Below are 57,671 nucleotides of genomic sequence, written 5' to 3'. Positions count from 1 at the left end.
ATTCACCATACCAGTCAGGTTATTGAGATGGATGAACATCCTGCTGATGCAGTGCGGACGAAGAAAGATTCTTCCGTGGTTGTGGCAACGAAGCTCGTAAAAGACGGGCAGTGTGATGCGGTGCTTTCCGCTGGCAGCACAGGGGCAGCCGTTACAGCAGCCCAGCTCATCTTGAAACGCATCAAGGGCATTGGCCGTCCGACCATTGCGACGCCGATTCCGACGCCCAAGGGCGTAACGCTGATGCTCGACTCTGGTGCCAATGTGGACTCCAAGCCCATTCATCTGGTACAGAGCGGCATGATGGGCTCCATTTATGCGGAATATGTATTCGGCATAAAAAATCCCCGCGTGGGACTTTTGAATATCGGTGAGGAAGAAACCAAGGGCAACGAACAGGCCCGCGAGACCTATCCTCTGTTGAAGGAACTGCATAGCATAAACTTCTGCGGCAACGCAGAAGGCCGTGATATTCCCAAAGGCAACTTTGATGTTGTAATTTGTGATGGATTTGTCGGCAATGTTGTGTTAAAATTTGCAGAGGGCTTAGCCAAGACCATCATGAAGCTGATTAAGGAGGCCATCAAAGACGGCGGCATTCTGGCAAAGCTTGGAGCGCTGCTCCTGATGCCGACGCTCAAGAAGCTGGGCAAGCGACTGGATGCTTCCGAATACGGCGGTGCACCGCTTTTAGGTGTCAACGGTGTCTGTATCATCAGTCATGGTTCGTCAAATGCCAAGTCCATTTGCAGTGCTATCGGAGTAGCCAATGATTATGTAAACGGCAAGGTGCTGGAGCATATCAAGGAAACCCTGGAACAAGAAGAAATGTTAACAAAAGAGTCTTAATCGTGGCCGGACGAGGAATCCAGCGTTGAGAGAGGCTAAGGAGGACGTATTTAATGTTTGAAAACAATGCAATCTGTAAGTTACTGAACATAAAGTACCCGATTTTCCAAGGCGGCATGGCTTGGATTGGTACGGCTGAACTGGCTTCGGCAGTATCCAATGCCGGCGGTCTCGGCATTATTGGTGCCGGCCATATGCCACCAGATGTTCTGCGGGCAGAAATTCAGAAGTGCAAGGGCTGGACGGATAAGCCGTTCGGTGTAAATATCATGCTCATGAGTCCCTTCGTCAAGGAAGTCATGCAGGTTGTTATCGATGAAAAAGTTCCGGTCATCACGACTGGTGCTGGTAACCCTGGCGAATACATGCCGGCACTTAAGGAAATTGGTACCAAGGTTATTCCGGTAGTAGCTTCCGTTGCTCTGGCTAAGCGTTTGGTTCGTGCCGGTGCGGATGCCGTTATCGCTGAAGGTACGGAATCCGGCGGTCATATCGGTGAAATCACGACGATGGCTTTGCTGCCGCAGGTGGTAGATGCTGTTGATGTGCCGGTAATCGGTGCCGGCGGTATCGGTGATTCCCGCGGAATGACGGCAGCTTTTGCGCTGGGCGCACAGGCTGTACAGATGGGTTCCCGCTTTGTACTCAGTGAGGAGTGCATTGCGCATGAGAACTACAAAAAACTCGTGCTCAAGGCCAAAGACCGTTCTACGGTGGTTACGGGCAGAAGCCTTGGTCATCCGGCACGTATTATCGCCAACAAGCTTTCCCGTAAGTATGAGGAAATGGAAGCTGCCGGAGCATCCGCAGAAGAACTGGAAAAGCTGGGCGCAGGCACGTTGCACCTCGCTACGCACAAAGGTGATGTGGAAAACGGTTCCGTCATGATTGGCGAAATTTCCGGCATGCTCAATGATATTAAGCCGGTAAAACAGATTATTGAAGACATTGTGGGAGGACTTCCCAATGTTATAAATGCTATTCAGGGTAATTGCAAATAATTGGGGGTTATAGTCTTGAATAAGTTAGCATTTGTATTCCCAGGTCAGGGTGCTCAGGCCGTAGGCATGGGCAAGGATTTCTGTGAGCAGTATGAAGTAGCAAAGAAACTCTTTAAGGAAGCAGACGAAGCACTGGGGTATTCCATTAAGGATATGTGCTTTGAAGGTCCCGCAGAGGATTTGAAGCTGACGGCAAACACGCAGCCTGCAATTCTGACCATGAGTGTAATTGCCAATGAAATTCTGAAAGAACACGGCATTCAGCCGGATGTTGTCGGCGGTCACAGTCTGGGCGAATATTCCGCTCTCGTTGCTGCTGATGTCATGAACTTCCAGGATGCAGTCCTGCTCGTGCATAAGCGCGGCCAGTTTATGCAGGAAGCTGTACCTGTCGGTCAGGGCGGCATGGCAGCTATTATCGGCCTTAGCGATGAGGTTATCGTAGAGGCTTGTGAGAAGGCAACGAAAACTGCCGGCGAAGTGCAGGCGGTTAACTTCAACTGCCCCGGTCAGACGGTTATTGCCGGTACGACGGCTGGCGTAGAAGCAGCGGTGGAAACCTTGAAGGCTGCCGGTGCCAAGAAGGCCGTTATCCTGCCGGTATCTGCTCCGTTCCATTCCACGCTGATGAAACCGGCAGCTGTAAAACTTGCGGCTGAACTCGACAAGGTGGACATCCGCGATGCTAAGATTCCCGTAGTTTCCAACTACACGGGCAAACTCGAAGAAAGCGCGGCTGACATCAAAGCTAATCTCGTGGCACAGGCAGACCATCCGGTTAAGTGGATTGACTGCGTGAAGACCATGCAGGAATTCGGCGCGGATACCTTCGTAGAAGCCGGCCCGGGCAAGACGCTCTGCGGCTTCAACCGCCGTATCGACAAGAGCCTTACCAGCATGAACGTGGAAAATATCGAATCCCTGCAAAAAACTCTTGACTATTTCAAGGAGGTTCGCTAATATGCTTTTAGACGGAAAAGTTGCCCTCGTTACGGGTGCTTCCCGTGGCATTGGCCGGGCCATTGCTTTGAAACTGGCCGCTGAAGGCGCCAAGGTTGCCATTAACTATGCAGGCAACACGGCCAAGGCGGAAGAAGTCAAGGCTGAGATTGAGAAGAATGGCGGCGAAGCTATTCTCGTGCAGGCTGATGTTGCCGATTCTGCTGCTGTGGAAACTATGGTAAACACCGTGGTAGAAAAGTTCGGTCAGATTGATATTCTGGTCAACAACGCCGGTATCACGCGTGACGGCCTCATGATGCGCATGAAGGATGAGGATTTCGACGCAGTTATCAATACGAACCTCAAGGGCGTGTTCTACTGCACGAAACTCGTGTCCAAGCTCATGATGAAGAAGCGCAGCGGCCGCATCATCAATATGGCTTCTGTCGTTGGCCTCATGGGCAACGCAGGCCAGACCAACTACGCAGCTGCCAAGGCTGGCGTAATTGGGTTCTCCAAATCCGCAGCCAAGGAACTGGCGGCTCGTGGCATTACGGTGAACATGGTAGCACCAGGTTTTATTGACACGGATATGACGGCAGCCATGACGGACAAGGCTAAGGAAATGACGCTGACGGGGATTCCTTTGAACCGCATGGGTACGCCGGAAGATGTGGCAAACGCTGTCGCGTTCCTGGTATCTGACAATGCATCCTATATCACTGGCCAGGTCATCAATGTAGACGGTGGCATGGTTATGTGATATAACTATAAAAGACATCATTTTAAGGAGGTGAAACTTCATGACTTTTGATAAAGTAAGAGATATCGTTGTTGAGCAGTTAGGTGTTGAGGCTGACGAGGTTGCCCTCGAGTCCACTTTCATCGATGACCTGGGAGCTGACTCCCTGGATATTGTTGAGCTGATCATGGCTTTCGAAGAAGAATTCAACATTGAAATTCCGGACGAAGCTGCTGAGAAGATCAAGAGCGTTCAGGACGTAGTTACCTACATAGACCAGAACAAATAAGTTTGAGCGTCTTACCTGTTTGAAAATCCCGTGAAACTTGTTTTCGCGGGATTTTTCAAGGTAGGTAAGCTTGATTGGAGGAGTAACATTGAAACTTCCAGAGCTGAAAATAGGCAATAAAGTCGCCCGCGTTCCCATTCAACAGGGCGGTATGGCGATTCGCTTGTCCACAGCCCGTCTGGCGGCAGCAGTTGCCAATGAAGGCGGTATCGGCCTCATTGCGGCATCCGGCATGAGCCATGACGAACTGCGGTATGAAATAAAGCTCGCACGTTCGCTTACGTCTGGTATCATCGGCATCAATATCATGGTGGCAGCTAATGACTTTGCCGAAGTGGTTAAAGTGGCTATTGATGAAGGGATTGACCTTGTCGTAGCCGGGGCTGGTTTTTCCCGTGATATGTTTGCACTGGGGAAGGAATCCGGAACACCGATTGTTCCCATCGTTTCTTCCGTTAAATTAGCTAAAATTTCAGAGCGTCTTGGCGCAACAGCCATTGTGCTGGAGGGCAAGGAAGCCGGCGGTCACTTAGGCACCGATACTTCGGTGCGCGACCTTATCGCGGATGTAAGTTCTGCGGTAAAGATTCCTGTGATTGCCGCCGGTGGTGCACTTCATGGTCAGGACATCGTTGATTTTATAAAGCTGGGCGCAGCTGGCGTCCAGATGGGTTCCCGGTTCGCAGCCTGCGAGGAAAGCAATGCGGCACCGGCCCTCAAAGAATATTATCTGAAATCCAAACCGGAGGATATCGTGGTTATTCATAGCCCTGTTGGTCTGCCGGGACGTGCCGTGCGCACGCCGTTTTCGGCCCGGGTTATGGAAGGCCCCGTACCTCCGACGCAGTGTGATGCCTGCCTGAAGGCGTGCAAGCACAATTTCTGCATCATTCGTGCCTTGACCCGGGCACAGCAGGGCGATGTGGAAACAGGTCTGGTCTTTACCGGCGAATACATGCCGCGTATCGATAAGATTATGACCGTGCATGAAATTTTCGCGCAGCTTATAGCAGAAGCCGAGGCTGCCAACTAAGCGTAGCACATTGCTATGAATAGATGAGAGGAGTTATTCGTTTTGAGTAATCGCGTAGTTATCACTGGTGTAGGTGCCATTACCCCGATTGGTACGGGCAAAGATGAATTCTGGAAAGGTCTGATGGAAGGCCGCAACGGTATTGACAAAATCAGCCGTTTCGACGCTTCTGAATTCACGGCGCAGATTGCCGGTGAAGTCAAGGATTTTGACCCGACCCAGTACATCGACAAGAAAGAGTCCAAGCGCATGGATCGTTACACGCAGTTCGCTGTAGCTGCGGCAGATCTCGCCATCAAAGATGCCGGTCTGGATCTCGAAAAGGAAAATCTTGACCGTGTTGGTACGTTCATCGGTACAGGTATCGGCGGCATCGAAACCATGCACAGCCAGTACAAGAAATTCTTTGACAAGGGGCCTTCCCGCATCAGTCCGTTCTTTGTGCCGATGATGATTGCGAACATGGCTGCCGGTCAGGTGGCTATCACCTATAAGCTGCATGGTCCGTCCAGCTGTACGGTTACGGCCTGCGCTACGGGCTCCAACTGCATCGGTGATGCGTTCCGTGTGATTCAGCGCGGCGATGCGGATGTAATGGTAGCCGGTGGTACGGAAGCTGCTGTTTCCGAAGCTGCTGTAGCCGGTTTTGCCGCCATGAAGGCGCTCTGCATGGACCACAATGATGACCCCAAGCATGCTTCCCGTCCGTTCGACAAGAACCGCAGCGGTTTCGTTATGGGCGAAGGCGCTGGCCTCGTCATCCTCGAAAGCCTCGACCATGCAAAAGCTCGCGGCGCACATATCTACGCTGAAGTAGTCGGCTATGGTGCAAACTCTGATGCTTATCATATGACGAGCCCGGCTCCGCATGGTGAATTCCAGGCAAAATGCATGCAGCTGGCTCTTGATGATGCCGGCATGAAGGCGGAAGAAGTGGACTATGTCAATGCACATGGTACGTCCACGCACCTCAATGACCAGGGCGAAACCGAAGCCATCAAGGCTGTATGGGGCGAAGCAGCAAAGAATGTTTCCGTTTCCTCCATCAAGTCCATGACCGGTCATATGCTCGGTGCTGCCGGTGGCGTGGAAGCAATCGCTACGGCTCTGGCTATCGAAAACGATATGCTCCCGCCGACCATCAACTACGAAACTCCGGACGAAGGCCTCGACCTCGACTATGTGCCCAACAAGGCCAAAGCCAAGACGGTTCGTGCCGCTATGTCCAACTCCTTCGGTTTCGGCGGCCACAATGCCTGCCTGCTGCTGAAGAAGTACGCTGAATAAGAGGTTAACGGGCGATGGGAGATACACTAACGGCTAAACGCAAGGGAGAGCTTTTGGAGCTTTCGGCACGTTTGGGGGTGGAGTTTAAGGACTTAACCCTGCTGCACAAGGCTTTGATACATTCTTCCTATGCCAATGAAGCCAAAGAAAAAAACATCGTCCATAATGAACGTCTCGAATTTTTGGGAGATGCGGTGCTGGAGCTTGCCTCCAGCACCTATCTTTATATGCAGTTCCCGCAGATGCCCGAAGGTCAGCTGACCAAGACCAGAGCCAGCATTGTCTGCTCCACCAGTCTTGCGGAACTTGCGCGGACGCTTCATTTGGGCGATTATCTGCTGCTTGGGCACGGCGAAGAAATGAGCGGCGGCCGCGACCGCCAGACCAATCTGGAAGACGTGTTCGAAGCGGTAATCGGTGCTATTTATCTGGACCAGGGCTGGGAAGTTGCCAAGGATTATGTCACTCGTCAGCTTATGCCGCTGTTCAAACAGGTGGAGCAGGGAGGTATCCTCAAGGATTACAAGACCATCCTGCAGGAAGTGGTCTATCAGGAAGCCCAGCAGACCGTCAGTTATGAACTGGTGAGTACATCCGGCCCCGACCATGATAAGACCTTTACTTTTCATGTCAAAATTACCGGCAAGGTTATGGGCACTGGCACCGGCAGAAGCAAAAAAGAGGCCGAACAAAAAGCTGCGAAGGAAGCGTTGGCCAAGATAGCACCAACGAGGTAAGCAGTAAAGCGGAAGGCTTGGAGGAGGAGATTATTATGCGAAAGTTGGTTATCCTCGGCACTGGCTTTGCCATGGCCACGAAATGCTTTAACACCTGTTTCTTTCTGGAATTGGAGGATGGCAGTCTGTTTCTGACCGATGCCGGTGGTGGCAATGGCATCCTGCGCCAGCTCGAAGTCACGAACTTTGACTACAATAAGTGCCACCATATGTTCGTAACCCACGGACATACCGACCATGTCCTAGGTGTGGTCTGGATTATCCGCAAGGTGGCTGACCTCATGAACAAAGGCAAATTCGAGGGCCAGTTCCATATCTACTGCCATGATGTAGTTAAGGATATGCTCGAAAAAATGTCAGCTATGACGCTCAAGAAAAAAGACTTTGCGCGGGTGGGCACGGATATCCTGCTTCATGAAGTGACGGACGGCCAGCGTGTAGACCTGCCACAGTTCTGCATGACGGCTTTTGATATCATGTCCACCAAGGCCAAGCAGTTCGGTTATGAACTCAAGTTTGCCGACGGCTTGAAGTTCACCTGCTTGGGTGACGAACCCTATAACGAACATGCCCGGCAGTATGCAGAGAATGCCGACTGGCTGCTGGCCGAAGCCTTCTGTCAGTACAAGGACCGGGATGTGTTCAAACCCTACGAGAAAAATCACAGCACGGTCAAAGAAGCCAGTGAGCTGGCTGAAGAACTAGGCGTGAAGAACCTCGTACTCTACCATACCGAAGATAAGCATATTGCTACCCGCAAAGCCGATTACACGGCCGAAGCCAAAGAATATTACCACGGCAATATCTTTGTGCCGGATGATTTGGATGTAATCGAAATCTAAAATTGCAGTTCGACCATACGAGCTTAAACGCAATCTGTTACAGCTCAGTGGGGGCGGAGGTGGTAATACTTTTCGCCGTTGCACTGAATGACCCACAAGCAAATGTATGGACTTTTAGTTACCTGCGCCGGGCAAGACCGGCGGCGCGTATGTTCAGCCCAGTGTTTAGTCTGTGCCGTTTGTGGGCCAGTCCTCACTGCGTTCGGACAGTCGTTCCACGGCGAAAAGCATCACCACCTCCCCCTAAGTGATGTCCGTATCAACTGTCATTTTCGTGATGACAAGGAGCAGGTACATCGATGTTCTTGTTACGGGAGTAACGAGTTCGTGGCAATAGTATAGTTTGTGGCTTGGGGCGAACGAGGAGTGATTTTTCTGTAGGGAGCGACTGCCTGAACGAAGTGAAGGTCGGCCCCTGTAGAAATCAGCTAAGCAAATACGCTGAAAGCAGCGCCGTTGGCCTGCCCGGCGCAGGTAACTGGACATCCCTCTTTTGCGAGGGGGTCGTTTAGCGGAAGACAGAAAAATTGCTCCTCGTTCACCCCTCAACTTCGTATGAACGGGATATCTTTACCACGAACTAACATACTGCAATTTAATAAAAGCCCGCTGACGTTTTTGTTCAGCGGGCTTTTGGGGTTCTTATGCAAACATTTTGTTAATCAGTTCATAGTAGCGGCGCAGGATGGTGGCCAGTTCCTGACGTTCATCCCGTGTTAAATTCTGGGCGTGGCTTTCAAAGCGCTGGCGGAACTGTTCCATATGTTCTTTGAGCAGTTTTTTGCCCTTGCGGCTGATGGTAATGACCAGGCGGCGCCGGTCAACGGGGTCTGGTTCCTTGCTTACATAACCTGCACTGACCAGCTTGTCGATGATGTTGGTCATCTGCTGCTTGGAGATATTGAGCTGGCGGCTGATATCCGTAATTGTCAGTCCCTGCGTGTCCATGAGAACACACAATACGCCAAACTGATTGAGTGGCAACGGAACCTGTGTCTGTCTGCCGAAATTATTATGCAAGAGCACCATGATTTCCACAAATTGCTGGGATAAACTGGGTGATACTTGGGCTTCCATGATATGACTCCTTTATTCCTTGACTTTTATCTGAATATAATATACTATAGATAACACAATTAGTAAACATTTATTTACTATTCCTTAGGGGATAAGAAATGAATTGTGGTCATAAGCATGGGAGGGGAGCAGTGCGCTCTTTTCTTTGTGTTTAGGCTAAAAAAGGAGGTTCATAAATTGTTTTTGTCCAAAAACAAGAAGACTAAAGCATTGCTGATTGGCCTGTCTTTGGCTATTTCGACAAGCTTTGTGGTGGCAGGCTGCGGCAATAAGCAGCAGCAGGCTCAGATGCAGGGCGCGCAGGTCAAAGCCATGCAGGTTATCCAGCAGGATACCCCGCTGACCAGTGAGTTTGCCGGCCAGATTATTGGCAAGGACGAAGTAAAGGTTCAGTCCAAGGTCTCCGGCAATGTGGTAGAAAAATATGTAAAAGGCGGCCAGTGGGTGGAAGCAGGCCAACCGCTTTACCGCATTGATGACCGCCAGTACAAGTCCGCTGTATGGCAGGCACAGGCTAACTTTGCCCAGTCGCAGGCCACGCTGAGCAATGCCCAGAATGATTTGGGCCGCTATGAACAGCTGGTCGCTTCCAATGCCATTTCCCGTCAGACTTACGACAATCAGCTGTCCACGGTGAACGCTTATCAGGCAGCAGCAGATGCGGCTCATGCTCAGCTCATAAAGGCACAGCAGGATTTGGCTGATACCACGATTTATGCTCCGATGAGCGGTCAGCTGGCCGTTGATGATGTGGCTGTGGGTACTTTTGCTACGGCTGGTACGACTGCGCTGGTAACGATTGGTTCCTCTAATCCCGTGTATGCGAAGTTCAACGTGTCCGAAACGGATTACATTACCTATATGAATGCCATCATGCAGGGGGGCAATCAGGTTAAACCGATTGTGAACATCACCCTGACGGATGGCACGGAATATCCGCTGGAAGGTGAGATTGTCGAACAGGACAGAGCCCTTTCCGACAGCACGGGTACATTGACCTTTAAGGCACTCTTTGACAATCCGAACGGCATGCTGATGCCGGGCATGTTCGCCCGCGTGCGCTTGTCCGGTCAGACGATTCCGAATGCTATTCTCGTACCGCAGCGTGCGGTTCAGCAGCTTCTGGGCAAGTCCTTTGTCATGGTTGTAAATGGCGACGGCAAGTCGGAAGCACGCCCGGTGACCTTGGGCAACAAGGTAGGCAGCTACTATATTATTAAGGATGGTCTGACTACTGCTGATGTAGTCGTGGTAGAAGGTCTGTCTAACCTGCAGGAAGGAGTGCCTCTTAACGTTACGATGGTAACGGCTGACGATATGGGCTTCTCGCTGATTACAGATACGAGCAAGTTCGACTCCAATAAAATAGCAGGTTCTTCAACGAAATAAGGAGGCGGCGATTTGTCTAAGTTTTTTATTCACCGCCCGATATTTGCCATTGTTATCTCGATTATCATCGTGATTGTCGGTATTTTGGCCGCCTTCCAGCTGCCAATTGCCCAGTATCCGCAGATTTCGCCGCCGACGGTTTCCGTTGGTACCAGCTATACTGGTGCCAGCGCCTCCGTTATCAACGATACGGTGGCTCAGATAATCGAGCAGCAGGTCAATGGTACTCAGGGTATGGATTATATGAGTTCCAACTCGGACGACAGCGGCCGTTACAGCCTGTCTGTGGTCTTTGAGACGGGAACGGATGGCGATATGGACTCCGTAAAGGTGCAGAACAATGTCGCCATTGCCAATGCCAGCCTGCCTTCCGATGTACAGCAGGTCGGTGTTACGACCAAAAAATCGTCTAACGACATGGCCTACATGCTGTCCCTTTACTCTCCGGACGGCACTTATGACCGTGCCTATATGAAAAACTACGCCGATATTTATCTCTTGGATGAATTAAAGCGTGTATCCGGTGTCGGTGATGTGCAGATTTTCGGTTCTGACTACGCTATGCGCGTTTGGCTCAATCCGGATAAGCTGGCCGAGCTCAAGCTGACCATTGCCGATGTGACCTCGGCCATCAAGGAACAGAACGTGCAGGCACCTGCTGGTACGGTTGGCGCTATGCCGGTAAACAATGGTCAGGAAAAGCAGTACACGGGTAAGATTTCCGGACGTCTGGTAACGGCTGAGGAATTCGGCAATATCGTGCTGCGTTCCGATAAGGGCAAATTTGTTCGTCTGAAGGACGTAGCCCGTGTGGAAACCGGGGAAAAATCCAGTTCGATTATTTCCAAGTTCAACGGTTATCCTTCCGTTGGTTTCGGTATCAACCTGACCAGTGATGCCAACGCCATGCAGACGGTAGCAGGTGTGCGTGAAGTGCTCGAAAAAGCCAAGCCGACCCTGCCACCGAAACTCGAAATGGCGCAGATTTTCGACTCCACGAACTACATTAACGCTTCCATCAAGGAAGTAGTGGAAACCTTCGTAGAAGCCCTGCTGCTGGTGGTGCTGGTTATCTTCCTGTTCCTCCAGAGCTGGCGTGCAACGCTGATTCCGCTGTTGGCTGTGCCGGTATCCCTTATCGGTACTCTGGCGGCGTTTGTGGTGCTAGGGTTCTCCATTAACACACTGACCCTTTTCGCCATGGTATTGGCTATCGGTCTCGTCGTCGATGATGCTATCGTTGTTATCGAAAACGTCGAAAAGCACATGGAAGAGGGCTTGACGCCGGTTGATGCAACCGAGCGTGCTATGGCCGAAGTGCAGGGGCCGGTTGTGGCTATCGCCTTCGTTTTGGCCGCCGTATTCGTACCGGTTGCCTTCTTAGGCGGCATGACGGGTATCCTTTACCGTCAGTTCGCGTTGACCATTGCGGTGTCCATGGCGCTTTCCGCCTTTGTGGCCCTGACGCTTACTCCGGCTCTCTGCGCCATGATTCTGAAGCGCCATGAAGCCAAGGATGATGAAGGTGTTCTCGGTCAGTTCTTCGTGAAGTTCAACAATTGGTTTGAACGCACAAAGCGCGGCTATATGGGCGTGGTGGCCAAGTTTATCCGCCGCACCCGCCTGGCGATTCTCTTTATGGTCATTGTGTGCATCATTTCCGGTGCACTTTACAAGGTACTTCCGTCCACCTTCGTTCCGGACGAAGACCAGGGGTATCTCTTTGCTGTAGTACAGCTGCCGGAAGGTACATCCATGAATGTCACCCAGCAGACCATCGACAAGGTGGCTACGGCAGCCAAAGACGTTAAGGGTGTAGAAAATGTCATGGCCATCACGGGCTTTGATATCTTAGGCGGCGGTGCTAAGCCGAGTGCTGGTCTGGTCGTTTTGGGCATGAAGGACTGGTCACAGCGTCCTGGCGGTGATGAATCCGTTGGGGCAGCCGTTGGGGCTATGTTTGGCATCGGGGCAAAACTGGCACCGGAAGCTACGGTTATCGCCATGAATCCGCCGGCTCTGCCTGGTCTGGGTGCCGTAGGCGGCTGGAGCCTGCAGCTGCAGGATATGTCCGGTCATACCGATGAGGAATTGGCTGACATCACGGGTAAAATCGTGGCCGCAGCCAATCAGCGTCCGGAACTCAAGGGCGTGCGTACGACCTTTAAGATGACGGCGCCGACCTATGAATACGACATTGACCGTGAAAAGGTCAAGCAGTTAGGCGTCAAGATGTCCGATGTGTTCACGGCTATGCAGGTGAACTTCGGTGGCGCTCAGGTCAATGACTTCAACCAGTTCGGCCGTACCTATAAGGTTATGCTGCAGTCGGATGTAAGCTACCGCAGCGAAGCCGAAGGCATGAAGTTCGTCTATGTGGAATCGGAAAATGATACGATGGTGCCGCTCGATACGCTCTTAAAACCGCGTGTAAGTTCCGGCCCGACGTCGATTTCCCGTTTCAATGGTGCACGCGCCATCAACATTCAGGGTAATGCCGGTGAAGGTTATTCCTCCGGTCAGGCCATGGCAGCCATCAAAGAAGTGGTTGAGCAGAATGCGCCCAGCGGCTTCAACATCGAATGGTCCGGCCAGAGCCGTGAGGAAGCTAAGGCAACCAGCTCCACCTTCCAGGTGCTGGCACTCGCACTGGTATTCGTATTCCTGTGCCTGGCAGCGCTCTATGAAAGCTGGAGTGTTCCGTTTGCCGTACTTTTGACGGTGCCGACCGGTATTATGGGGGCCCTTATCTCCGAGTATGGTCTGTCCATGCTGGAAGGGATGTTCGGCATTCAGAATGCGGGCCTGCAGAACAGCGTTTACATGCAGATTGGTATCATCATGATTATCGGTCTGGCAGCTAAGAACGCTATTCTGATTGTAGAGTTCGCCAAGGTTCGTGTGGACAGAGGCATGGAGCCGGTCAAGGCTGCGATTGAAGCAGCTGGCCTGCGTCTGCGTCCTATCCTCATGACATCCTTTGCGTTCATCATCGGCTGCCTGCCGCTGGCTGTGGCCAGTGGTGCTGGTGCGGCTGCCCGTAATGGTATGGGTGTGGCCGTTGTCGGTGGTATGCTCTTTGCAACCGCTCTCGGTATCTTCCTGATTCCGGTGTTCTTCGTAGCCATGGAATGGATTGCCGCGAAGCTCGGTATGTTTAAGCAGCAGAAGAAGAAAACTTCCGCCGATTATATGTAAATATGATTTTTCTAACCGCGTACAGTATGGTGCGCGGTTATTTTTTTGCAGGGAAATGAGATAGAAAGGTCGAAATAATAAATGTTACTGCATGGTGTTTTTGGGGGGACTTTCTATGGGAACGATAGCGCTGATTGGCATTGGTGTGTTTTTGGGCTGGTTGATGTTTCGGCCGAAAAATGATAACAGGCGTATGAGTTCGGCTGATTTACCGCAGAAACAACAGCTGACAAAACAACAACAGACGAAACAGCAGGTGACGACAGGTCAAAGACCGCAGGTGTCATCCTCGCTGCAGCACAGAGAAAACAACAGCGGCAACCACACCTTGCGCAACGTAGCAGGCGGAATGGTGGCGGGAGCTGTCCTGGGGCATATGCTCAGCGGTGACCACAAGACGGAGGCTCATGAGACGGTTAACAACTACAATGTCTACAATGACTACTATGACCATGAACATCTGGCACAGGACGAGGATGTGGATTGGGATGATGACTATGATATGCTGGCTTACGACGAGGATGATGATGACAGCTACAATAGTTATGATGATGACGATTACACAGGCTATGAGGATGACAGCTATGACAGCAACTCCGATTGGGGCAGTGATTCCTATGATGATGGCGGTGACTGGTAAGCATGTGGCAGCAAATCAGGAAGGAGAAAAAATATGGCAAAGAAAATCGTACAGACAGCAGGACGTGATGCGTTGGGGAATTTTGCACCGGATTTTGCCCGTTACAATGATGATATTTTATTTGGTGAGGTATGGTCACGGAATGATGTTCTTTCCCTGCATGACCGCAGCCTGATTACGATTTCGGCATTGGTGGCCAGTGGTATCATTGACAGTTCTTTGAAGTACCATATTCAGACCGCTAAGGCGAACGGCGTGACCAAGGCCGAGATAGTAGAAGCCATCACACAGTTGGGCTTCTATGCGGGCTGGCCGAAGGCTTGGGGCGCTTTCCGCATGGCAAAGGAAGTTTACGAGGCCAAGTAAGCGCATGAAACATTTTTCCGGACGAGGTGCTGTGCTTACGGCAGAAGAAATCGAGCGTTTGGAAACACTGGCTGACAAGGCAGAGGTTTCGACTATCCGCGAATGGGAAAAGAAGATGGAGTAAGGAGAACGGGAAAATGAAGAATGTATGGAAAAAAGGTGTAATGTTCTGTCTGGGAGGAATGTTAATGGCCAGTTCAGTTGTTGGTGCACATCCCATCCGCACGCCGGAAGGCAATATGCCAATGGTACATTGGGCTGTATTAGAATCCACGCCAGGTACTATGCAGGCCATGGGCGCAATCGGCGCCAAGACCGTTGGCCCGCAGATAGCCAAAGAAGCGGGTACTTATGCGCTTTATGGCGCTATTGATGTGAATAACTATGACTTAATGCGTCTGCTGGAAATTTACGAAAGCTATGAAGCCTATCGCATTCACAGCACCAGTGAGGCTTTTCAGGAATACCGGGCGGCAAGGCTGCCGATGTTAAAGAGCTTGCGGATTATGGAAGCCAACGGCATTGCTTTGGAGCAGAAAGACAGTGGCACAGCGACTGTCGCTTATATGCACCGCTATGAAGTGGTACCGGAAAAACTGGCGGAATATCAGCATTTGGCAACGGCAGAAGCGGTTCGCGCTGTAAGGGAAGATGCTGGTGTCATGGGCATGTTTGTGACGGCTGAGCACGATAATCCGAACATCATCCATACGATGGAGCTCTATCGAGACAAGGCAGCTTATGAACAGTATCAGCAATCGGCAAAAGCCAAGGAATTCCAGAGTAAAATTGGTGCGATGTTCCGCAAGGCCCATACGGTGGAAAATCTGCCCGCCAATATCACGCTTAGTCAAAAAGGATTGAAGAAATCCTGACCATAAATATTTTATAGGGAATGTAGAGAAGCTCGTGCGGCCATGAGATTCTCTACATTCCTCTTTTTTGCCTATGGCAAAATTTGCCTATTGGCGGTATAATCGTATAGTGTGAAAAATTGACCAATCCGAGGGGGATTGCTGTGCGAAATAAGATTTTGCAAATCCTGCGGGAAAGCAGGGATAACTATATATCCGGCGAGGAAATGGCAGACCGATTGGGCGTTTCCCGGACGGCGGTCTGGAAGCACATCAAGGAAATGCGGGCGCAGGGCTATGATATCGAAAGTCATGCCCGCAAGGGTTATGTGCTGAAAGAAACGCCGGATGCGCTGCTATCTGGGGAAATCGCTCACGATTTGCAGACAAATGTTATCGGGCAGAACATCATCTGCCATGAGGAAATTGACTCCACCAACAACGAAGCCAAACGGCTGGCGCGTGAGGGCGCAGCAGAGGGGACAGTTGTGGTAGCGGAATGTCAGACTGGGGGCAAGGGGCGGCTCGAACGTCAGTTCTTTTCGCCCAAGGGCAAGGGCATTTGGTTTTCCGTTATCCTGCGTCCAAAGTTTTTGCCGCAGGAAGCGCCGAAGTGCACGCTGATGGCGGCGGTGGCCGTGGCCAGGGCCATGGCGGAGTTTGGCCTTGAGCCGGGCATCAAATGGCCCAATGACCTGCTTTATGAGAATAAAAAGCTCGTGGGCATCTTGACGGAAATGAGTGCCGAGATGGATGGTATCAATTACATTGTCATCGGTACGGGCATCAACGTCAACATTGACCAGTCGGAATTTCCCGAGGATATTCGCGACGTGGCAACATCGCTGTGCATGATGAAGGGCGAACCTTTGCCGCGCGTGAAGTTCTTTCAGGCGGTGCTCAGGGCGATGGATGATTTATATGCGCAGGTGCAGGCGCAGGGCTTTGCGCCGGTGCTGCAGGAGTGGCGCAAGTACAGCATCACGCTCGGGCAGGAAGTCAAGGTTATCGGCGTACGGGACGGTGAAATTTATTTTGGCAAGGCGGCCGATATTGATGAAGACGGCGCTTTGCTCGTGGATACGGAAGACGGCCGGAAAAAAGTGTTGGCCGGTGACGTATCCATTCGTCCCCGCAGTGGCAAGTGGTAAATGAATTTTATTAGGAGGAAATCCTTTGTTATTAGTTTTGGATATCGGCAATAGCAATATTGTCATGGGCACCTATGAAGGCAAGAAGTTGATGAAGCACTGGCGTATTTCCACGGACAGGCAGAAGACCGGGGATGAATACGGCATGTTGATGAATGATTTGTTCCGCTATCAGGGCATCAGCATGAGCGATATTCATGCGATTATCATTTCCTCGGTTGTGCCGCCGCTCGTTGTGCCGATGGTCAAGATGTGCGAGCGTTACTTCCACTTAAAGCCGCTGGTCGTAGGCCCCGGCATCAAGACGGGCATTAAGCTGCACTACGAAAATCCCCGCTCCATTGGTGCGGACCGTATCGTGAACGTAGTCGGTGCTTATGAGCAGTATGGCGGCCCGCTGATTGTCATTGATATCGGTACGGCGACCACCTATGATGTGGTGGGTGAAGACGGCGACTTTATGGGCGGCGTGATTGCGCCCGGTATCGGCACGAGCGCCGATGCCCTGTTCCAGACGGCGGCGCAGCTGCCACGTATCGAGCTGGTTCCGCCCCGACAGATTATCTGCCGCAACACCATTCAGGGCATGCAGGCAGGGATTATCTTCGGCTATGTAGGCCAGATTGACGAAATCGTGCGCCGCATCAAGGCCGAGTTCGGCAAGGACATGAAGGTTATCGCCACGGGCGGCCTTGCCCGCATGATTGCCAAGGAATCCTCGACCATTGACAAGGTTGACCACTTCCTGACGCTGACGGGACTGCAGGCACTCTACGAGCGCAATGCCGACAAGCGCGAACCGGCTGAGAGGAACGCTTAAAACATGCAGATAGGAAAGTTTACATTTAACGAGCCGGTATTTTTGGCGCCCATGGCCGGTGTTACGGACACGGCTTACCGCATTATCGCCCACGATATGGGCTGCCCGCTCTGCTATGCGGAAATGGTTAGCTCGCAGGGCATTCACTTCCGCAATGAGCGCACGCTGACCATGCTGGAGTCGGAGCCGGGCGAACGCCCTTTGGCCATGCAGATTTTTGCCAACACGCCGGAAATGGCGGCGGAAGCGGCAAAATACGTGGAAGATTTGGGGACGGCGGATATTTTGGACTTCAATATGGGCTGCCCCGCACCGAAAATCGTTAAGAATGGCGAAGGCTCGGCGCTGATGCGTGACCCCGATAAGGCCTATGCCATTCTCTCGGCCATCCGCAAGGCGGTGAAAATGCCCTTCACGGTGAAAATGCGCAAGGGTTGGGATGATGAGCATGTAAATGTGCTGGAAATCGCCAAAATCGCCGAAGCGGCAGGTGTTGATGCCATTGCCGTTCATGGCCGTACTCGCGAGCAGTTTTACAGCGGCAAGGCGGATTGGGATATCATCTCTGAGGTCAAAAAGACGGTCAAGGTGCCGGTCATTGCCAATGGCGATGTGCGCACCTGTCAGGATTTGCAAAAGATTCTTGACGTTACCGGTGCTGACGGCGTGATGATTGGCCGCGGCGCGCAGGGAAATCCCTGGATATTTAAGCAGCTCACCCATTTCCTGCGCACGGGCGAAATCCTGCCCAAACCGACCATGCAGGAGCGGGCGGAGGTCATTATCCGCCATCTGGACTTGCTCTTAAAATACAAGGGCGATTATATCGGCCCGCGGGAAATGCGCAAGCATGCCACCTGGTATACGCGCGGCATAACTCACGGCGCCATTCTCCGCGATAAATTCAACAAGGCTGAAAAACGTGAGGATTTTATCGACATAATCGACAAATATTTGTTAAAGTCGTCCCTTTGAGGGGGCGACGAAGTCGCGGGAGTCCGGGGGACTCCCCGGGTAGTAGCCCCGTAAGGGGCGGATGAGGTGGAATTTTGAGGAGGTTTGTACATGAGCGAAGAAAAAAAAGACTCCCTCTGGAGCCAGTACAGCGATGCAGAAAAACAGGAATTAGAAGTCCTGAATAAAGGTTATCGGGAATTTTTGACCACCTGCAAGACCGAGCGGGAAAGTGTCAAAGAGGCGGTAAAGCAGGCGGAAGCTGCCGGCTATCGCAATTTGACGGACATCATCAAGAATGGCGAAAAACTCACGGCAGGCGCCAAGGTCTATGCCGTCAATATGGAAAAGGCACTGGTGCTCTTCAATATCGGTACGGAACCGCTGGAACAGGGCATGAATATCTTAGGTGCCCATATCGACACCTGCCGTTTGGATGTCAAGCAGAATCCCCTCTATGAAGATGGCGGACTGGCTTATCTGGACACGCATTACTACGGCGGCATCAAAAAGTATCAGTGGGTGACGATTCCTCTGGCTATGCATGGTGTCGTAGCGAAAAAAGACGGCTCCGTGGTGGAAATCTGCATTGGTGAGGACGAAAGCGACCCCGTCTTTTGCGTTACGGATTTGCTTATCCACCTTTCGCAGGAACAGATGAAGAAAAATGCCGCCAAGGTTATCGAGGGCGAAAGCCTCGATATTCTCGTGGGCAATTACCCGCTGAAAAAGGACGATAAGGAAAGTGTCAAAGACGGCGTCCTGCAGCTGATTAAGGACAAATACGGTTTGGAAGAAGCCGACTTCCAGTCCGCAGAACTCTGCCTGGTGCCGGCAGGCAAGGCCAGAGAACTCGGCTTTGACCGCAGTATGACTTTGGCCTATGGACAGGACGACCGCGTATGCTCCTATACATCACTGCGGGCAATGCTCGATATGAAAGATGTTAAGCGCACGGCTTGCTGCTTACTTGTAGACAAGGAAGAAATCGGCAGCGTCGGTGCTACGGGCATGCAGTCCCGCTTCTTTGAAAACACGGTAGCAGAGGTTATGAATGCCTGCGGTGCATACAGCGAACTGGGCCTGCGCCGCCTGCTCGCGAACTGCAAGATGCTGTCCTCGGATGTATCCAGTGCCTTTGATGCGCTCTATGCCGGTTCTTATGACAAGAAGAACGTGGCTTATTTGGGCAAGGGCATGGTGTTTAACAAGTTCACCGGTGCCCGCGGCAAATCCGGCTCCAACGATGCCAATGCCGAATACCTTGGCGAACTGCGTGCCATGATGGATAAGCACAATGTGCATTATCAGCTGGCCGAACTCGGCAAGGTAGACTTAGGTGGCGGCGGCACTATCGCCTATATCATGAGCCTCTATGGCATGCAGGTTATTGACAGCGGTGTAGGCGTGATGAGCATGCATGCACCCTGGGAAGTGACCAGCAAGATTGACGTATACGAAGTGAAGAAAGGCTATATGGCCTTCCTGCAGGAAGCATAATTAAATACGCAAAACGCAAAGCGGGTGGTTTGACCTGTCAAATTTGACATGTCAATTCGCCCGCTTTTTGCTAATAGGAAATAGGAAAGAAGCGGTGAAGCGATAATTTAGAGGAGAAAGATGGGGAATGTCGAAAAAAGAAGAAATAAGGAATAACTTGCAGCAGTAACTGTAAGGCCGTTGATTTCTGAAGGATGGTAAACGGAGGAATGAAGATGGATATACAAGTGGAAAAAATTTTGGCAGTGTCAGAAGGGGAGCAGTATGTTTATGATGCTTCTGAGACTTGGGTGGATTTATTTCGCAAACAAGCAGAGAAATATCCTGACGGAATGGCTGTGGCTGATGAAAACGGCGGCATGACATATAAGGAACTGGATGAAGCATCTGACCGGGTGGCCAAGTACCTCATGGATGAGGGCCTTAAGGAGAATACCTTTGTGGCCATCCGCATGGGACGCTCCAAGGAATTCATCGCGGCGGCTCTGGGCGTGCATAAGGCAGGCGGGGCTTATGTTCCTCTGGACTTGGATTATCCGGCCGGCCGTGTGACCTATATGCTGGAAGATTCCGAGGCTAAAATGGTCATCACGGAAAAAACGGTAAAACAGGCCGTAGAAACGTGTCCGCCCCTTGCCCCACAGGAGTATAAGCAATCCCCCGAGGGCCTCGCTTATATGATTTATACCTCCGGCTCCACAGGAAAGCCCAAAGGGGTCATGATACAGCACAAGGCGCTCGTAAACTTTGTCCACTTCATTCGGGAGCGCTGGCATTTGACGGAAAAGAGCCGGATTGCCTGCCACTCGAATTTTGCCTTTGATGCTTCGGTGGAGGATTTGTATCCTGCCCTTACGGCTGGCGGCTGTGTCTATATCGTCCCCGAGGAAGCACGGCGGGACATCTTTGAAATGAAAAAGTTCATCGAAAAGCATGGCATCACCGGCGGCTGTTATACGACCCGTTTTGGTCAGATGCTGGCAGGGGATGAGCCGCTGAATGTGGACTACATTGTGCTGGGCGGTGAGGCCATGACGAGCACCGTCAAAGCGCGCGGTGCAGTTTACAACACCTATGGCCCCACGGAGTTTACGGTGGATGCTACGTATTTTGAATTGGAGAAGGGGAAGGAATACAATCCTATTCCCATTGGCCGTCCACTTTACAACTGCGCGGCGTTTATCCTGGGCGAAAAGCAGGAACTGCTGCCACTGGGGGAAGTGGGTGAACTCTGCCTGTCCGGGCCGCAACTGGCCAAGGGCTATTGGAAGCGGCCTGAACTTACGGCGGAGAAATTCATTGAGATTAAGGTTGCGGATGATGATGTGCGGCGCGTCTATCGCACGGGGGATTTGGCTCGTTACAATGAGGCGGGCCAGCTGGAATTTTTCGGACGCATCGACTTTCAGGTGAAGCTGCGGGGCTTCCGCATCGAGCTTGGGGAAGTCGAGAGTGCGGCGCTGAAATATCCAGGCATCATTCAGGTGGCAGCGGAAGTGAAGCACGATACCCTTTGCCTTTACTACACGGCGGAAACGGATATCGACGAACAGGCCTGGAAGTCTGCCATGGAAGAAAGCCTGACGGATTATATGATTCCCGGCTGCTTCATCCGTCTCGATAAGATGCCGGAAACGCCTAATGGCAAACTGGACCGCAAAGCCCTGCCGGAACCTGTGATGGAGCGTTCTGTAGAGTATATCGCGCCCCGCAATGAACTGGAGCAGGCAATAGTTGACTGTATGAAGAAGGCGTTGGAGCGGGATGTGAAGATTGGCGCGCTCGATAATTTCTTTGAGATTGGCGGCGACTCCATCAAGGCCATCCGCATGGTCAGCTTCCTGCGGGCACAGGGAATTTTGCTGAAGGCTAATGATGTATTGAAACACCGTGTGGTGGAAAAGATTGCCCAATTTGCCAAATATGGCGCTGAAGAAATGCAGGTCAGCCAGGAGCCGATAGAAGGCTTGGTTGAGGATAGCGGCATCTTCCTCTTTTACAAGGACCTTGACTATCCGGAAAGTGCCTATTTCAATCAGTCCACCCTGTTGGAGTGGAAGGGCAAGACCGATTTGTCAGCCTTGCAGGTGGCCTTTGATGGCATCACTTTTCAGCATGATATGCTCCGCACTAGGTTTGAGCAGGGCCATCTCTTTGTAAAGCCTGCAGTGGCCGGCGAACATGGCGTGGCGCTTGAAGAGTATACACTAACTGATGATACCGACAAGATAAAGGAACTCTGCGAGGATATCCAGTCCCATCTGGCGGTAGACAGAGCGTTAGTGCGGGCGGCTCTCCTGCATGCAGGCGCAAGGGACCTCTTCTTCATTACGGCGCATCATACCATTGTGGACGGCATTTCCTGGCGTATCCTGCTGGAGGATTTGGAGACGGCCTATGGGCAGGCTTTGGCAAAAGAAAGCGTGAAGCTGCCGGAAAAGACGCATACTTATCAGGATTATGCCCAGGCTATGAAGGAGTATCGGGACAGCTATGCCCTGTCGCTGGAGATTCCCTATTGGCAGGAAACGGTCCGCAAGGTTCTGGCTATGGAGACATCCAAGGGCAAGGATTACAGCCGTCATTTTGCGCAGCTTACTGTTTCTGTGAACAAGGCCGGGACAGACAAAATGCTGGCGGCTAAGCTTTCTGCCTATCAGCTCGAAATTAATGACCTTTTGCTGACGGCTGTCGGCAGAAGTTACCGGCAGACCTTTGGCAAGGACTCCTTGTCTTTGCAGCTCGAAGGTCATGGCCGTGAATACATCGGCAAGGAACTATTGACCGACCGCACCATTGGCTGGTTTACCTCCATCTTTCCTGTCGTGTTGGAAAAGCTGAATGGGGAAGCGCAGCATGACCTCATCCGGGTGAAGGAGACGCTGCACCGCATTCCGAATAAAGGTGTCGGCTATAATGTCCTCGCCTTTGTGGAGGGGCAGCATAAGCTCGCTTTTGAAAAGAATCTCATCCCGAAAATGGTGTTCAACTATCTCGGTGATGTGGCAGGTGCTGAGGAAAACAGAACGTATTTTGCCCCGGACAGCAAGGATGGTTTTTCTACGGGCTTGGACTATCAAGCGGTGAAGAATTGTGACGGCCCGGATTTGGCGGTTAACTGTCTGATTGACGGAGGGTGTTTCAACCTTTATTTGGATTATAATACAGGACTGTATGATGAAAAAACAGCACAGGCCTTTGCACAGGGAATTCTGAAGGAGATTGGGGAACTGACAGCTCATCTGGACAGTGTCCGTGAGCCTGTGGTCACGGCCTCGGATTTAGGGGAAACTTCCTGGAGTGAGGAAGAATTCAATGCCGTTGTGGAGGAATTTGCCGCACGAGGGGAACATATCGAGCGGATTTATCCGTTGACGCCACTGCAGGAAGGGATGCTGCTGTCCCATGTGATGGATCTCCATGATTCTGCTTATCGTCTAGTGGATATCTATGCCCTGAACTTCCTGCCCACGGAAAAAGAACTGCGTCTGGCTCTGGATGCGCTGGCCGCTAAGCATGAAGTTCTGCGCACGGCCATCATCCATGAGGGTGTAGCGGTGCATCGTCAGGCCATCACAGACAGGAAACTTGGCCTTTCGCTGGTAGATATCAGCAAAGAGCAGGACAACTTTGCCGCCGCAAACAAGCTGCGGGAGAAAATGCTTCATGAGGGTTTTGACCTGCAGAGAAAACCTTTGTTCCAGATTATCTGCGCCAAGACTTCGGAGAATACTGCCTGCCTGATTACGGCAGTTCATCATATTATCGTCGATGGCTGGTGTGTAGGCACGTATCTGAAAGACTTTGAGCATTTCCTGCAGATGGCAAGAGAAGGTGTAGCGCGGCCGGAGATTCTATCCGACAAGGCTGGGCTTTATGAGACCATGGTCAGGGAACTCATCGCCAAGGATAGGAAAGCAGCTACAAAGTACTTTGCCAATCTCTTGGAGGGGTATGAGAATCAGGCGGAGATTCCTGCCTATGGGAAGATTGCCGAACATGAGCGGTATAAGGACAATCGGATTATCAGGCATCTGGATGCCGGGCTGATTGGGCAGTTTGAGCAGATGTGCCGCAATGCGGGCGCAACACTTTCAAGTGGTATGGAACTGGCCTGGGGGATGGTGCTGCAGACCGTCTGCCGTCTGGATGATGTGGTGTTTGGCAAGGTGGTTTCCGGCAGGGATAATACCTCCGCCGATGTGTCCGACCTGGTCGGCCTGTTCATCAATACGGTTCCCGTGCGGCTCAAGACGGGCAAGGATTCTACTGCGGCAGAACTATTGCAGAATCTTCATGAACAGTCTCTGGAAGGTAATCCGTTTGATTTCTGCCCGCTGTCTGATGTACAAAAAGCGATTGGCATGTCCGAGGGCTTGGTCTATTCCATTCTCTCTTTTGAAAACTACGGGGATGATGAGGATGGTTTGTCCATGCTGAAGCCCATGCTCGTCAAGGAAGAGCATGTGGGCAGTTATGTCGGCATTGATGCAACGGCTTTGGCCGATGGCAGCATCGAGGTGATTCTGTCCTTCGACCCGCAGCGTTACCGCAAGATTGAGATGGAACGCATCTTTGCCCTTATGGAACATTACATTGCCTGCATGGTGGAGCAGCCTCAGCGTTCACTTCATTCCATGCCGCTTTTAGACAAAGAACAGGAAGCGGAGCTTATGGCTCTGTCCAAAGGGCCGACCTATGTGTATGATATGTCCGAAACATGGGTGGATATGTTCCTCAAGCAGGTGAAAGAAAGACCGGAACATACGGCCGTCGTGGACAGCACTGGAAAGTATACCTACGGGGAATTGGAGCATGTGTCCAACAGCATAGCAGCCTGGCTGAGTGAAAAGGGGACAAAAGAGGGCGACTTTGTAGCTCTGCGCATGGACCGTGTGAAGGAATTCCTGGCCGGCGTGATTGCCGTGGAAAAGCTGGGAGCAGCCTATGTGCCCATCGACCCGACCTATCCGGAGGACCGTATTGCTTACATGCTCGAGGACTCGGCTGCGCGGGCTGTTTTGACCGAAGAAGCGGTGGCGGAGGCCATAGCAAAATATCCAAGGGCAGAGTCGGTTAACCGCGCAGTGCCGCAGGGGCGCGCCTATATGATTTATACTTCCGGCTCCACGGGGCGTCCCAAGGGGGTAGTGCAGAGTCACCGTTCCCTGCGTGCTTATGTGGAATGGCGGTTGATTGATTTTGCTATCACCGAAAAGAGCATTCATGCCGTGCATCCGAGTTTTTCCTTTGATGCATCTTTGGAGGATTTGCTCTGTCCAATCGCTGCCGGGTCTGAAATTCATATTCTGTCGGAGGAATTGCGCCGCAATATGGAGGAGATGAAGGACTACTTCATCGGGCATGGCATTACCCATGCTTCGTTTTCCACGCAGATGGGCATGGCTATGCTTAATCAGTATCCAGAACTGCCCATGCGTTATATGTTGATGGGCGGTGAAAAGATGCTGCCCTGCAGAAAGACGGATATCCAGATTGTCAATGGCTATGGCCCCACGGAATTCACCGTGGTTTCGTCCTATCACTGGGTAGACCAGGAAAAAGACATCGATATTCCCATCGGCCGTCCCGTGCCCAACACCTATTCCTTTATCTGTGACACCTATGGCCATCTGCTGCCACAGGGCATGGCAGGTGAACTGTGTCTGGCCGGAAATCAGATTGCGGATGGTTACTGGAATAAGCCGGAAATCACGGCCAGAAGCTTTGTGCCCTGTCCGTTCCTGAAGGGTGAGAAGATGTATCGCACAGGCGATTTGGCACGCTACAATGAAGACGGGGTTCTGGAATATTTAGGCCGCATAGACCATCAGGTCAAACTGCGCGGTTTCCGCATTGAACTCGGTGAGATTGAGAACTGCGCCAGCCAGTACGATGGCATTGAGCAGGTGGCGGCAGCTGTGGTGAAGGAGCAGCTTGTCCTTTATTACACGCAGACAGAGGGTACCAAGATAGATGTAGAACAGTTTAAGCACTTCCTGTCCGGGACACTTACGGAATATATGGTGCCAACCGTCTATATACCGCTTGAAGTCATGCCCCTGACGCCCAATGGCAAAATCAACCGCAAAATCCTGCCTGTGCCGGACTTGCAGGGCCAGCACGTTGCCTATGAGGCACCGACCAACGAAATAGAGAAAAAACTCTGTGATGTCTTTGCCAAAGTATTAGGCTTGGAAGAAAACAGTGTGGGTAGAAATGATGATTTTTATCTCTTAGGCGGTGACTCCATAAAATCCATGCGGGTCATGGCAACGGCGGATATTGAAGGCTTGAGTGCCAAGACCATCTTCAAGTGCAAGACAGCACGGCGTATTGCAGAAGAACTTTCCGGACAAATGCTCGGGAATCTGCAGGAATACGATGAAGAAGCGCGGAGCAAGGCCATCCCCGCAACACTGGCGCAGATGCTGATGGTGGATGACCAATTCATGGACGTACGTTCGCCTATGTACAATATTCCCGTGTTCTATCGCCTGAATGCAAAACTGGATGCAGAAAAGCTGGCCAAGGCAGTGGATGAGGCGGTAAGCCATCATCCCGCCCTCAACTCCGTGTTTACCATAGACTTGGATGGGGAAGGGGAAATCAGACAGCATATAGAGCCGGGAATTCTGCCCAAAACAACCGTTAAGGATGTCACAGAAGAAGAGCTGGAACAGCTTACCCAAACACTGGTGCAGCCGTTCCGTATCTTCAATGCACCGCTTTTCCGCTCGCAGATTTTCCGCTGCGGTGAAAAGTTGTATCTCTTCATGGATGTGCATCACATGATTTCCGATGGCACTTCGCAGGGGGTATTGCTCGCAGATATTGCCAAGGCCTACTGGGGAAAACCACTGGCGCGTGATTACTATTACAGCTATCTGCGGCAGGAATGGGAAGCCCAGGGAACCAAGGAATTTGATGAGGCCAAGGCCTATTTCCAGAATCTCCTGGCCGGTCATGACTGGTGCAGGATTCCTACCCCGGATTTCGAGACATGGGAGACGGAATCGCTTATAGAGGCAGAAGATGGCGTCGTGACCGTTCAGCAGGTGGACGCGGCAGAAAAACGCCGGGGCTATTCCCGTACCGTTTTGGCCATTACGGCAGCCATGCTCGCCTTGCAGGAATACTGCCATAAGGACGAAATCAATGTCGATTATCTCAACAGCAACCGTACGGAAAAATACCTGCAGAATACGGTGGGGCTGGTATTCAAGATGCTGCCTCTGGCTGTGGATTTGCAGCAATATTCTTCTCTGGACATGCTGCTGCAGGAAGTGAACCGTCAGGTCATTGAGAGTTTTGCCAACAGTATTTGCGACTATAGTGCCAAGGAAAACATCGCCGAAGAAGATGCCATCGTGGTCAATTACGTTGCCCAATTGGGTGATGCATCCAATATGGAAGGCTTTGAATCGACGGAAGTTCCTTTGGCCGGTGTGGATGAATCCATGATGGGACATGCCGATCTCTATCTGCAGGAGAAAAACGGCAAGGTCAATATCCATATCGAGTATTTGGCCCATGCCTATGCTGAGGGCAGTATCCGGAAATTCCTGGATATCTACATCAAGCATTTCAAACAGTTGGTAAATGGATGATGGGAGGGGGACCGCTGGATGAAAATAGAGCTTTCCGAACATTTTACGTATAAAAAAATATTACTCTACAGTCTGCCGAATATCGGCACCATGCTGGCGATTACTTCGTTTCAGATGGCAGATGGTTTTTTCGTATCCAACTGGCTGGGGGTAAGCTCCTTTGCGGCTGTCAATCTGGTATTCCCTCTGCTGATGATGCTGGTGGCGCCGGGCTTCATGATTGGTGAAGGCGGCAGTGCCTTTATCTCCAAGCTCAAGGGGGAGGGCAATATAGAAAAAGCCCGGCAGTATTTTACGCTGCTGGTGGCGGTGATATTTATCTGGGGTGCTTTCTTTAGTACCTTGATGGTTATCTTTCTGCCGGAGATTGTCCGCATGCTGGGCGCATCGGAAGAACTTGTGCCCTATTGTCTGCGATATGGGCGCATCCTGTTCCTGTTCATTGCGCCGCTGCTCATAACCACGTCATTTCAAAGCCTGTGGGTCATGGCCGAGAAATCGGAGACAGGTTTTTACCTTTCGGTGGTGCAGGGCGTGACACATGTTATTCTGGACTGGCTGTTCATCGTGGCGCTGGAATATGAGATTGAGGGAGCGGCGACGGCAACCGGTCTGGCAACTATCGTGAATACGCTTATTACCTTGTGGTATTTCTCCCGTCCCAATGCCTCCGGCTTGCATTTTGTGCGTTTCCGCTTTGACCTCTATCGTCTGGCGAAGATTTGCTACAATGGCATATCCGAGATGGTCGATGCCGTTTCGGTCAACATTCTGGAGCTTGTCTACAATCTGCAGCTCATGCTGCTGCTGGGACAATTGGGCGTGGCCGCTATCGGTGTGCACAGCTATGTCGGCGAGGTGTTTTTATCCGTTTTCTTTGCCATCAATACGACGACGGTGACGGTGGTCGGTTACAAGTATGGTGCAGGGGATTTTGACGGCATAAGAGATTTGATGAAGAAGAACATCGTTTTGACGCTGGGATTGGGCTTCGTCATGACCGCTGTCGGTGTTTCCTTGGCCGATGACATTGCCACCTTGTATCTCGGTTACGACCCGGAAGCACATGCTTTTGCGACTAGAGCCCTCAGAATTTGCGCACTGGAATTTTTCCTGTACGGTTTTTGCCTTGTAACCTCAGGCTTTTTTACGGGGCTTGACCGGGGAACGATTTCGGCAGTCATTGCCGTCTGCCAGTCGCTGATTGCGCCGATTATCTTCATCTACTTGTTCCCGGTGCTGTTCGGTGCGGACAATATCTGGTACGCTGCCCCGGCGGCTACGGTGGTCGGAGCTATTCTTGGCACGGCTTTCCTGATAAAGAAAATGCCGCTGCTGGGAACGGAAGAAGATTGATTGCGTTTCGTTAAAAAATAGAAAAAGCCCGGACGAACTGTTTTTAGCGCAGTTCGTCCGGGCTTTTTAGTCTTAATCCTCGATAGCCGTTTCGAGGGCAATCTTAATCATATCGTTGAAGGTGGTCTGGCGTTCTTCTGCCGTGCAGGATTCGCCGGTTACGAGGTGGTCGCTGACGGTGAAGAGGGCCAGTGCCTGTACATGGGCTTCAGCAGCCAGCGTGTAGAGAGCAGCAGCTTCCATTTCCACAGCGAGGATGCCGTACTTGCGCAGCTTGTCGTTGTCGATTTCTTCATCATAGAAGCGGTCAACGGAAATGATGTTGCCGACCGTGGCTTTGAGGTTCAGCTTTTTGGTATTGGCAACGGCCTTGGACAGCAGCTCGTAGTCGGCGATGGGGCAGTAGTTGATGCTGCCGCCGAAGATGTTGCGAATCATGGAAGAGTCCGTGCTGGCAGCCTGAGCGATGAGCACGTCACGGAGCTTAACATCCGGATGCATGCCGCCGCAGGTGCCTACGCGGAACAGCTTTTTGCAGCCGAAGCTGTGAATGAGCTCATGGACATAGATGGAGATGGAGGGCATGCCCATGCCCGTGCCCTGTACAGAAACGGGCACGCCTTTGTACTTACCCGTGTAGCCCAGGATATTGCGAACGGAGGTGTACTGCTTTACATCTTCCAAAAAGTTTTCTGCGATGAATTTAGCGCGCAGGGGGTCGCCGGGGAGCAGGATGCGTTCTGCTACGTCGCCTTTTTCTGCTGCAATATGAGGAGTTGCCATGTTGAGTTCCTTCTTTCTTTGAAATGAATTACAAATGATAATGTTATTATAAGAAAAAATAACAAACAAGAAAAGGTCATCTGACCGTCAGTCTCATAGTAAATTGTAGCAAATAGCTTTTGCGGGCGCAAGATGGATTTTACGGCAGGAAATATATCTTGGATAGCGAAAAAATAAAGGAAATCCTTAAACATGAGCCGGGAGTATACGCTGCAGGTTCTTTATCGCTTGGGGATGGCTTGGCCGGTTACTTCCTGGGATTATTTGCAAAGGTTCATGCGCGCGCTGAACGGTTTGGGATATTTTGATGAAGCATAGTAAAGATTGTGAGGAAGACGTATGCGCGAAGTGATGATAACGCTCTTGCCGGTGGACTGTCTGCGTTCCCATCTGGGGGAAGCTGCAAGACTTTTGCCGGCAGCGCGCTATGAAAAGATGATGCGTTATCGGCAGGAGGAGGACAGGCTTAGATGCTTTGCGTCTTCCCTGTTGCTGCAAAAAGCAGCTCAGGGCCGCAGTATTTCCTATAATGAAGAAGGAAAACCTTTGGCGGAGGGAAAATTTTTCAATCTATCACATAGTGGAGCGTATGCTGTGCTGGCTGAGGCAGACAGCTCTGTGGGCGTGGATATCGAGAAAATAGTGCCCTATGGCGATTGGGTGCGGGAGGCGCTGACTTCCTCGGAATATGAATGGATGCTGCGGGGGCATGATGAGACTATGCGGCAGGAATGTTTTTATCGCTTATGGACTAGGAAGGAAAGTCTGGTAAAATGCGAGGGACACGGTTTTTCGTTATCGCCTGGGGAAATCAGTACCATGCCTGTGACTGAAAAAAAGTTAACAGAATATGCGGGAAAGGCGTATGGGATTTGCAGTCTCACCCTTGGCAATTATATGCTGTCGGCCGCCCTGCTGGGAATGCAGCCACTGCTTATGATGCATGAAATTTCCTGGGATGAACTTACCATGGACAAAGCAACAAATGTCAAATTAGCACCTGATTTGACAGATTCCTCTTAAAGTGTTATACTTTTTCGTGTTGAAATAAGTTGTCAAGACAATCGCGGCTGGTGCTAGACACCAGATGAGGAAAGTCCGGGCTCCATAGGGCAGTGTGCTGGATAACGTCCAGCGAGGGTGACCTTAGGGATAGTGCCATAGAGATTTAGACCGCCTGACATGTCAGGTAAGGGTGGAAAGGTGCGGTAAGAGCGCACCAGCAGTCAGGTGACTGGCTGGCTTGGGTAAACCCCACACGGAGCAAGACCAAATAGGGAAGGGATGATGCGGCCCGCGGAACCTTCCGGGTTGAGTCGCTTGAGCCGGCAGGCAACTGCCGTGCCTAGATAAATGATTGTCGCCTCCGCTTGCGGATGGAACAAAACTCGGCTTATTGATTGCTTATTCAACCTAAATGTAAATAAGATGGCTGTCGTCACGACAGCCACTTTTCATGTCAGCACGAATTCTGAAAAGAAACTGAAAAAATCGGAATTGATTTAGAATTGTGCAAAAATTAAAATCTTATTAAAAAATTTGCAGGAATACGACGACTTATGTCGTATTATATAAAATGGGTATTCAAAAATACATAGGATTAAGCTGAATCCAGCCCAGGAGCGGGGGAACCAATTTTTCGGGGCGAACTTCAAGATTACATTATTTGACAGTGTAAGGATTGTAGCGGGTGGTCTTCTCTACCCGAGCCCGGCAGCTAACCTCGTAAGCGAACAGAGAGAGGAGTTGGCTTTTTTGTTCAAAAAAGCAACAAAGCGTGTATTTGCGCTGTCCATGATCCTTATGTCCATGTTTTCTGTGTGTAGTGCGTCTGCATTCCGCGTAGGGGACCAGGGCACGGAAGTAGCCGAGATTCAGGGACAATTGGTCCGTCTTGGTTACGATGTATCGGCTGATGGGGATTTCGGTCCGGCCACGGCTGAGGCAGTTAAGGTATTCCAGTCTTCCCATGGGATGGCTGCAGATGGACAGGTAGGGCCGTCCACCTATACGGCGCTTCTCGGCAAATCCATGCCGGTGGTATCTCATGGCAGCAACTACATCAACCGTACCATTATTTCGGAATCCATGCAGTACCTTGGTGTACCGTATGTATTCGGTGGTACCAGCCCCAGCGGTTTTGACTGCTCCGGCTATGTACAGTATGTATTTGCTCATGCTGGTGTACATCTTCCGCGCACGGCAGATGTTCAGTATGAAGTAGGTTCGCCTGCTGGTGAACTCATGCCTGGAGATTTAGTGTTCTTTTCGACGTATGCACCGGGAGCGTCCCATGTGGGCATATACCTCGGCGACCGTCAGTTTATTCATGCGTCCTCCAGCATCGGGGTCAGCGTAGCATCCTTGGACAGCTCCTATTGGGGCGGCTGCTACCTGGGTGCCCGTCGGGTGATGTAATGAGCTTTTAGGGAGAGGCTTAGCCTCTCCTCTTTTTCTATATGATGAGGGATAGGCAAATGGGTGACTTATTTGTAGTGTTATTGATTTTTTTAGTCTGTGCGTATGGCATGTGGGAAGAAATGTTTAACGATTAACGAGAATATTTTGCGTATTCGGCAGGATTTTGCCACAGGTTAGCGAAATACACATGTAGAAAGCCCTGTAATAAACGATACAGGTTCAGCTGAATTACAAGTGATAGGAGTGACCACAATGGCAAAAGTGAGAATTCTCAACATGATGTTTTATGGGTTCCATGGTGTTTACGAGTATGAACGTGAGCAGGGGCAGAAATTCTACATTGATGTCGAAATTGAAACCAAGGACGACAAGCTGGTAGAGTCGGACGAGCTCAAAGATGGCGTTGATACGGCAGCTGTCTATGACATCGTTAAGGATATTACGGAAAACAAACGCTATACCATGCTGGGCTCCCTGTCCGCAGCCATTGGCGATAAACTGCTGGCAAAATATCCGCATTTCAAAACCGCTATGGCCAGAATCCGCAAACCGTCTGTACCCATCTCCGGCCCCATTGACTATGTAGAGGTCGAAGTGGTTCGTCACCAGAAATAATTGAATGCTAAAGAACGAGGTCGTCAGCTGACAAGAGCTGATGGCCTCGTTTTGCGCGCATTATAAAAATTACTGTGAAATAATATTTCACACATGGTGTATTGTCAAAAAAGGATATTTCTAATATAATAAAAACTGTTGTGACAGGTAATGAAATGTAAGAAAGGATGCAGATAGAATGGCAGCAGAGAAAACTGACCGCAAGGCTGTAGATGATAACAAAAAATTAGCATTGGCTAACGCCATGAAAAAAATTGAGAAGGATTTTGGTAAAGGTTCCATCATGCGTTTGGGTGATGCCCGGGCGCAGATGAATGTGTCCGTCATCCCCACAGGGATTTTGCCCATAGATATTGCTTTGGGCACTGGCGGCATTCCCCGCGGCCGTATCATTGAGATTTACGGCCCGGAATCTTCCGGTAAGACGACGGTAACCCTGCATATGATTGCTGAAGCGCAGAGAAATGGCGGTATTGCTGCTTTCATCGATGCGGAACACGCATTAGACCCGGTATATGCGCAGAAACTGGGCGTCGATATTGACGAACTGCTGATTTCCCAGCCGGATACCGGTGAACAGGCGCTGGATATTGTGGATGCTCTGGTGCGCAGCGGCGCCATTGACATCATCGTAGTGGACTCCGTGGCGGCACTCGTGCCCAAGGCGGAAATTGACGGCGAAATGGGTGACAGCCATGTGGGCCTTCATGCTCGCCTCATGAGTCAGGCTATGAGAAAGCTCACCGGTGTCATCAACAAGTCCCAGACGGTGGCCATCTTCATCAACCAGATTCGTGAAAAAGTGGGCGTTACCTACGGTAACCCGGAAGTAACCACCGGCGGTCGTGCGCTGAAGTTCTATTCTTCCGTACGCATGGAAGTGCGCAAGGGTGAAAAGATTACGCAGGGGGCTGATGTGGTAGGTAATCGTACCAAGGTTAAAATCGTCAAGAATAAGATTGCGCCGCCGTTCAAGACCGCAGAATTTGACATCATGTACGGCGAAGGTGTTTCCCGTCTGGGGACGCTTATTGACATGGGCGTGGAACTGGAAATCGTGGACAAGAGCGGTGCCTGGTATTCCTATGAAGGTACGCGCTTAGGCCAGGGCAAGGAAAAAGCTAAGGTGGAACTGGAAGCAAATCCGGCCATGGTCGAAGAAATCGAGCGCAAGGTTCGCGAAAAGCTGGTCAGCGATGCCGAGGCATTGGAGAAAGCAGCACCCACCGAAGCCGGTGACGATATGGACGAGGAATAATCCATGTGGGGAAACCAAGGTTATGGGCAGCCAAAACGCAAGCCTGTGAAACCTGCCCTCGTGACCGCTGTGGATATGCTGGCCCGGCAGGAGTACAGCGAGAACCGTCTCTTTGAAAAACTCATGGGCAAGGGCTATGAGGAGGACGAAGCATCTGCAGCCATTGCCTGCCTGCAGGAAAAGCATTACCTAAATGATGCCGAATCCTGCCCGCGGCGCTTTAACTATCTCTACACGGACAGCAGCTATTCCGTGCGGCAGATTTGCGAAAAGCTCAAGCAGAAGGGCTATCCTTCCGCATTGGTGAAGTCCTGCATTCCCGATGATAGGGAAGCGGTTGGTGAGCGCGAATACGAAAAAGCGCTTCGGGTACTTACGAGCAAGTATAAGCGCAGCCAGGATAAGCAGAAACTCATGGCGGCCTTGTTTCGGCGAGGCTATCAGAGCTCGGCGATTTATCGGGCAGTGAATGAGTTCCTGGCCGGACAGGAAGACGAGATAGATGAATAACGTGCAATAAAAGACGCCCGGTGGCTGATAGATGGGAAAGCATCATCAGCCACCGGGCTGTTTTCGTATGTCTTACATATTGTCGCTAATTTATTTTTTGCTGCGTTCAATAATCTGGCGGGCTACATAGACACCGCTGGCACCTGCCTGAGACAGACCGCGGGTTACGCCAGCGCCATCGCCAATGGCGAAGACGTTTTTGAGTTCCGTTTCCAGCTGATTCGTGAGTTTTACGCGGGAGCTGTAGAATTTTACTTCTACACCGTAGAGCAGGGTATCGTCATTGGTCATGCCCGGTGCGATGTTGTCGAGCGCCTGAATCATTTCAATGAGGTTGTCTACATGGCGCTTGGGCAGAACCAGAGAAAGGTCGCCCGGCGTTGCCTGCAGGGTCGGACGGGTGAAGCTCTTGCTCATGCGATGGGCGTTGGAGCGGCGTCCCTTCATCAAATCGCCGAAGCGCTGCACAATAATGCCACCGCCTAAGAGGTTGGAGAAGGAAGCGATGCGCTTGCCGTACTGATGCGGGGAGTGGAAGGGCTCCGTGAAGCGGTTGCTGACAAGCAGGGCGAAGTTGGTGTTCTTGCTCTGCAGTTTCGGGTCGCTGTAGGAGTGGCCGTTGACGGTGATGATGCCATCGGTGTTTTCCATAACAACATGACCGTGCGGGTTCATGCAGAAGGTGCGCACCTGATCGCCGTAACGTTTGGTGCGATATACGAGCTTGGCTTCATAAACCTGACTCGTGATGGGGTTCCAGATTTCATCGGGCACTTCCACGCGGACACCGACATCCACGCGGTTGTTTTCCTGCTTGAGGCCGAGCGTGTCGCATTCCGTGGAGAACCATTCGGCACCGGCGCGGCCGGGAGCGACAATCAGGTATTCGGCGGCAATTTTTTCACCGTCCGTAAGTTCTACTTCGTTTTCACCCTGACCGTCCGAATGGATATGGGCTACAGGACATTCAAAGCGGAATTCCACTTTGTCCTTGAGGTATTCATAGGTGGCCTTGAGCATTTCCAGATTGTTTTCCGTGCCCAGATGGCGGACGCTGGCAGCCAACAGGTGCAAATCATGCTGAATGGCCTTGTAGCCGATGTCGCTGTTTTCCGTGCTGAATACCTGAGCCGGAGCCCCGTGCTTCATGTTGATTTTATCTACATAATAGATGAGGTCCATGACTTCTTCATCAGATAGGTATTCATTGAGCCAGCCGCCGAACTGGGTGGTGAAGTTGTATTTGCCATCGGAGAAAGCACCAGCACCACCGAAGCCGCGCATGATGCTGCAGGGCTTGCAGCCAATGCAGCCTTTCACCTTGCCTGCGGAAATGGGGCAGACACGGGTATAGATATCCTTACCGCTCTCGAGCAGCAATACTTTGAGCTCGGGGCTTTTTTCTGCCAGTTCATAAGCGGCAAAGATACCGGCGGGGCCACCGCCCACAATCACAACATCATACTTCTTCATAGGTACTTCCTCCTAATTTTACACACACGAAAAGAGCGCAGATTCAGCCTGTACCAAGATATACTTAGACTAAGGCTATCTGCGTTTATTCCTAGCGTTTTCCGAAAAACCTTAGCTATTATACGGGAAGATTTTCGATAATGCAAGTGTTTTTTCCTGCAAAATGAAAAAAATCGCGAAAAAATCGGACGCATTTTGTCAACTATAACGATAATATTATAGCTCCTATAAAAATAAAGTTGCCAAACGGGGGTAAAAGCAAGTATAATTTAAGCTGTTATTGTAAACTTGAAAACCTGAAAGCATGAGGAGGAAACTTTTTGACAAGTCAATTAGCGATTATCAATACCTTTATTCTCTACATTGGCCTGATGATGGCCATTGGCGTTTATTATTACCGCCGTACCCGCAACATGAGCGATTATTTTTTGGGCAACCGCAAATTAGGAGCCTGGGTTACTTCCATGAGTGCCGAGGCTTCCGACATGAGCGGCTGGATGCTTATGGGCGTGCCGGGCTTTGCGTATCTGGCCGGACTTAATGCCGGCTGGATTGCGGTGGGCATTGCCCTCGGTACCTGGGCTAACTGGCATTTTGTGGCAGCCCGCCTTAGAAAGTACACGGAGCTGGCCAAGAATTCCCTGACGGTGCCCCAGTTTTTGGAGAACCGCTTTGAGGATAACAGCGGCTTGCTGCGCACCATCCCGGCGGTGTTTATTTTGATTTTCTTTACTATATATACATCCTCGGGGTTTGTGTCTTCCGGCCGTCTCTTTGAAACGGTGTTCGGTTTGCCTTATGAGTATGCCATCTTTATCGGTGCCGGTTCGGTGGTGTTCTATACGCTGGTGGGCGGTTTCTTGGCCGTGTCCCGCACGGATTTTATTCAGGGCGTTATGATGTTCTTCGCCATTCTGGTGGTGCCCATTACGGCGGCTATGGAAATGGGCGGCTATACGGCAACCGTTAATGCCATCAACAACGTGAGTCATTCGATGTTAGAGCCCTTTACCAAACCAGATGGTTCCACGTTGGGCACGATTGAACTGATTTCCCTGTTGGCCTGGGGCATTGGCTACTTCGGCCAGCCGCATATTCTCGTGCGTTTTATGGCGATTTCCAGTTCCAAGGAAATCAAACAGGCCACCCGCATTGCCATGACCTGGGTGGTGCTCTCTCTGGCTGCGGCAGTCGCTGTGGGTATGGTGGGCCGCGTGTTCCTGTCCCATGAACTGGCGGGCACGGAGTCGGAAACGGTATTTTTGGTGATGACCAATGAACTTTTCCCGCCGATTGTGGCAGGCTTGATTCTCTCGGCTGTACTGGCAGCCATTATGAGTACGGCTTCGGCACAGCTTCTGGTAGCGGCATCTGCCTTTGCTCAGGATTTTTACCGCACGCTTTTGCGCAAGGAAGCGGAGACTACGGAACTTATCTGGATCAGCCGGGCTTCGGTTTTGATTATCGCCTCACTGGCGATTTTTATCGGTTTGAATCCTTCCAGCTTTATTTTAGACATGGTGGCCTATGCCTGGGCGGGATTTGGTGCTGCCTTCGGGCCGGCTCTGCTGTGTGCTCTCTTCTGGCGCCGTACCACCCGCAATGGGGTGCTGGCCGGTATCATCGTGGGGGGCATTACGGTGCTCGTCTGGAAGCAGATTGACTGGCTGGGGCTTTATGAAATCGTGCCGGGATTCCTGCTCTCGCTGCTGGCCGTTTATGTGGTCAGCAAAATGGATAAGGAACCGGCAGCTTCCATCGTGAAAACTTTTGATGCCGTAGGCAAAAGCGAAATCTAAAATTATTTTTTTGGCAGGCAGGGATTTTCTCACACTATAGCGAAAAGTTAAGTTATGAAAATTGTAACAGTAACGAGTTCCTATTTTTAAGTGTTGGCAAATGTAAGGAATGTAGAGAAGCAGGTGAGCATTTGTGGAGAAAGTCAAAGTAATGATCGTCGATGATTCGAAGGTCAGCCGTGCGATGATTGAAGGGAATCTGGCAAGGACGAACTTCGAAGTATGCGCGCAAGCCAAAAATGCTGCTGAAGCAGTGGAGCTCTATGAGCAATTCAAGCCGGCTGTGGTTACCATGGATATGAATCTTCCGGATGCTGATGGCCTTGAATGCAGCCGCCGGATTCGTGCTGTGGATCCTGAAGCCAAGATCGTTATGATCAGTGCCATGAAGGATGCCAGCCTTGTGGCCCGGGGCCGTGAAGTGGGCATCAGTGCCTTCTTGCAAAAACCGGTCAGCATCAATGAACTTATCGATACATTGATGATTCTTTGCCAGAGCAAGGCAGGGAAGGTGGCTGTCCTGCGTGAGTCCTACGCAAAACCGTTTGTGAAGGCATTGCAGCAGGGCATTTTCAGCATGACCGGTGTACACAGTGAAGTGGAACTGCAGGAAGAGGAACGCAGTTTTCTGGACATCAGCGGTATCGCTGTCATTGTAGGCCTGACGGGGATTCCCAATGGCCGGGCTATCGTGTACATGGATGACAAAACCATGAAGGATTTTGCCACGGTGATGCTGGATGCCGAGGAAAATGACGAGATTACGGAAGATGAAGCAAGTGAATCCGTAGAAGAAGCGGTGAACATCATTGTGGGCCGTGGGGTATCCAATATTAATGATGTGTTCAAGGATAAGGAAATGCGCATTACGCCGCCGGGGACTATTGTGGGCAGCAAAATCCGCATTGCCAGCCCCAAACTTACGACCTTCCGTATATGCGCCAGAACACGGTTAGGGGATATTAATATGAGTGTGGGATTTGCGGAAGGAGAATGATAAGATGGATGCAAAATTAGTTAATCCGTTCGTCGATGCATTCACGTCCGTAATGCCGCAGATGGGCTTTCCGGAGCCTAAGCGGCTGAAGATGGGAGTAAAGACAAAGAATGCGGTGAGCCTGGGGGTTTCGGTTATCGTGGGCTTCACCAAACAGATTCGTGGCAACGTTGTTTACAACATGTCAGAAGACACCGCTAAATTTATTGCATCGACCATGATGATGGGTATGCCTGTAGCAGAATTTGATGCTATGGCCCAAAGTGCTATCTCGGAAATGAGTAACATGCTTACAGCTAATGCCGCAACCAACCTTACCGGTATGGGGCTTGAAGTGGATATTTCCACACCATCCCTGTCCATCGGTGAGAATTTCCAGGTGAAGATCAGCGATGATAATTATCTCACGGTGGAAATGGATTTAGCGGGTCACGTCGTAGAATTAGATATCGCAGTCGAACAACAATAAAGTTATACTAAAGTGAAATTAGCATTGTACGCAACCTCTATGTGTGCAATGCTTTTTTCAGATGTAGGATTTATGGGATTTTATATAACAAGGAGGAGAACATGAACTTTAACAGTTTACGCTTTAAGTTTCTGGCAGGATTCATACCTCTGTTCGTGGGAAGTTTTGCGGTATTCTTTGCCATCAGCTATTATATGTCCAGTTCGGCATTGACCCGTAATACGGATTTGCTGGCACAGGAAATCGGCAAGAGTACATCCGAGCAGCTGGAAAAACTCTATCAGCAGCGAGAGCTCACGGTGGAGTATCTGGCCAGTAACCCGATTATCATGCGCGGTACGCGGGAAGAACGGGTAAAGGTATTGGCTGATACTTTGGCCAAGCGCAAGAATTTCACGATGTTGGCATATTCTGACCCGGAAGGCCATGCTGTCAGCGACAAGAACAAGGATATGGACCGTACCACCCGGGCTTATATCAAGCAGGTGCGGGAGACCAAGAAGCCGGTTATGACGGGGCCATCTGTATCGGGCACCAACGGCAAGCTCATCACCATTCTGGCTTACCCGGTATTGGAAAACGGCCAGCTTACGGGTATTGTCTATGGTACCGTTGAACTGGATGATTTGACGGAACTGGTTGGCAAGATTAAGTATAAGGAAACCGGCCGTGTATATCTGGCCGACCAGGATGGTCTTTGCATCGCTTATGCGCAGCTTCCCGAGGAAGTGGGCAAGATGGATTTGACCAAGGAGGTTTCCAGTAAGAAAATCGATATTGCGCTAGTCAATGGTTTTACCAGTGCTATACAGCAGGATAAGCAGGTTTCAACGGAATATACCACCTCCAGAGGAGAAGCATCACAGGCTGTGTTCACGCCGGTGCATCTGGCCCATCGTACCTGGGTGGCAGTATCGGTAGCGCCGATTTCTGAAGTGCGGGCCGATGCCTATTCGCTGATGAAGATTATGAGCGCCGTGGCCGTTGTCATGGTGCTGATTATCAGCGGCATCATCTGGTTCCTGGGGAAGAAGCTCTGCGCTCCTGTGGAGGCTCTGCGGGAAGAATGCAACATCATCAATACCGGCGACCTGCGTTCCCGTCCGTTGGCTGTTGACAGCAATGATGAGTTAGGCGATTTGGCCCGTGGGTTCAAGGAGATGCGCCGCACCATTCGGGAGCTTATCGGTCATATTCAGAAGAATGCGGAGAGGGTTTCGGCTTCGGCAGAAGAGCTTTCTGCGGCTTCCCATCAGTCGGCTGATGCAGCTACGCAGGCTGCGCAGCAGATTACGGACATTGCTGCAGGTATTGCCACGCAGTCGGATTCGGCAGCCGATGCAGATAGAACGGCTGTGGAAATTGCTGAGCGCACTACGCTGGTGGCCAATAGTGCCGATGCGATTGCCATTGTTACGGAACAAACCGTAGGTAGTGTCAATACGGGGCGCGATTCCATTCAGAATGTGGTGGAATCCATGAATGCCATCAGTGACAGTACCACTACGGTGAAAAACTCCATTAAGGAACTGGCGAAGAGCTCGGATGAAATCGGCAGAATCGTGGAGCTGATTTCCGGGATTGCGGAACAGACGAATCTGTTGGCGCTCAATGCCGCGATTGAGGCGGCCCGTGCCGGTGAATATGGTCGTGGCTTTGCTGTGGTGGCTGATGAAGTCCGCAAGCTGGCCGAGGAGTCTGCCAGCTCCACGCAGCAGATTGCCAATCTCGTGACCAAGATTCAGACGGATATGAAACAGGCGGTAGTTGCCAGTGAGGAAAGTGCGGAAAGTGTAGCCAGCAGCATTGATTCGGTAAATGAGGCTGATGAAATCTTTAAGTCCATTAAGGTGGCGATTGATGCCCTTGCTGATGGTATCCGGGAAGTTTCCAGCAGCATCAAGTCGGTTTCGGAAGGTACGGATTCCATGCAGCAGGCCGTTAAGGATATTGCCAATATCAGCACGGCTAACGCCAGCCGCGCTGAAGCCGTATCGTCAACGACGGAAGAACAGTCCGCCTCGGCAGAAGAAATTGCAGCCGCAACCCGCGGGCTTGCTGAGCAGGCGGAACAGCTGGCACATGAAGTGGAGAAGTTCACAATCTAAATTTACATCTCACTGCTAATCTACTGTAGGTTTGACGGCGCGGCGATAATTTGCCACGCTACGCTTAGACCTTGAACTAAAAAAATTTTGACCTTTTATTTAGCGCGAAAAGCCATAAACTCACTGCGTTCAGACAAATGGCTTTTCGCGCTAATTTTTATGTGGGTCAAAATTTGTTTCTTCACGTTCAAGGTCAAACGCTTCGCTCTGACAAATTATCGCCGCGCCGCCCTCGCTAGGTTGGAATAGGTGCCTGATGAAAAGTTAGCTAGATTTCTTTCTTGGCGATATAGAGTTTGTGGTTCATTACGAAAGCTCAGTATCGTGGGCGGCGGAGGGGGGAGGCTTTTGCGCCAGCGAAGCGTTGCACCAGTCTGCGTGAAGAAAATAATTTTTGTCCACCATAATATTATCTGGGAAAGTCTACTGTTTGAGCGTAGCGAGTTTTGACTTTCCCGGATACTTAATTAAAAGACAAAAATTATTTTTAGCTGACTGGTCAAGCGAAGTGCGTAAAAGCCTCCCCCCTCCGCCGTCTTGCAGATATGAACAAAAAAGGTTGATGAAGCCGCAAAAAAAGCGCAAAAAACTGTTGGCAAGGTAGTGAGTTTGGTTTATAATATGTAACAGTATGTTTTGAAGAGGTGGCTAAATGGCGGATGCTATGGTTGCGGTGACGGTGGAAGGCGTGCAGGTCGATACGGCGGGAGAAAAGACCGTGTTGAAATCGGCGGCGCGCGGCAAGTATTCAGCGCGGGCTGGCAAGCATTATGTGCGTTATGAGGATGCCTCGCTTCACGACAAGGTGGTGCCCACCGTGCTGAAATTCAGTGGCGAAGGGCTGACGCTGATTCGCCGTGGAGCTGTGGATATGCAGCTGGAATTTCGGCTGGGGGAAAGGACCCGTAGTGTGTATCGGACACCCTACGGTAATTTTGATTTACTGGTAGAAACCCAGAAGCTGGATATTTACTTTAAGGATGGCCAGGGCACGGTACAGGCAGAATATGAGCTGTATTTGAACGATGCTCTGCAGGGCCATAACACCTTAAATGTAGTTATCGACAAAATAAATTAGGAGGATTTTGGATTGGATATTAAAGATACGCTGACAGAAGCCATTGTAGCGGCTGCGAAAAGTGCCATTGCCGATGGTGTGTTCCCGGAAGGGGAATTGCCCACGGTGGTATTGGAAGTGCCGCCCCAGAAGGAGTTTGGTGATTTTGCTACCAACTTTGCCATGCAGTCGGCTCGGGTGTTCCATAAGGCTCCCCGTCAGATTGCAGAAGAACTGGTGAAGCGCATTGAGGGCGACTGGCTCGACCATGCTCAGATTGCTGGCCCGGGCTTTTTGAACTTCTACCTGAAGGGCAATGTGCTCTACGATTCCTTCCAGAAAATCCTCGACGAAGGTGAAAAATACGGTCAGCTGCCGAAAAAAGATGCACCGAAGATTCAGGTGGAATACGTCAGCGCTAATCCGACGGGGCTGCTGCATGTCGGTCATGGCCGCGGCGCTGCTGCTGGTTCTGCTCTCGTAAATCTTCTGCGGGCAGCAGGTTACCCCGTGGAAAGCGAATACTACATCAACGATGCCGGCAATCAGATGAACAATCTGGCCCGTTCCGTTAACGCTCGTTATCTGGAACTCTTGGGACAGGATGTAGAATTCCCCGAAGACGGCTATCATGGCCAGGACATCATCGACACGGCCCAGCGCATCATCGACAAGGAAGGGGATAAATACCTCTCCATGAATGATGATGAGCGCATGGAAATCTTCAAGGATTTGGCCTATGTGGAAAAACTGGCTACCCTCAAAGAGGATTTGGCTTCCTTTAACGTAACCTTTGACAAGTGGTTCAGCGAGCGTACGCTGCATCCGGAAGCTGTTAAGGCTGCCGTGAAAATCCTGCAGGACAACGGCAACATCTACGAAAAGGACGGTGCACTCTGGCTCAAGTCCACGGCTTATGGCGACGATAAGGACCGCGTGGTTATTCGCGACAACGGTGTGCCGACGTATCTGGCTGCCGATATCGCTTACCATCACAACAAGTATGAGCGTGGCTTCGACAGACTCATCAACATCTGGGGCGCTGACCACCATGGCTATGTGTGCCGTGTAAAGGCTGCTATGGATGCGCTGGGTCATGATTCCAAGAAACTTACGGTACTGCTGTTGCAGATGGTTGCTCTTTACCGTGGCGGTGAGCTCGTGAAGATGAGCAAGCGTACCGGCCAGAGTGTTACCCTGAACGAACTGATGGAAGAAGTCGGCACCGATGCTGCGCGTTATTTCTTCCTGATGCGTTCCTTGGACAGCCAGCTCGACTTCGATTTGGATTTGGCCAAGAAAAAATCCAACGACAATCCGGTGTACTACATTCAGTATGCCCATGCCCGCATTTGCAGCATCTTCCGTCAGTGCAAGGAAACGGGGCTGTCCCTCAGCGATAAGCCGGAACTTTCCCTGCTGACCGATGAGTCGGAAATCGACCTCATCAAGAAGATTGAGGAATACCCTGAAGAAATCGAGCGTGCTGCACGTGATTATGCACCGCAGCGCATTGCCCGTTACAGCTATGATTTGGCCAGTGCCTTCCATAGCTTCTACAATAAATGCCGCATTGTCGGCGTAGAGCCGAAACTGGCAGAAGCTCGTTTGGCTCTGGTTACGGTTACGGCCCATGTGATTCGCCATTCGCTGGGAATCCTTGGAGTATCGGCACCGGAACAGATGTAATTTAGGATTTGGAAGGAGAACTTTTGATTATGGATTTTATCAATAGCTCGGAAGTGGATATCGCGTATCATGTGCTGACGGAAAAAGGTCAGACCATGTACTATAAGGATTTGATTCTCGACGTTATCGAGAAAAAGCATAAGCCGGTGCAGTCCCTGTCGGCAGCTATCTCGGAAGTATATACCCTCATCAATATGGACAGCCGTTTTCAGCATGAAGGCGACCAGCAGTGGGGCCTCACGGAATGGAATCCGCCTGAAGTGAAGCGTCATTCTGCCCGTGGTGCGGCATCCCGCTCCAAGGCTGCCAATAAGGCAATCAACAGCCGTCAGAAGAAGCTGGAAAGCATTCAGGAATAAGGAGGCAAATCATGGCAAAGTATATCTTCGTTACCGGTGGTGTGGTTTCGTCCCTGGGCAAGGGCATCACGGCGGCTTCTCTGGGCCGTCTCTTAAAGAGCCGTGGCCTCAAGGTTACGATTCAGAAGTTCGACCCGTACATCAACATTGACCCGGGTACGATGAGCCCTTACCAGCATGGCGAAGTATTTGTTACCGATGATGGTGCGGAAACGGACCTCGACCTGGGCCATTACGAGCGCTTCATCGACATCAACCTGTCCAAGAACAGCAACATCACCACGGGTAAGGTGTACTGGTCCGTGCTCCACAAGGAACGCCGCGGTGAATACTTAGGCTCCACGGTGCAGGTTATCCCGCATATCACCAATGAAATCAAACAGCGCGTCTATGATGTAGCCAAGGCTGACGGCGCTGACGTGGTTATCACGGAAATCGGCGGTACGGTTGGTGATATCGAAAGCCAGCCCTTCCTCGAAGCCATCCGTCAGGTCAAGAAAGAAGTTGGCCCGAAGGATACGCTCTACATCCATGTAACGCTGCTGCCGTATATCTCCGCTGCCGGCGAACTCAAGACCAAGCCGACCCAGCACAGTGTAAAAGAACTGCGCGCCATCGGCATTCAGCCGGACATCCTCGTGTGCCGCACGGAAAAGACCATTTCCAAGGACATGAAGGAAAAGATTGCCATGTTCTGCGACGTGCAGCCGGAAGCCGTTATCGAAAACCGCACGGCCTCCACGATTTACGAAGTGCCCCTCATGATGCAGCGTGAAGGACTCGACAAGATTGCCCTGCAGAAACTCAACATGGACTATGGTCCGGCCGATATGTCCGATTGGGACAAGATGGTCTACAAGATTAACAATCCGTCCAAGAAGGTTAAGGTTGCCGTTGTCGGCAAGTATGTGGAACTGCCGGATGCTTATATCTCCGTAACGGAAGCACTCCATCATGGCGGCATCGACAATGATGCTTCGGTGAAGATTCAGTGGGTCAACGCGGAAAAAATCGAAGACCCGGATACCGACCTTTCGGAAGTGTTCGTTGGCTGCAAGGGCATTCTCGTGCCGGGCGGCTTCGGCGACCGTGGTGTGGAAGGCAAGATTAAAGCCATCCAGTACGCCCGCGAGAACAACATTCCGTTCCTCGGCCTGTGCTTAGGCATGCAGTGCGCCGTTATCGAATTTGCCCGCCACGTCTGCGGCATGACGGACGCGCACAGCTCCGAATTCGATGCAGAAACGAAGCACCCGGTTATCGACCTCATGGAATCCCAGCAGGGTATCGAGGATAAGGGCGGCACGATGCGCCTTGGTTCCTATCCCTGCACCCTGCGCGAAGGTACGCATTCCCTCGCAGCATACGGTACGGCCAATATTGAGGAACGTCATCGCCATCGCTATGAGTTCAACAACAAGTACCGTCAGGAACTCACCGAGCGCGGCCTCGTGATTGCCGGTACCCTGCCGGATGACAGCCTCGTAGAAGTGGTAGAGGTTAAGGACCACCCCTGGTTCGTGGCAACCCAGGCTCACCCCGAGCTCAAGTCCCGCCCGAACAACCCGCATCCGCTGTTCCGCGATTTCGTGAAAGCGGCATTGCAGGTAAAATAAGTTGATGATGTGTGACTGGTGGCAGGGAAAGGCTTTTGCACGTTCCGCTTTGCCAGCAGACTAAAATCAATTTTTGTCCTTTATAGCAGCATGAAAAGCTAAAACTCGCTTTGCTCAAACAGTTAGCTTTTCATGCTGCTTTTTGTATGTGGACAAAAATTGATTTCTTAACGTCTGCTGGCAAACGCTTCTCTTAGCAAAATCCTTCCCCTGCCACCAGAAGCAACGGTATTATCAATTGTTACGAATAAAGCGAGTCAATAGCACATGGATACTTACTATTATCACGAATTAAATTTGACCAAGTGCAAAGCAGTGAGGCCGGACAGGGGCGATATGCTAAGTGGAGCGTTAGGCTGCGGACGTTAAGAAATTATTTTTTTCGCCCAGGGCAGTGGTCAAAGGTTTTGTTTGAGCGAAGCGAGTTTAACCTTTGACCATTGCCTTGATTAAGCGAAAAAAATAATTTTAGTCCGCAGGCGCAGCGGAACGTGCATATCGCCCCTGTCCGTCCGTCTTTGCTGAGCGTGGATAATCCCGCCCGCCCCTGCCGACCTTTTGCAAGAAAAAACTTTCCAACAGGCAGGATAAGCCAAGGCAGCTGTAGAAATAGTGTATTATCAAAGGTGATACAGTCAATTGTAAGGGAATGACTGCAAACTGGGATTTTAGGGAAGAAAGGAGGATTTCCCATGCTTATCGATACGGCCTGTTCTTTGGCGTTCTACTGCCAGCGCTGCGGCCGAATCCAGCTACAGGATGTACCCCTCTTTAGCGGGCAGAAGCAATTCGTTATGGAGTGCGGGAACTGTGGGCACGAGATGGGCAAAATTACCTTGCGGCCGCGCAAAGGACTGGAACTGAAAACAGAATGCGGTATATGCAAAGGCAGCAACCGTCAGACATTTTCCTGGCGACAGCTGCGAAGACTCAGGTTTGCCAGACTTTACTGTCAGCATGATAATTTTGAACTGGGCTACATTGGCCGGTGGCAGGATATCGCCGAATTCATGGACTTCAATGTTGCAGAATACGATGCTTTGCATCCAGCTGATGGCGATTGCTTCATTGAACATCAGCAGACCCTGCTGGAGGCGCTCAATCGCATCCACGATTTGGCCGCCAGCGGTGAACTGGAATGTACCTGCGGCAGTGCCGACATCAAGGCGGCGGTGCAACGGGATTCGGTGCGGCTCGATTGCTGCTTCTGCGGCAACTACTGTGAGCTGCCGGCAAAGACTGCCAAGGATTTGCAGGCGCTAAAGCCCGGCCAGGGGACAAAATTTACTTGGAGAATGCGCCCATGGCTTGACGTAAGGGAGAAATAGGATTATCATATAAAAATATTGACATACGAGCGAGGGACTATCGGCGAGGGCCGACAGTCCCATTTTCGCGTAATATATGCACATAAGAAATATTGAGGTGTCACGATGAATTCTTTATTTGCTGCCTTGAGCAGCAATGCCGGGGTTAAGAAACTGCAGGCCTGCCTGCAGGAAAAGCCCCAGGAAACACTGGTCTACGGTCTGACAGGTTCCCAGAAACATGTGGTGCTGGCGGCCGCCTACAGCACGGCGCCCCAGCCACTGGTCATTCTGGTTCATAGCAACGAAGCCATCTCCGACTGGCGGGAAGATTTGCTCTCCCTGCTGCCGGGGACGGAAGTGCTGGAACTGCCGGAACTGGATATGATGACGGTGCAAGCCGAAGCTCGCAGCATGGAGCGCTCCGCCCGCCGCATGGATGTGCTGGTGCGCCTGATGCGCAAGGACAATGTCATTGTACTGGCCAAGGCCACGGCGGCGGTGCAGAAGGGCATGAGCCGCCAGGACTTTGCCCGGCTGAGCCTGAATATCGGCATGGGCGAGGAAATACCCCTCGAAAAGCTCCTGCAGCGGCTTGTGCAGCTGGGCTATGAACATGCAGACGAAGTGGAGCGTATCGGCCAGTTCAGTGCTCGGGGCGGCATTGTGGACGTTTATCCCATCAATGCGGAAAATCCTGTGCGCATTGAATTCTTTGGCGATGAAGTGGATTCCCTGCGCGAATTTGACCTGGGCACTAAGCGCTCCCTGAAAAACATCAGCAGTGCGGCCATCATGCCTCTAGCGCAGACGGACAGCACCGGTCAGGCAGAAGTGTTCCTGTCCTATCTGGAAGGTAAGGGCACGGTGCTCTTTGATGAGCCAATGCGCCTGCGGGAACAGATGCGTACCATGGTGCGGGAAAATCCCGACATCAAGAACAAGGTGTTCAGCTGGGAAAATATTCAGGAAGCGGCCCGGGAAAATCGGGTGATTTACTCGGCCATGCTGCTGCAGCAGGTTCATGGCGCCGAAGCCACCCAGACCATCAGCTTTACGGCACCGAATGTGGCCAGCTTCCAGCGGCAGATGGATTTGCTCGTCAATGAAATCTCCCGCTGGCTGGCGCAGAAACAGCATATCCTCATCCTGCTGGGGGAAAAGGCCAAGGCTGACTCCCTGCGGGAACTTTTGGCGCGGCATCGTTACCCCTCACTAGTCATTGAAGAGGGCGCTGAGCTGCGCACGGACTGCGTCAACATTCAGGTGGGGCGGCTCATCAACGGTTTTGAACTGGCGGCCTCCAGCCTCGTGGTGGTGACGGAGAAGGACATCTTCGGTCATGCCAAGCGGCGGGCCATTCGCAAGCAGGGAAAGGATGAAAAACTTTCCCACTTCCGCGACATTAAGCCCGGAGATTATGTGGTACACGCTGCCCATGGTATTGGTAAATATATCGGCGTTGAAACCTTGGACGTAGGCGGCATCCATAAAGATTACCTGCATATTAAATACGGCGGTGATGACAAGCTCTATGTGCCTACGGAGCAGGTCAATTTGCTGCAGAAATACATCGGTGCCGAAGGAGAAGTCCCCCGTCTGCACCGCATGGGCGGCACGGAATGGGTCAAGGCCAAGGCAAGGGCGAAAAAATCCGTCGAGGATATTGCCAAGCAGCTCATTGAAATCTATGCCAAGCGGAAGCAGGCCAAGGGCTTTGCGTTCTCTCCGGACGACAGCAGTCAGCATGATTTTGAAGATGCGTTCCCCTATCAGGAAACGGACGACCAGTTAAAGGCCATCTCCGAAATCAAGGAGGATATGGAACGGGAAAAGCCCATGGACCGATTGCTCTGTGGTGACGTGGGCTTTGGCAAGACCGAGGTGGCTATCCGCGCGGCTTACAAGGCTGCCATGGACGGCAAGCAGGTGGCGGTACTCGTGCCGACTACGGTGCTTGCCCAACAGCATTTTCAGACCTTTAACGCCCGCTTTATGGATTTCGTGCCCAAGGTGGATGTTATCTGCCGTTTCCGCACGGCCAAAGAGCAGAAGCAGACCATTGAAAAGGTCAAGATGGGGCAGGTGGATATCCTCATTGGCACTCATGCCATTCTCAATCAGAACAAGGTACAGTTCAAGAACTTAGGCCTCTTGATTGTGGACGAGGAACAGCGCTTCGGCGTCAAGCAGAAGGACAAAATCCGCAAGCTCGCGGCAGGCATTGATGTGCTGACCTTATCGGCGACGCCCATTCCCCGTACGCTCCATATGTCTTTGGTAGGTGCCCGCGATATGAGCATTATCGAAACGCCGCCGGCAGACAGATTCCCGGTGCAGACCTATGTGGTGGAGGATAACGACGCCATTATTGCCGGTGCCATCAAGCGTGAGTTGAAGCGTGGCGGTCAGGTCTACTTCGTCTACAATCGCGTGGATACCATCGACCGCATGCGGGAAAAGCTGGAGGCGCTGGTGCCGGACGCCCGGGTGCAGACCGCCCATGGGCAGATGCCCGAGGAGCTTTTAGAGCGCGTGATGATGGACTTCTACGAAGGGGAATACGATATCCTCCTCGCAACCAGTATCGTAGAAAACGGCCTCGATGTGGCCAATGCCAACACCATCATTGTCTACAATGCGGACCATTTCGGCCTGTCGCAGCTCTATCAGATGCGTGGGCGCGTGGGCCGTTCCCATCATATGGCCTTCGCCTACTTTGTCTACCAGGCGGATAAGATTCTGACGGAGACGGCCGAAAAGCGCCTGCAGGCCATGAAGGAATTTGCGGAACTCGGCGCGGGCTTTAAGATTGCCATGCGGGATTTGGAAATCCGCGGTGCGGGTAACCTCTTGGGCTCCCAGCAGCATGGTCATATTGCCAGTGTCGGTTTTGAGATGTACTGCAAGCTTTTGGAAGAGGCGATAGACAAACTGCAGCATGGGGAAAAGGAAGTGGCAGAAGTGCAGCCTGACCCCATCATTGACCTGCAGGTGGAGGCTTATATTGACGGGGATTACGTCAGCGATGCCATGCACAAGATTGAGATTTATCAGCGCATTGCGGGCATCCGCATGAATGAGGAAATACAAAATCTGCTCGATGAGCTCATTGACCGTTTTGGCGAGCCCACTCCTGCGGTGATGAACCTTTTGGAAGTCGCCAAAATCAAAAATTATGCGCGGGCACTCAAAATCCGCACCATCAGCGAACTGCCCAAGGCTTTGGATATTTACATCCTGCCGGGACACCGTCTGCCTGCCAAGGGCTTGATTGCCGTGGACAAGGTGCTGGGCCGCAGCATGCGCTCCCTGCCAGGGAAAAACGGTTTCCGCTTTGCCCTGCAGGATAGCCAGAAAAAGAAGATTACAAACTTCGTCCTGCGCCTGCTGCTTCTGGCCAGCGGTAAGGAAGATAAGGCTTTAGGCAGCAAGGACGCCAAGGAAAAAGCAGGAAAGAAATGAGGAAGATACTAATATGGCAAAGATAATCGTAGTGGGATTGGGCCCAGGTCACGCCGGACTCATCACCCGGGAGAGCTGGGACCTGATGCAGCAGGCAGAGCATCTTATTTTGCGCACGAAAATCCATCCCACAGTGGCGGCGCTCGATGAAGCAGCGCTAACCTACAGCACCTATGATGGCTTTTACGAGGAAGCGGCGGATTTTGAAGCGCTGTATCGCAGCATTGCCGCTGACCTGCTGCAAAAAGCCAGAGAATGGGGAACGCTCGTCTATGTGGTGCCAGGCAGTCCCCTGGTGGCTGAACGAACCGTGGTACTGCTCCGCGACATGGGCAAGGAGACGGATGTGGAAGTGGATATCCGCCCCGGCATGAGCTTTGTGGAGGTCATGTACACCCGTTTGGGCATTGACCCGGTGGAGGGCCTCACCATTTTGGATGCGTTGGACATTGAGACGCTGAAAGAAACACCGGCACAGTCGCTGATTATCACGCAGGTCTACAGCCAGCCCATCGCCAGCGATGCCAAACTGATGCTGATGGACCTCTATCCTGATGAATACGAGATTACCTATATTCACAACCTGGCTATGGAGGACGAAAGCATCCGCCAGATTCCGCTTTTCGAGCTGGACCGCCAGTCGGATTTGGACCACCTGACCAGCCTTTACATCCGCCCGCTTTCTGCAAAAAAGGCCTGAAACAGGCGAAAAATGTGGCCTTGCAAGGCTTTTTTAGCGAAAACCCTTGATTTTTCCGGAGGTTTCTGTTAAATTCTCTTATAGCGGATTGAACCGCGGGGCTGGCGGCTGGCCGTCAGCAGTAATAATCTTCTTTAAGGAGGCTACGATCATGAACAAAACTGAATTGGTAGCTAATATTGCAGAAAAATCCGGTCTGACGAAAAAGGATGCTGAAAAAGCTCTGGGTGCTTTCTTCGAAAGCGTACAGCAGGCTCTGATTGAGGGCGACCGTGTGCAGCTCATCGGCTTCGGTACTTTCGAAGTGAAAGAACGCGCTGCCCGCAAAGGCCGTAACCCCCAGACGGGCAAAGAAATTGAAATTCCGGCAGCAAAGAATCCGGTTTTCAAAGCTGGCAAGGCATTGAAGGATGCAGTCAACGGCTGATTAAAATCATAAGAAAAACCGTGCTCTTCGGGGCACGGTTTTTGTGTATGCCTTCCCCGTGTGGGGGCGGCGTAGCCGCGGGAGTCCGGTGGACTCCCCGGACAGTGGGTGCGAAGCGTTCGGATGAGGTGGTGTAATAAATGCAAGACAAACGAATTCTGATTTCCGGCGGCACTTCCGGTATTGGCCTGGCCGCCGCTAAATTATTTTTGCAGGCAGGAGCCAAGGTGGCTTTAATGGGCAGGTCTGAGCAGCGGGGCAAGGCTGCGCTGCAGGAACTGGAGTCTGGCGATAGAGCCATCTTTGTCCAGGGGGATGTCAGCCGTCTGGCCGACTGTAGGCAGGCTCTGCAGCAGGTTATCGATAAATGGGCAGGCCTTGATGTGCTCGTGAATTCCGCAGGTATTTATGTGGAAGGGGCCATTGAGGATATGACGGAGGAAGATATTGCCACAGTGCTCGACATCAACGTCAAGGGCACGTACTATCTCAGTCAGGCCGCAGTTCCCTATCTCAAAGAGTCGCGGGGCAATCTGGTCAACGTGGCTTCCGATGCCGGCGTTCATGGCAATTACTACTGCAGCCTCTATTGTGCCAGCAAGGGGGCTGTGGTGATGTTCACGAAGGCCTTGGCTTTGGAACTGGCAGGTTTCGGGGTGCGGGTCAATGCCATCGCCCCCGGCGATATTCTGACGCCTTTGACAGAAGCGCAGCTGCAGGCATCGCCAAACAGGGACGATGCCCTGCGGGAAATGGCTTCCGTTTATCCGCTGGGGCGTATCGGCACGGCAGAGGAAGCAGCGGCGGCCATTAAATTTTTGGCCTCACCGGAGGCTGCATTCATCACCGGTACGATTTTGACTGTGGATGGTGGCCTCACTGCCTGATTTGTGTTACAATAGGCAGGTGTGAAATCTTACGGACAAGGAGGCGGCGCGGATGGCTGCGAAGAAAATCTTAATACTGACGGCATCCATCGGTTCCGGCCATATCAAAGCTGCTGAGGCGGTGGCGCAGGAGCTCAAACTCCAGCAGTCGGAAACGGAAATCGTCACGGTGGACTTTATGGCCCGCAGCACATCCTTCTGGCATTGGCTCACGAAGAAAATCTATCTGGAAATGCTGAACTTCGTGCCTAACCTCTATGATGTCTTTTATAAATTGTCCTCCAGCGAGACAGGGGGCAGCTGCGGCAAGAATATGTTTGCCTATTTCATGCTGCCGGTGTTTGAACGACTGCAGCATGAACTGCAGCCCGATGGCATCATCTGCACCCATCCCTTTCCCGCCGGAACGGTGTCTCTCTGGAAGGAGAAGCACCAGAGCAATTTGCCACTGTCGGTGGTGATGACAGATTACTCTCTGCATCAGATGTGGCTCTGCAGCGGCGTGGAAAATTATTTCATGGCGACGGAAGCCATGCGGCAGGCTATGACGGAGCAGGGCTTTGCGGCAGAAAATCTTCATGTCACCGGCATTCCCATCAGCAGCGAAGTGCTGAATCTGCCGGGCAAAGCTGAACTGCGCAGGGAATTGGGCTTTGGCCAGGAGCGGAAGGTCATTCTGCTGATGGGGGGCGGCCTGGGCTTGGGCGGCATTGAGCGCACTCTGCAGGAACTCGAAAAAATCGAACAGCCGCTGACCCTGCTGGTGATTGCTGGACGCAACAGCCAGCTGCAGCAGCAGGCGGAAGATTTTGCCGAAGGTTCCCATCATACCATCCGGGTCTGGGGCTATACCGAAGAAGTGCGCAAGTTGATGGGGGCAGCGGACCTTCTTATCACCAAACCCGGCGCTCTGACCATCAGCGAGGCTTTTGCCTTAGGCACACCCATGCTTCTCCATGACCCCATCCCCGGGCCCGAGACGGAGAACGCTGTCTATGCCACCAAGCACGGTGCGGCAGTTTGGCTCCATCCCGGTGAGAAGCTGGCAGGCGCGGTGGAAGAAATTTTCCACGGTGGCTGTCTGGAAAAGATGCATGAGCAGGCGTTGCAAAGTGCCAAGCCACTCGCCAGTCAGGAAATTGTGAAAATAATTTTGCGGTCAGCAGGTTTTTGGGCAGATCATAGGGAATAATATAGATGCGGGTTCCGCAAATAGGCAATTTATGGGGAAGATTGGTGATAATATGGCGGTATATCAGCTGCAGAAAAATGAAACCAATAATTATATATGCCCAAAATGCGGCCGTCCATTGCGTTTCGTGGATGGAACGGCGGTACAGATTGTCGGCGGCCGTGCGGACATGGCCTCCATTTTGCCCAAACACGAGTGCGACCATTGTGGCGTGTACTTTCAGGAACTTCTGGGTTCCGGCTTTTATGATGAGCACGATTTACCCAAGGATGCTGGTCCTAAGAACCGGGATAAATGGATTCCTACAGGCGAGCTCAAACCTACGGAGCTCAAGCGGGATGAAAATAACAAATGCGTCTGCCCACGTTGTGGTGAGCTGATGGATTATGTGGAAGGCCGGGCTGTGACTTTGGTCAATGGCCGGCCCGATATGGAAAATGTCAAAGACCATTTTCATTGTCCTAACTGTCAGGCCTATTTTCGCCGGATTGCCACCACGAATTATTTTCAGTGGTCGGAAACATAGTTTTTCCTTGCCATGGGAAAAATTTGCGGTTATTATAGAATAGATTGAGAAATCTTTGCAAGGAGGGATAATGATGAAAGCAAGACGGGAAAGGCGCGAGATAAATTGGTTCGCGTTGATTATGCTTGCCATTATTGTCTACTTTGCTTCGATTTTGATTTCCCAGCAGGTTTATCTCAGTCAGGCCGCGGATGAGTATGCGTCGGCCAAGGCAAGACTGGAAGCGGCGGAGAAAGAAAATGCCGCCCTCAAGGAGGAAGCCCGCCAGCTCAATGAACTGGGCTATATCGAAAAAATTGCCCGCGAAGAACTGGGCATGACCAGAGCCGGGGAACTCCCCTACAGCACCGGTCACAAATAAGCATTTAAGCGTTGTACGCCTTGACACCCGCGAGTTGTCAAGGGTATAATAAATTTTGTATTCTCAAATACTCTAAGGAGGAAGAATTAATTTGTCCATTGAAGTTGGCAGCGTGCTGGATGGTGTCGTATCGGGCATCACGAATTTTGGAGCATTTATTGAATTGCCAGAGGGGAAAACAGGACTTGTACATATTTCGGAAGTAGCAGATGAGTATGTAAAGGATGTTCATGATTTCCTGGCAGAGAAAGACAAGGTTAAGGTAAAGGTAGTAGCCATTGATGAGAAAGGCAAGATTGGCCTGTCCATCAAGCAGTTGCAGGAGAAAAAGGCCGAGGAAAGCACCGAAGCCCCAGCTCGTGAGCGTTCTTCCTTCCGTGCACCCAGAAATAATTTCGGGGGCCGTGACTTTAGAAAACCGAATCGTGCTACTTCGGCTTCCTTTGAGGATAAACTTTCCAAGTTCCTCAAGGACAGCGATGAGCGCCTGACGGACTTGCGCCGCAAGACTGATTCCAAGCGTGGCGGGCGTGGCTCCCGTCGTGACTGATGGTCTGGCATAAACTGGAAGCACTCTGCAAAGGGTGCTTTTGTTCGTTACTGCCAAAAAGGGCCAAGGTTCTCATAGCCTGTTCCGGTGGAGCGGATTCCATGGCGTTGCTCGCTATGCTTAGTAAGCTCGCCCAGCAGAATGCGTGGCAGCTTGCTGCGGCTCATTACGAGCATGGCATTCGTGGCGAGGATTCTTTGGCCGATGCCCGCTTTGTGGAAGATTTTTGCCGGGAGCGGCAGATTCCCTGCTTTGTGGAGCATGGCCATGTGCCTGAGCTTGCGGCGGCAGGTTCGCATACGCTCGAACAGGCAGCCCGCAGCCTGCGCTATGCATTTTTGGAGCGGGTGCGTCAGGAGCAGGGCTTTGACTATATCGTCACGGCCCATCATGCCGACGACCAGGCGGAAACGGTGCTGATGCGCATCCTGCGGGGAACCGGAGTAAGCGGCCTTGCGGCAATGCGCCCCCAAAGCGGAGCAGACGGCCATCTCGTGCGGCCTCTGCTTAAGGTCACCAAGGCAGAGCTATTGGCTTATTGCCAGCAGGAGCAGATTCCCTATCGGGAAGATGCGACGAACTGGGTGGCGGACTGCACCCGCAACTGTCTGCGGCTGGAGCTTTTGCCCCAGTTGCAACGGGAATACAATCCCGAAATCCGGCGGGCGCTCTGTCAGCTCGCAGAGGTTGCTGCCGAAGAAAGCGACTTCCTGCAAGGGGAGATTGCGCGCTGCTGTGCGGACGAAGCCTATATGCGGCAGGAGGATGGAGCACTTGTTCAGGAAACGGTGGCTAAACTTCACCCAGCGCTGCAGCGGGGGCTTATCCGCAAGCTTTGGGAGAGGGTTACGGGCAGCAGCCTTGACCTGAGTTTTGCCCAGACGGAGCTTTTGCGCCAGCTGCTTTTGACCGGCAGAACCAGCAGCCAGCAGGAACTCACTCACCATTATCTGGCGCATGTGGCCTATGGCTATTTGACCATTGACAAGTCAAAATCTGACGGTCAAATTGACAAGTCAAATCTTGACTTGTCAGAAGTGACCGTCAATATTCCCGGCGTGACCTGCTGGGGCGATTTTCGGCTGATTGCGCAGTGGCAGGATAGAGCAGAATATCAGGGGGAAAAGACCAGCCCCGAGGAGCTTTATCTGCATCCGGAACACTTCGCAGGGCCGCTAGTTCTGCGAAAGCGTCAGCCGGGCGATTTTATGAACCTTCCCGGCGGGCGCAAGAAGCTCAAGAAAATCATGATTGACGATAAGATTCCGCATGAACAGCGGGATACACTGCCCCTGCTTGCAGCGGGCAGTGAGGTAATCTGGATGATTGGCCGCAGGCGCAGTGCAAATTGCTTGCAGGGCTCTGCGGATTATCATAGAATTTTGTATCTCAGGATAGAGAAGAGAGGAAATTAAGCATGTTACACGAAGATATCGAGAAAGTTGTTTTTTCGGAGGAACAGATTCAGAACCGTATCGCCGAAATGGCAAAGCAGATTACGGAAGACTATAAGGATGCTCAGGAAGAAATTTACTGTGTAGCCATTTTGAAGGGCGCCGTAATGTTCTACACGGACCTGGTTCGCCGTCTGGAACTGCCTGTGCGCTTTGACTTCATGATTGCATCGAGCTATGGCAATGGTACCTCCACCACGGGTTCTGTAAAGATTCTTAAAGATTTGGACTACGACATTGAAGGAAAACACCTCATCGTTATCGAAGATATAATAGATTCCGGTACTACGATGAATTATCTGAACAAGTACTTCAAGGAGCGCAAGCCGAAGTCCGTAAAACTTTGCTCGCTGCTCTCCAAGCCGTCCCGCCGTATGGTGGAAGTACCCATCGACTACTGCGGCTTTGAAGTACCGGATGAATTCCTGGTGGGCTATGGCCTTGACTATGCAGAAGTTTATCGTAACCTGCCGTACATCGGTGTGTTAAAGCCTGAGATTTACACAGAACAATAAAAATCCTGAGAGGCATTGGCTTCTCGGAAGGAGGGCAATGGATTGAATAAGTTTCTACGCAACGTAGGGTTCTATTTGTTGATTATTCTGGTGGCTATCTCCATCATTGATTATTTTTCGACAAGGAACACGACTAAACAGGAAGTGGGGTACACCAGCTTCCTGCAACAAGTGGATGAAGGCAAAGTAGCTAAAGTTGTTCTCATTCAAAACACCATTCGCGGTACATTGACCGATGGTACGGAGTTTACGACGATTACCCCGGACAATCCGAACCGCGACCCGAAGCTCTTTGATAAACTCTCGGCCAAGGGAGTGGAGATTAATGCGGAAAATCCGCCGGAACCACCCTGGTGGTCCACGATGTTCTCGTCCTTGCTGCCGATACTCCTGCTCGTCGGTGTATGGTTCTTCATCATGCAGCAGACGCAGGGCGGCGGCGGCCGGGTCATGTCCTTTGGCAAGAGCCGTGCCCGCATGAGCGGCTCGGATAAGA

General features: G+C 51.6%; 49 protein-coding genes, 1 other RNA gene and 1 riboswitch (2 of these 51 running past the window's edge). Of the genes, 47 read left to right on the top strand and 3 right to left on the bottom strand.

Features of this window, described 5'->3' with window-relative positions:
- The 9 genes from plsX to T320_RS12350 form a co-directional block, all read left to right on the top strand.
- Positions 1–849: the 3' portion of a phosphate acyltransferase PlsX gene (plsX, locus tag T320_RS12390; protein ID WP_037356295.1), read on the top strand. The gene continues 171 nt to the left of window position 1, outside the view; the window shows 849 of its 1,020 coding nt (coding positions 172–1,020); its start codon lies off the left edge, out of view; its stop codon occupies positions 847–849.
- A gap of 53 nt (positions 850–902) precedes the next feature.
- Entirely contained in the window at positions 903–1,850 is a 948-nt protein-coding gene (gene fabK, locus T320_RS12385; RefSeq protein WP_037356293.1) for an enoyl-[acyl-carrier-protein] reductase FabK, read from the top strand.
- Between the two features lie 15 nt (positions 1,851–1,865).
- Complete coding sequence (gene fabD, locus T320_RS12380) at positions 1,866–2,810, top strand: ACP S-malonyltransferase (protein ID WP_037356290.1); 945 nt, start codon at positions 1,866–1,868, stop codon at positions 2,808–2,810.
- Between the two features lies 1 nt (position 2,811).
- Positions 2,812–3,555 carry a 3-oxoacyl-[acyl-carrier-protein] reductase gene (gene fabG, locus T320_RS12375; protein ID WP_037356288.1) on the top strand — a complete coding sequence of 248 codons (744 nt, stop codon included), beginning with the start codon at positions 2,812–2,814 and terminating at the stop codon, positions 3,553–3,555.
- Between the two features lie 40 nt (positions 3,556–3,595).
- The gene (locus T320_RS12370; RefSeq protein ID WP_014423880.1) at positions 3,596–3,823 is read left to right on the top strand and encodes an acyl carrier protein; all 228 of its coding nucleotides are present in this window, start codon (positions 3,596–3,598) and stop codon (positions 3,821–3,823) included.
- 88 nt (positions 3,824–3,911) lie between these two features.
- Positions 3,912–4,856: an NAD(P)H-dependent flavin oxidoreductase gene (locus T320_RS12365; protein WP_037356286.1), complete on the top strand. Its 945-nt coding sequence runs from the start codon at positions 3,912–3,914 to the stop codon at positions 4,854–4,856.
- A 42-nt stretch (positions 4,857–4,898) separates the two neighbouring features.
- On the top strand, positions 4,899–6,143 hold the full coding sequence (fabF, locus tag T320_RS12360; RefSeq protein WP_037356282.1) for a beta-ketoacyl-ACP synthase II: 1,245 nt from the start codon (positions 4,899–4,901) through the stop codon (positions 6,141–6,143).
- 14 nt (positions 6,144–6,157) lie between these two features.
- Complete coding sequence (gene rnc, locus T320_RS12355) at positions 6,158–6,880, top strand: ribonuclease III (RefSeq protein WP_026761280.1); 723 nt, start codon at positions 6,158–6,160, stop codon at positions 6,878–6,880.
- A 35-nt stretch (positions 6,881–6,915) separates the two neighbouring features.
- Positions 6,916–7,722 carry an MBL fold metallo-hydrolase gene (locus tag T320_RS12350; RefSeq protein ID WP_037356279.1) on the top strand — a complete coding sequence of 269 codons (807 nt, stop codon included), beginning with the start codon at positions 6,916–6,918 and terminating at the stop codon, positions 7,720–7,722.
- 642 nt (positions 7,723–8,364) lie between these two features.
- On the opposite strand, the gene T320_RS12345 is transcribed toward T320_RS12350, so the two are convergent.
- Positions 8,365–8,799: a MarR family winged helix-turn-helix transcriptional regulator gene (locus T320_RS12345; RefSeq protein WP_051608785.1), complete on the bottom strand. Its 435-nt coding sequence runs from the start codon at positions 8,797–8,799 to the stop codon at positions 8,365–8,367.
- 183 nt (positions 8,800–8,982) lie between these two features.
- On the opposite strand from T320_RS12345, the gene T320_RS12340 reads away from it, so the two are divergent.
- From T320_RS12340 to T320_RS12290, 11 genes are all read left to right on the top strand, one after another.
- On the top strand, positions 8,983–10,188 hold the full coding sequence (locus T320_RS12340; protein ID WP_037356669.1) for an efflux RND transporter periplasmic adaptor subunit: 1,206 nt from the start codon (positions 8,983–8,985) through the stop codon (positions 10,186–10,188).
- Between the two features lie 12 nt (positions 10,189–10,200).
- The gene (locus tag T320_RS12335; protein ID WP_037356276.1) at positions 10,201–13,386 is read left to right on the top strand and encodes an efflux RND transporter permease subunit; all 3,186 of its coding nucleotides are present in this window, start codon (positions 10,201–10,203) and stop codon (positions 13,384–13,386) included.
- Between the two features lie 115 nt (positions 13,387–13,501).
- Entirely contained in the window at positions 13,502–14,026 is a 525-nt protein-coding gene (locus T320_RS12330) for a hypothetical protein (protein ID WP_037356274.1), read from the top strand.
- Positions 14,027–14,059: 33 nt separating this feature from the next.
- Positions 14,060–14,392 carry a carboxymuconolactone decarboxylase family protein gene (locus T320_RS12325; RefSeq protein WP_037356273.1) on the top strand — a complete coding sequence of 111 codons (333 nt, stop codon included), beginning with the start codon at positions 14,060–14,062 and terminating at the stop codon, positions 14,390–14,392.
- A 188-nt stretch (positions 14,393–14,580) separates the two neighbouring features.
- On the top strand, positions 14,581–15,267 hold the full coding sequence (locus tag T320_RS12320; protein WP_081824843.1) for a putative quinol monooxygenase: 687 nt from the start codon (positions 14,581–14,583) through the stop codon (positions 15,265–15,267).
- Between the two features lie 143 nt (positions 15,268–15,410).
- Positions 15,411–16,397 carry a biotin--[acetyl-CoA-carboxylase] ligase gene (locus T320_RS12315; RefSeq protein ID WP_037356267.1) on the top strand — a complete coding sequence of 329 codons (987 nt, stop codon included), beginning with the start codon at positions 15,411–15,413 and terminating at the stop codon, positions 16,395–16,397.
- A gap of 25 nt (positions 16,398–16,422) precedes the next feature.
- The gene (locus T320_RS12310; RefSeq protein WP_037356264.1) at positions 16,423–17,217 is read left to right on the top strand and encodes a type III pantothenate kinase; all 795 of its coding nucleotides are present in this window, start codon (positions 16,423–16,425) and stop codon (positions 17,215–17,217) included.
- 3 nt (positions 17,218–17,220) lie between these two features.
- On the top strand, positions 17,221–18,192 hold the full coding sequence (gene dusB / locus T320_RS12305; protein WP_037356261.1) for a tRNA dihydrouridine synthase DusB: 972 nt from the start codon (positions 17,221–17,223) through the stop codon (positions 18,190–18,192).
- Between the two features lie 90 nt (positions 18,193–18,282).
- Positions 18,283–19,671, top strand: coding sequence for an aminopeptidase (locus tag T320_RS12300; protein ID WP_037356258.1), 1,389 nt, complete (start codon positions 18,283–18,285; stop codon positions 19,669–19,671).
- Between the two features lie 215 nt (positions 19,672–19,886).
- Positions 19,887–27,281: a non-ribosomal peptide synthetase gene (locus T320_RS12295; protein WP_037356255.1), complete on the top strand. Its 7,395-nt coding sequence runs from the start codon at positions 19,887–19,889 to the stop codon at positions 27,279–27,281.
- 18 nt (positions 27,282–27,299) lie between these two features.
- Positions 27,300–28,637 carry an MATE family efflux transporter gene (locus tag T320_RS12290; RefSeq protein WP_037356250.1) on the top strand — a complete coding sequence of 446 codons (1,338 nt, stop codon included), beginning with the start codon at positions 27,300–27,302 and terminating at the stop codon, positions 28,635–28,637.
- 72 nt (positions 28,638–28,709) lie between these two features.
- Here T320_RS12290 and deoD read toward each other — a convergent pair whose 3' ends face one another.
- Positions 28,710–29,420, bottom strand: a complete 711-nt coding sequence (gene deoD / locus T320_RS12285) for a purine-nucleoside phosphorylase (protein WP_037356248.1) — start codon at positions 29,418–29,420, stop codon at positions 28,710–28,712.
- A 158-nt stretch (positions 29,421–29,578) separates the two neighbouring features.
- Here deoD and T320_RS14735 point away from each other — a divergent pair, with 158 nt between their 5' ends.
- The 7 genes from T320_RS14735 to T320_RS12260 all read left to right on the top strand — a co-directional run bounded on the left by T320_RS14735 (position 29,579) and on the right by T320_RS12260 (position 34,224).
- Complete coding sequence (locus T320_RS14735; RefSeq protein WP_156032848.1) at positions 29,579–29,728, top strand: hypothetical protein; 150 nt, start codon at positions 29,579–29,581, stop codon at positions 29,726–29,728.
- Between the two features lie 31 nt (positions 29,729–29,759).
- The gene (locus tag T320_RS14105) at positions 29,760–30,443 is read left to right on the top strand and encodes a 4'-phosphopantetheinyl transferase family protein (RefSeq protein WP_051608784.1); all 684 of its coding nucleotides are present in this window, start codon (positions 29,760–29,762) and stop codon (positions 30,441–30,443) included.
- A gap of 25 nt (positions 30,444–30,468) precedes the next feature.
- Positions 30,469–30,831, top strand: an RNA gene (rnpB, locus tag T320_RS14115) — RNase P RNA component class A.
- A 182-nt stretch (positions 30,832–31,013) separates the two neighbouring features.
- A riboswitch (cyclic di-AMP (ydaO/yuaA leader) is annotated at positions 31,014–31,168 on the top strand.
- A gap of 46 nt (positions 31,169–31,214) precedes the next feature.
- Positions 31,215–31,838 (top strand): C40 family peptidase, encoded by a 624-nt coding sequence (locus T320_RS12275; protein WP_143035158.1) that lies wholly within the window; start codon positions 31,215–31,217, stop codon positions 31,836–31,838.
- A 255-nt stretch (positions 31,839–32,093) separates the two neighbouring features.
- Positions 32,094–32,456 (top strand): dihydroneopterin aldolase, encoded by a 363-nt coding sequence (folB, locus tag T320_RS12270; protein ID WP_026761266.1) that lies wholly within the window; start codon positions 32,094–32,096, stop codon positions 32,454–32,456.
- Positions 32,457–32,634: 178 nt separating this feature from the next.
- Positions 32,635–33,714: a recombinase RecA gene (recA, locus tag T320_RS12265; protein WP_037356245.1), complete on the top strand. Its 1,080-nt coding sequence runs from the start codon at positions 32,635–32,637 to the stop codon at positions 33,712–33,714.
- Positions 33,715–33,717: 3 nt separating this feature from the next.
- Positions 33,718–34,224 (top strand): regulatory protein RecX, encoded by a 507-nt coding sequence (locus tag T320_RS12260; RefSeq protein WP_037356242.1) that lies wholly within the window; start codon positions 33,718–33,720, stop codon positions 34,222–34,224.
- A 90-nt stretch (positions 34,225–34,314) separates the two neighbouring features.
- Here T320_RS12260 and T320_RS12255 read toward each other — a convergent pair whose 3' ends face one another.
- Positions 34,315–35,697 carry an NAD(P)/FAD-dependent oxidoreductase gene (locus tag T320_RS12255; protein ID WP_026761263.1) on the bottom strand — a complete coding sequence of 461 codons (1,383 nt, stop codon included), beginning with the start codon at positions 35,695–35,697 and terminating at the stop codon, positions 34,315–34,317.
- 320 nt (positions 35,698–36,017) lie between these two features.
- Here T320_RS12255 and putP point away from each other — a divergent pair, with 320 nt between their 5' ends.
- The 20 genes from putP to ftsH form a co-directional block, all read left to right on the top strand.
- On the top strand, positions 36,018–37,496 hold the full coding sequence (putP, locus tag T320_RS12250; RefSeq protein ID WP_037356241.1) for a sodium/proline symporter PutP: 1,479 nt from the start codon (positions 36,018–36,020) through the stop codon (positions 37,494–37,496).
- A gap of 133 nt (positions 37,497–37,629) precedes the next feature.
- Positions 37,630–38,493, top strand: a complete 864-nt coding sequence (locus T320_RS12245; RefSeq protein ID WP_026761261.1) for a response regulator — start codon at positions 37,630–37,632, stop codon at positions 38,491–38,493.
- Between the two features lie 4 nt (positions 38,494–38,497).
- Positions 38,498–38,962 carry a chemotaxis protein CheX gene (locus T320_RS12240; protein ID WP_026761260.1) on the top strand — a complete coding sequence of 155 codons (465 nt, stop codon included), beginning with the start codon at positions 38,498–38,500 and terminating at the stop codon, positions 38,960–38,962.
- 101 nt (positions 38,963–39,063) lie between these two features.
- The gene (locus T320_RS12235; protein WP_037356239.1) at positions 39,064–41,070 is read left to right on the top strand and encodes a methyl-accepting chemotaxis protein; all 2,007 of its coding nucleotides are present in this window, start codon (positions 39,064–39,066) and stop codon (positions 41,068–41,070) included.
- Between the two features lie 652 nt (positions 41,071–41,722).
- Positions 41,723–42,148 (top strand): YwiB family protein, encoded by a 426-nt coding sequence (locus tag T320_RS12230; protein WP_026761258.1) that lies wholly within the window; start codon positions 41,723–41,725, stop codon positions 42,146–42,148.
- Positions 42,149–42,160: 12 nt separating this feature from the next.
- Positions 42,161–43,816 carry an arginine--tRNA ligase gene (gene argS / locus T320_RS12225; protein ID WP_037356237.1) on the top strand — a complete coding sequence of 552 codons (1,656 nt, stop codon included), beginning with the start codon at positions 42,161–42,163 and terminating at the stop codon, positions 43,814–43,816.
- Positions 43,817–43,845: 29 nt separating this feature from the next.
- On the top strand, positions 43,846–44,175 hold the full coding sequence (gene rpoE / locus T320_RS12220; RefSeq protein WP_026761256.1) for a DNA-directed RNA polymerase subunit delta: 330 nt from the start codon (positions 43,846–43,848) through the stop codon (positions 44,173–44,175).
- A gap of 11 nt (positions 44,176–44,186) precedes the next feature.
- Complete coding sequence (locus tag T320_RS12215; RefSeq protein ID WP_037356235.1) at positions 44,187–45,791, top strand: CTP synthase; 1,605 nt, start codon at positions 44,187–44,189, stop codon at positions 45,789–45,791.
- A 692-nt stretch (positions 45,792–46,483) separates the two neighbouring features.
- The gene (locus T320_RS12210) at positions 46,484–47,119 is read left to right on the top strand and encodes a hypothetical protein (protein WP_026761254.1); all 636 of its coding nucleotides are present in this window, start codon (positions 46,484–46,486) and stop codon (positions 47,117–47,119) included.
- A 105-nt stretch (positions 47,120–47,224) separates the two neighbouring features.
- Positions 47,225–50,563, top strand: a complete 3,339-nt coding sequence (gene mfd, locus T320_RS12205) for a transcription-repair coupling factor (RefSeq protein WP_037356232.1) — start codon at positions 47,225–47,227, stop codon at positions 50,561–50,563.
- Between the two features lie 13 nt (positions 50,564–50,576).
- The gene (locus T320_RS12200; RefSeq protein ID WP_037356229.1) at positions 50,577–51,263 is read left to right on the top strand and encodes an SAM-dependent methyltransferase; all 687 of its coding nucleotides are present in this window, start codon (positions 50,577–50,579) and stop codon (positions 51,261–51,263) included.
- Positions 51,264–51,414: 151 nt separating this feature from the next.
- Positions 51,415–51,690, top strand: coding sequence for an HU family DNA-binding protein (locus tag T320_RS12195; protein WP_026761251.1), 276 nt, complete (start codon positions 51,415–51,417; stop codon positions 51,688–51,690).
- Positions 51,691–51,830: 140 nt separating this feature from the next.
- A complete protein-coding gene (locus tag T320_RS12190) occupies positions 51,831–52,577 on the top strand; it encodes an SDR family NAD(P)-dependent oxidoreductase (RefSeq protein WP_037356226.1) in 747 nt (248 codons plus the stop codon).
- A 52-nt stretch (positions 52,578–52,629) separates the two neighbouring features.
- Positions 52,630–53,769, top strand: coding sequence for an MGDG synthase family glycosyltransferase (locus T320_RS12185; RefSeq protein WP_037356223.1), 1,140 nt, complete (start codon positions 52,630–52,632; stop codon positions 53,767–53,769).
- Between the two features lie 31 nt (positions 53,770–53,800).
- On the top strand, positions 53,801–54,295 hold the full coding sequence (locus T320_RS12180; RefSeq protein WP_026761248.1) for a hypothetical protein: 495 nt from the start codon (positions 53,801–53,803) through the stop codon (positions 54,293–54,295).
- Between the two features lie 70 nt (positions 54,296–54,365).
- A complete protein-coding gene (locus T320_RS12175; protein ID WP_369793446.1) occupies positions 54,366–54,656 on the top strand; it encodes an FtsB family cell division protein in 291 nt (96 codons plus the stop codon).
- Between the two features lie 91 nt (positions 54,657–54,747).
- Positions 54,748–55,206, top strand: coding sequence for a S1 domain-containing RNA-binding protein (locus tag T320_RS12170; RefSeq protein WP_037356216.1), 459 nt, complete (start codon positions 54,748–54,750; stop codon positions 55,204–55,206).
- The gene (gene tilS, locus T320_RS12165; RefSeq protein ID WP_072024014.1) at positions 55,206–56,621 is read left to right on the top strand and encodes a tRNA lysidine(34) synthetase TilS; all 1,416 of its coding nucleotides are present in this window, start codon (positions 55,206–55,208) and stop codon (positions 56,619–56,621) included. Before T320_RS12170 ends, tilS begins: the two co-directional genes overlap by 1 nt.
- A gap of 2 nt (positions 56,622–56,623) precedes the next feature.
- Positions 56,624–57,175, top strand: coding sequence for a hypoxanthine phosphoribosyltransferase (gene hpt / locus T320_RS12160; protein WP_037356213.1), 552 nt, complete (start codon positions 56,624–56,626; stop codon positions 57,173–57,175).
- Positions 57,176–57,217: 42 nt separating this feature from the next.
- Positions 57,218–57,671 carry the 5' end (the start) of an ATP-dependent zinc metalloprotease FtsH gene (ftsH, locus tag T320_RS12155; protein ID WP_026761245.1) on the top strand. 1,565 nt of this gene lie beyond the right edge of the window, so the window shows 454 of its 2,019 coding nt (coding positions 1–454); its start codon is at positions 57,218–57,220; its stop codon lies beyond the right edge, outside the window.

Source organism: Selenomonas sp. FC4001 (assembly GCF_000701565.1).
Lineage (GTDB): Bacteria > Bacillota > Negativicutes > Selenomonadales > Selenomonadaceae > Selenomonas_A > Selenomonas_A ruminantium_B.
Note: the sequence above shows the minus strand (reverse complement) of the source record. Positions and strands in the feature narration are given on the sequence as shown.

Excerpts from the sequence above, each read along its gene's own strand:
- T320_RS12295 (WP_037356255.1), top strand. The coding sequence starts at position 19,887 with ATGGATATACAAGTGGAAAAAATTTTGGCAGTGTCAGAAGGGGAGCAG.
- T320_RS12370 (WP_014423880.1), top strand. The coding sequence starts at position 3,596 with ATGACTTTTGATAAAGTAAGAGATATCGTTGTTGAGCAGTTAGGTGTT.
- T320_RS12195 (WP_026761251.1), top strand. The coding sequence starts at position 51,415 with ATGAACAAAACTGAATTGGTAGCTAATATTGCAGAAAAATCCGGTCTG.
- T320_RS12300 (WP_037356258.1), top strand. The coding sequence starts at position 18,283 with ATGAGCGAAGAAAAAAAAGACTCCCTCTGGAGCCAGTACAGCGATGCA.
- T320_RS12325 (WP_037356273.1), top strand. The coding sequence starts at position 14,060 with ATGGCAAAGAAAATCGTACAGACAGCAGGACGTGATGCGTTGGGGAAT.
- mfd (WP_037356232.1), top strand. The coding sequence starts at position 47,225 with ATGAATTCTTTATTTGCTGCCTTGAGCAGCAATGCCGGGGTTAAGAAA.
- rnc (WP_026761280.1), top strand. The coding sequence starts at position 6,158 with ATGGGAGATACACTAACGGCTAAACGCAAGGGAGAGCTTTTGGAGCTT.
- hpt (WP_037356213.1), top strand. The coding sequence starts at position 56,624 with ATGTTACACGAAGATATCGAGAAAGTTGTTTTTTCGGAGGAACAGATT.
- fabG (WP_037356288.1), top strand. The coding sequence starts at position 2,812 with ATGCTTTTAGACGGAAAAGTTGCCCTCGTTACGGGTGCTTCCCGTGGC.
- T320_RS12210 (WP_026761254.1), top strand. The coding sequence starts at position 46,484 with ATGCTTATCGATACGGCCTGTTCTTTGGCGTTCTACTGCCAGCGCTGC.
- T320_RS12290 (WP_037356250.1), top strand. The coding sequence starts at position 27,300 with ATGAAAATAGAGCTTTCCGAACATTTTACGTATAAAAAAATATTACTC.
- T320_RS12190 (WP_037356226.1), top strand. The coding sequence starts at position 51,831 with ATGCAAGACAAACGAATTCTGATTTCCGGCGGCACTTCCGGTATTGGC.
- T320_RS12230 (WP_026761258.1), top strand. The coding sequence starts at position 41,723 with ATGGCGGATGCTATGGTTGCGGTGACGGTGGAAGGCGTGCAGGTCGAT.
- T320_RS12240 (WP_026761260.1), top strand. The coding sequence starts at position 38,498 with ATGGATGCAAAATTAGTTAATCCGTTCGTCGATGCATTCACGTCCGTA.
- T320_RS12320 (WP_081824843.1), top strand. The coding sequence starts at position 14,581 with ATGGCCAGTTCAGTTGTTGGTGCACATCCCATCCGCACGCCGGAAGGC.
- T320_RS12255 (WP_026761263.1), bottom strand. The coding sequence starts at position 35,697 with ATGAAGAAGTATGATGTTGTGATTGTGGGCGGTGGCCCCGCCGGTATC.
- T320_RS12235 (WP_037356239.1), top strand. The coding sequence starts at position 39,064 with ATGAACTTTAACAGTTTACGCTTTAAGTTTCTGGCAGGATTCATACCT.
- T320_RS12180 (WP_026761248.1), top strand. The coding sequence starts at position 53,801 with ATGGGGAAGATTGGTGATAATATGGCGGTATATCAGCTGCAGAAAAAT.
- fabK (WP_037356293.1), top strand. The coding sequence starts at position 903 with ATGTTTGAAAACAATGCAATCTGTAAGTTACTGAACATAAAGTACCCG.
- T320_RS12350 (WP_037356279.1), top strand. The coding sequence starts at position 6,916 with ATGCGAAAGTTGGTTATCCTCGGCACTGGCTTTGCCATGGCCACGAAA.
- deoD (WP_037356248.1), bottom strand. The coding sequence starts at position 29,420 with ATGGCAACTCCTCATATTGCAGCAGAAAAAGGCGACGTAGCAGAACGC.
- folB (WP_026761266.1), top strand. The coding sequence starts at position 32,094 with ATGGCAAAAGTGAGAATTCTCAACATGATGTTTTATGGGTTCCATGGT.
- T320_RS12215 (WP_037356235.1), top strand. The coding sequence starts at position 44,187 with ATGGCAAAGTATATCTTCGTTACCGGTGGTGTGGTTTCGTCCCTGGGC.
- T320_RS12175 (WP_369793446.1), top strand. The coding sequence starts at position 54,366 with ATGATGAAAGCAAGACGGGAAAGGCGCGAGATAAATTGGTTCGCGTTG.
- T320_RS12330 (WP_037356274.1), top strand. The coding sequence starts at position 13,502 with ATGGGAACGATAGCGCTGATTGGCATTGGTGTGTTTTTGGGCTGGTTG.
- T320_RS12345 (WP_051608785.1), bottom strand. The coding sequence starts at position 8,799 with ATGGAAGCCCAAGTATCACCCAGTTTATCCCAGCAATTTGTGGAAATC.
- T320_RS12185 (WP_037356223.1), top strand. The coding sequence starts at position 52,630 with ATGGCTGCGAAGAAAATCTTAATACTGACGGCATCCATCGGTTCCGGC.
- T320_RS12260 (WP_037356242.1), top strand. The coding sequence starts at position 33,718 with ATGTGGGGAAACCAAGGTTATGGGCAGCCAAAACGCAAGCCTGTGAAA.
- recA (WP_037356245.1), top strand. The coding sequence starts at position 32,635 with ATGGCAGCAGAGAAAACTGACCGCAAGGCTGTAGATGATAACAAAAAA.
- T320_RS14105 (WP_051608784.1), top strand. The coding sequence starts at position 29,760 with ATGCGCGAAGTGATGATAACGCTCTTGCCGGTGGACTGTCTGCGTTCC.
- T320_RS12200 (WP_037356229.1), top strand. The coding sequence starts at position 50,577 with ATGGCAAAGATAATCGTAGTGGGATTGGGCCCAGGTCACGCCGGACTC.
- T320_RS12275 (WP_143035158.1), top strand. The coding sequence starts at position 31,215 with ATGATCCTTATGTCCATGTTTTCTGTGTGTAGTGCGTCTGCATTCCGC.
- rpoE (WP_026761256.1), top strand. The coding sequence starts at position 43,846 with ATGGATTTTATCAATAGCTCGGAAGTGGATATCGCGTATCATGTGCTG.
- dusB (WP_037356261.1), top strand. The coding sequence starts at position 17,221 with ATGCAGATAGGAAAGTTTACATTTAACGAGCCGGTATTTTTGGCGCCC.
- tilS (WP_072024014.1), top strand. The coding sequence starts at position 55,206 with ATGGTCTGGCATAAACTGGAAGCACTCTGCAAAGGGTGCTTTTGTTCG.